52 protein-coding genes (2 of these 52 running past the window's edge) are annotated in these 55,960 nt (G+C 72.8%); 25 read left to right on the top strand and 27 right to left on the bottom strand.

Annotated elements, in window-relative coordinates; all coding sequences use genetic code 11:
* From ACN9M0_RS17785 to paaA, 6 genes are all read right to left on the bottom strand, one after another.
* Positions 1–1,034: the 5' portion of an acyl-CoA dehydrogenase family protein gene (locus ACN9M0_RS17785; RefSeq protein WP_426403891.1), read on the bottom strand. It extends 100 nt beyond the left edge of the window; 1,034 of the gene's 1,134 nt are visible here — the first part of the coding sequence; its start codon is at positions 1,032–1,034; the stop codon falls past the left edge of the window.
* A 131-nt stretch (positions 1,035–1,165) separates the two neighbouring features.
* Positions 1,166–2,254 (bottom strand): 2Fe-2S iron-sulfur cluster-binding protein, encoded by a 1,089-nt coding sequence (locus ACN9M0_RS17780; protein WP_399696215.1) that lies wholly within the window; start codon positions 2,252–2,254, stop codon positions 1,166–1,168.
* The gene (paaD, locus tag ACN9M0_RS17775) at positions 2,255–2,752 is read right to left on the bottom strand and encodes a 1,2-phenylacetyl-CoA epoxidase subunit PaaD (RefSeq protein WP_086830481.1); all 498 of its coding nucleotides are present in this window, start codon (positions 2,750–2,752) and stop codon (positions 2,255–2,257) included.
* Positions 2,746–3,474, bottom strand: a complete 729-nt coding sequence (paaC, locus tag ACN9M0_RS17770) for a 1,2-phenylacetyl-CoA epoxidase subunit PaaC (protein WP_366036998.1) — start codon at positions 3,472–3,474, stop codon at positions 2,746–2,748. Before paaC ends, paaD begins: the two co-directional genes overlap by 7 nt.
* The gene (paaB, locus tag ACN9M0_RS17765) at positions 3,471–3,758 is read right to left on the bottom strand and encodes a 1,2-phenylacetyl-CoA epoxidase subunit PaaB (protein WP_366036997.1); all 288 of its coding nucleotides are present in this window, start codon (positions 3,756–3,758) and stop codon (positions 3,471–3,473) included. The genes paaC and paaB overlap by 4 nt, the downstream gene beginning before the upstream one ends.
* On the bottom strand, positions 3,755–4,771 hold the full coding sequence (gene paaA / locus ACN9M0_RS17760; protein WP_366036996.1) for a 1,2-phenylacetyl-CoA epoxidase subunit PaaA: 1,017 nt from the start codon (positions 4,769–4,771) through the stop codon (positions 3,755–3,757). Before paaA ends, paaB begins: the two co-directional genes overlap by 4 nt.
* A gap of 112 nt (positions 4,772–4,883) precedes the next feature.
* On the opposite strand from paaA, the gene ACN9M0_RS17755 reads away from it, so the two are divergent.
* Genes ACN9M0_RS17755 through ACN9M0_RS17745 form a run of 3 tightly spaced genes read left to right on the top strand, consistent with a single transcriptional unit; the run spans position 4,884 to position 7,593 of the window.
* Positions 4,884–5,696 (top strand): DUF5819 family protein, encoded by an 813-nt coding sequence (locus tag ACN9M0_RS17755; RefSeq protein ID WP_426403890.1) that lies wholly within the window; start codon positions 4,884–4,886, stop codon positions 5,694–5,696.
* On the top strand, positions 5,693–6,934 hold the full coding sequence (locus ACN9M0_RS17750) for an HTTM domain-containing protein (RefSeq protein WP_426403889.1): 1,242 nt from the start codon (positions 5,693–5,695) through the stop codon (positions 6,932–6,934). The genes ACN9M0_RS17755 and ACN9M0_RS17750 overlap by 4 nt, the downstream gene beginning before the upstream one ends.
* On the top strand, positions 6,931–7,593 hold the full coding sequence (locus ACN9M0_RS17745) for a TrmH family RNA methyltransferase (protein WP_399696213.1): 663 nt from the start codon (positions 6,931–6,933) through the stop codon (positions 7,591–7,593). Before ACN9M0_RS17750 ends, ACN9M0_RS17745 begins: the two co-directional genes overlap by 4 nt.
* 51 nt (positions 7,594–7,644) lie before the next feature.
* On the opposite strand, the gene paaN is transcribed toward ACN9M0_RS17745, so the two are convergent.
* Positions 7,645–9,342 (bottom strand): phenylacetic acid degradation protein PaaN, encoded by a 1,698-nt coding sequence (gene paaN, locus ACN9M0_RS17740; RefSeq protein WP_426403888.1) that lies wholly within the window; start codon positions 9,340–9,342, stop codon positions 7,645–7,647.
* A gap of 124 nt (positions 9,343–9,466) precedes the next feature.
* Between paaN and ACN9M0_RS17735 the strand changes: the two genes are divergently transcribed.
* Together ACN9M0_RS17735 and ACN9M0_RS17730 are read left to right on the top strand one after the other, a co-directional pair.
* Positions 9,467–11,056, top strand: a complete 1,590-nt coding sequence (locus ACN9M0_RS17735) for a 3-hydroxyacyl-CoA dehydrogenase (protein ID WP_426403887.1) — start codon at positions 9,467–9,469, stop codon at positions 11,054–11,056.
* Positions 11,053–11,646: a TetR/AcrR family transcriptional regulator gene (locus ACN9M0_RS17730; RefSeq protein ID WP_399696212.1), complete on the top strand. Its 594-nt coding sequence runs from the start codon at positions 11,053–11,055 to the stop codon at positions 11,644–11,646. The genes ACN9M0_RS17735 and ACN9M0_RS17730 overlap by 4 nt, the downstream gene beginning before the upstream one ends.
* Before the next feature lie 183 nt (positions 11,647–11,829).
* Here ACN9M0_RS17730 and ACN9M0_RS17725 read toward each other — a convergent pair whose 3' ends face one another.
* A complete protein-coding gene (locus ACN9M0_RS17725) occupies positions 11,830–12,369 on the bottom strand; it encodes an Lrp/AsnC family transcriptional regulator (protein WP_399696211.1) in 540 nt (179 codons plus the stop codon).
* A gap of 177 nt (positions 12,370–12,546) precedes the next feature.
* Between ACN9M0_RS17725 and pdhA (ACN9M0_RS17720) the strand changes: the two genes are divergently transcribed.
* The 7 genes from pdhA (ACN9M0_RS17720) to ACN9M0_RS17690 all read left to right on the top strand — a co-directional run bounded on the left by pdhA (ACN9M0_RS17720) (position 12,547) and on the right by ACN9M0_RS17690 (position 20,910).
* The gene (pdhA, locus tag ACN9M0_RS17720; RefSeq protein ID WP_399696210.1) at positions 12,547–13,707 is read left to right on the top strand and encodes a pyruvate dehydrogenase (acetyl-transferring) E1 component subunit alpha; all 1,161 of its coding nucleotides are present in this window, start codon (positions 12,547–12,549) and stop codon (positions 13,705–13,707) included.
* Positions 13,707–14,753 (top strand): alpha-ketoacid dehydrogenase subunit beta, encoded by a 1,047-nt coding sequence (locus ACN9M0_RS17715; RefSeq protein ID WP_426403886.1) that lies wholly within the window; start codon positions 13,707–13,709, stop codon positions 14,751–14,753. Before pdhA (ACN9M0_RS17720) ends, ACN9M0_RS17715 begins: the two co-directional genes overlap by 1 nt.
* Positions 14,753–16,165 (top strand): dihydrolipoamide acetyltransferase family protein, encoded by a 1,413-nt coding sequence (locus ACN9M0_RS17710; RefSeq protein ID WP_399696209.1) that lies wholly within the window; start codon positions 14,753–14,755, stop codon positions 16,163–16,165. The genes ACN9M0_RS17715 and ACN9M0_RS17710 overlap by 1 nt, the downstream gene beginning before the upstream one ends.
* A gap of 350 nt (positions 16,166–16,515) precedes the next feature.
* A complete protein-coding gene (locus ACN9M0_RS17705; protein ID WP_426403885.1) occupies positions 16,516–17,370 on the top strand; it encodes an NTP transferase domain-containing protein in 855 nt (284 codons plus the stop codon).
* A complete protein-coding gene (locus ACN9M0_RS17700) occupies positions 17,367–18,815 on the top strand; it encodes a molybdopterin molybdotransferase MoeA (protein WP_426403884.1) in 1,449 nt (482 codons plus the stop codon). Before ACN9M0_RS17705 ends, ACN9M0_RS17700 begins: the two co-directional genes overlap by 4 nt.
* The gene (locus tag ACN9M0_RS17695; RefSeq protein ID WP_399696205.1) at positions 18,812–19,897 is read left to right on the top strand and encodes a potassium channel family protein; all 1,086 of its coding nucleotides are present in this window, start codon (positions 18,812–18,814) and stop codon (positions 19,895–19,897) included. The genes ACN9M0_RS17700 and ACN9M0_RS17695 overlap by 4 nt, the downstream gene beginning before the upstream one ends.
* 26 nt (positions 19,898–19,923) lie before the next feature.
* The gene (locus ACN9M0_RS17690; protein ID WP_366037297.1) at positions 19,924–20,910 is read left to right on the top strand and encodes an NAD(P)H-quinone oxidoreductase; all 987 of its coding nucleotides are present in this window, start codon (positions 19,924–19,926) and stop codon (positions 20,908–20,910) included.
* Between the two features lie 57 nt (positions 20,911–20,967).
* Here ACN9M0_RS17690 and ACN9M0_RS17685 read toward each other — a convergent pair whose 3' ends face one another.
* The 6 genes from ACN9M0_RS17685 to ACN9M0_RS17660 all read right to left on the bottom strand — a co-directional run bounded on the left by ACN9M0_RS17685 (position 20,968) and on the right by ACN9M0_RS17660 (position 28,769).
* The gene (locus tag ACN9M0_RS17685; protein WP_366037298.1) at positions 20,968–21,513 is read right to left on the bottom strand and encodes a bacterial proteasome activator family protein; all 546 of its coding nucleotides are present in this window, start codon (positions 21,511–21,513) and stop codon (positions 20,968–20,970) included.
* A gap of 98 nt (positions 21,514–21,611) precedes the next feature.
* Complete coding sequence (locus ACN9M0_RS17680; RefSeq protein WP_366037299.1) at positions 21,612–24,476, bottom strand: ABC transporter permease; 2,865 nt, start codon at positions 24,474–24,476, stop codon at positions 21,612–21,614.
* On the bottom strand, positions 24,473–25,207 hold the full coding sequence (locus ACN9M0_RS17675; protein ID WP_189803029.1) for an ABC transporter ATP-binding protein: 735 nt from the start codon (positions 25,205–25,207) through the stop codon (positions 24,473–24,475). The genes ACN9M0_RS17680 and ACN9M0_RS17675 overlap by 4 nt, the downstream gene beginning before the upstream one ends.
* Positions 25,208–25,344: 137 nt before the next feature.
* A complete protein-coding gene (locus ACN9M0_RS17670; RefSeq protein WP_426403883.1) occupies positions 25,345–26,073 on the bottom strand; it encodes a PadR family transcriptional regulator in 729 nt (242 codons plus the stop codon).
* A gap of 95 nt (positions 26,074–26,168) precedes the next feature.
* Positions 26,169–26,927, bottom strand: a complete 759-nt coding sequence (locus ACN9M0_RS17665; RefSeq protein ID WP_426403882.1) for a hypothetical protein — start codon at positions 26,925–26,927, stop codon at positions 26,169–26,171.
* A 177-nt stretch (positions 26,928–27,104) separates the two neighbouring features.
* Positions 27,105–28,769, bottom strand: coding sequence for a protein kinase domain-containing protein (locus ACN9M0_RS17660; RefSeq protein ID WP_426403881.1), 1,665 nt, complete (start codon positions 28,767–28,769; stop codon positions 27,105–27,107).
* A 286-nt stretch (positions 28,770–29,055) separates the two neighbouring features.
* On the opposite strand from ACN9M0_RS17660, the gene ACN9M0_RS17655 reads away from it, so the two are divergent.
* Positions 29,056–30,666: a protein kinase domain-containing protein gene (locus ACN9M0_RS17655; protein WP_426403880.1), complete on the top strand. Its 1,611-nt coding sequence runs from the start codon at positions 29,056–29,058 to the stop codon at positions 30,664–30,666.
* Positions 30,667–30,730: 64 nt separating this feature from the next.
* Here the strand turns inward: ACN9M0_RS17655 and ACN9M0_RS17650 are convergent, their stop codons facing one another.
* The 3 genes from ACN9M0_RS17650 to ACN9M0_RS17640 form a co-directional block, all read right to left on the bottom strand.
* Positions 30,731–31,747 (bottom strand): phosphotransferase, encoded by a 1,017-nt coding sequence (locus ACN9M0_RS17650; protein WP_426403879.1) that lies wholly within the window; start codon positions 31,745–31,747, stop codon positions 30,731–30,733.
* Positions 31,748–31,762: 15 nt separating this feature from the next.
* Positions 31,763–32,302 (bottom strand): pyridoxamine 5'-phosphate oxidase family protein, encoded by a 540-nt coding sequence (locus ACN9M0_RS17645; RefSeq protein WP_426403878.1) that lies wholly within the window; start codon positions 32,300–32,302, stop codon positions 31,763–31,765.
* Between the two features lie 155 nt (positions 32,303–32,457).
* Complete coding sequence (locus ACN9M0_RS17640; protein ID WP_366037306.1) at positions 32,458–33,117, bottom strand: response regulator transcription factor; 660 nt, start codon at positions 33,115–33,117, stop codon at positions 32,458–32,460.
* A 338-nt stretch (positions 33,118–33,455) separates the two neighbouring features.
* Here ACN9M0_RS17640 and pdhA (ACN9M0_RS17635) point away from each other — a divergent pair, with 338 nt between their 5' ends.
* From pdhA (ACN9M0_RS17635) to ACN9M0_RS17610, 6 genes are all read left to right on the top strand, one after another.
* On the top strand, positions 33,456–34,646 hold the full coding sequence (pdhA, locus tag ACN9M0_RS17635; protein WP_366037307.1) for a pyruvate dehydrogenase (acetyl-transferring) E1 component subunit alpha: 1,191 nt from the start codon (positions 33,456–33,458) through the stop codon (positions 34,644–34,646).
* A 2-nt stretch (positions 34,647–34,648) separates the two neighbouring features.
* Positions 34,649–35,629: an alpha-ketoacid dehydrogenase subunit beta gene (locus ACN9M0_RS17630; protein ID WP_366037308.1), complete on the top strand. Its 981-nt coding sequence runs from the start codon at positions 34,649–34,651 to the stop codon at positions 35,627–35,629.
* A 31-nt stretch (positions 35,630–35,660) separates the two neighbouring features.
* On the top strand, positions 35,661–37,076 hold the full coding sequence (locus tag ACN9M0_RS17625; protein WP_426405310.1) for a dihydrolipoamide acetyltransferase family protein: 1,416 nt from the start codon (positions 35,661–35,663) through the stop codon (positions 37,074–37,076).
* 74 nt (positions 37,077–37,150) lie between these two features.
* Entirely contained in the window at positions 37,151–37,621 is a 471-nt protein-coding gene (locus ACN9M0_RS17620) for a hypothetical protein (protein ID WP_426403877.1), read from the top strand.
* Positions 37,622–37,854: 233 nt separating this feature from the next.
* Entirely contained in the window at positions 37,855–38,529 is a 675-nt protein-coding gene (locus tag ACN9M0_RS17615; protein ID WP_366037310.1) for a GntR family transcriptional regulator, read from the top strand.
* Positions 38,526–39,821: an MFS transporter gene (locus tag ACN9M0_RS17610; RefSeq protein WP_366037311.1), complete on the top strand. Its 1,296-nt coding sequence runs from the start codon at positions 38,526–38,528 to the stop codon at positions 39,819–39,821. The genes ACN9M0_RS17615 and ACN9M0_RS17610 overlap by 4 nt, the downstream gene beginning before the upstream one ends.
* Positions 39,822–39,883: 62 nt before the next feature.
* On the opposite strand, the gene ACN9M0_RS17605 is transcribed toward ACN9M0_RS17610, so the two are convergent.
* On the bottom strand, positions 39,884–40,711 hold the full coding sequence (locus ACN9M0_RS17605) for a maleylpyruvate isomerase family mycothiol-dependent enzyme (protein ID WP_366037312.1): 828 nt from the start codon (positions 40,709–40,711) through the stop codon (positions 39,884–39,886).
* A 155-nt stretch (positions 40,712–40,866) separates the two neighbouring features.
* Here ACN9M0_RS17605 and ACN9M0_RS17600 point away from each other — a divergent pair, with 155 nt between their 5' ends.
* Both ACN9M0_RS17600 and ACN9M0_RS17595 read left to right on the top strand, forming a co-directional pair.
* A complete protein-coding gene (locus ACN9M0_RS17600; protein WP_366037313.1) occupies positions 40,867–41,664 on the top strand; it encodes a carbon-nitrogen family hydrolase in 798 nt (265 codons plus the stop codon).
* Positions 41,665–42,777: an SMI1/KNR4 family protein gene (locus tag ACN9M0_RS17595; protein WP_366037314.1), complete on the top strand. Its 1,113-nt coding sequence runs from the start codon at positions 41,665–41,667 to the stop codon at positions 42,775–42,777.
* A gap of 19 nt (positions 42,778–42,796) precedes the next feature.
* Here ACN9M0_RS17595 and ACN9M0_RS17590 read toward each other — a convergent pair whose 3' ends face one another.
* Together ACN9M0_RS17590 and ACN9M0_RS17585 are read right to left on the bottom strand one after the other, a co-directional pair.
* Positions 42,797–43,393, bottom strand: coding sequence for a hypothetical protein (locus ACN9M0_RS17590; RefSeq protein ID WP_426403876.1), 597 nt, complete (start codon positions 43,391–43,393; stop codon positions 42,797–42,799).
* Between the two features lie 25 nt (positions 43,394–43,418).
* Positions 43,419–44,882, bottom strand: coding sequence for a PLP-dependent aminotransferase family protein (locus ACN9M0_RS17585; RefSeq protein WP_426403875.1), 1,464 nt, complete (start codon positions 44,880–44,882; stop codon positions 43,419–43,421).
* 60 nt (positions 44,883–44,942) lie between these two features.
* Between ACN9M0_RS17585 and ACN9M0_RS17580 the strand changes: the two genes are divergently transcribed.
* A complete protein-coding gene (locus ACN9M0_RS17580) occupies positions 44,943–46,172 on the top strand; it encodes a trans-sulfuration enzyme family protein (protein ID WP_426403874.1) in 1,230 nt (409 codons plus the stop codon).
* Here the strand turns inward: ACN9M0_RS17580 and ACN9M0_RS17575 are convergent.
* The 3 genes from ACN9M0_RS17575 to ACN9M0_RS17565 are packed head-to-tail and all read right to left on the bottom strand — an operon-like array spanning position 46,169 to position 48,784.
* On the bottom strand, positions 46,169–46,660 hold the full coding sequence (locus ACN9M0_RS17575) for an LURP-one-related/scramblase family protein (protein ID WP_366037319.1): 492 nt from the start codon (positions 46,658–46,660) through the stop codon (positions 46,169–46,171). The genes ACN9M0_RS17580 and ACN9M0_RS17575 overlap by 4 nt on opposite strands.
* Before the next feature lie 31 nt (positions 46,661–46,691).
* Positions 46,692–47,441 carry a hypothetical protein gene (locus ACN9M0_RS17570; protein ID WP_399696195.1) on the bottom strand — a complete coding sequence of 250 codons (750 nt, stop codon included), beginning with the start codon at positions 47,439–47,441 and terminating at the stop codon, positions 46,692–46,694.
* 2 nt (positions 47,442–47,443) lie between these two features.
* Positions 47,444–48,784, bottom strand: a complete 1,341-nt coding sequence (locus ACN9M0_RS17565; RefSeq protein ID WP_426403873.1) for a hypothetical protein — start codon at positions 48,782–48,784, stop codon at positions 47,444–47,446.
* A 141-nt stretch (positions 48,785–48,925) separates the two neighbouring features.
* Here ACN9M0_RS17565 and ACN9M0_RS17560 point away from each other — a divergent pair, with 141 nt between their 5' ends.
* On the top strand, positions 48,926–50,737 hold the full coding sequence (locus ACN9M0_RS17560; RefSeq protein ID WP_426403872.1) for an NHL domain-containing thioredoxin family protein: 1,812 nt from the start codon (positions 48,926–48,928) through the stop codon (positions 50,735–50,737).
* Here the strand turns inward: ACN9M0_RS17560 and ACN9M0_RS17555 are convergent.
* The 3 genes from ACN9M0_RS17555 to ACN9M0_RS17545 all read right to left on the bottom strand — a co-directional run bounded on the left by ACN9M0_RS17555 (position 50,734) and on the right by ACN9M0_RS17545 (position 54,401).
* Positions 50,734–51,078 carry a hypothetical protein gene (locus tag ACN9M0_RS17555; protein WP_366037324.1) on the bottom strand — a complete coding sequence of 115 codons (345 nt, stop codon included), beginning with the start codon at positions 51,076–51,078 and terminating at the stop codon, positions 50,734–50,736. The two genes, ACN9M0_RS17560 and ACN9M0_RS17555, sit on opposite strands and share 4 nt — an antisense overlap.
* 55 nt (positions 51,079–51,133) lie before the next feature.
* Complete coding sequence (locus ACN9M0_RS17550; RefSeq protein ID WP_366037325.1) at positions 51,134–52,441, bottom strand: M18 family aminopeptidase; 1,308 nt, start codon at positions 52,439–52,441, stop codon at positions 51,134–51,136.
* A 130-nt stretch (positions 52,442–52,571) separates the two neighbouring features.
* Positions 52,572–54,401, bottom strand: a complete 1,830-nt coding sequence (locus ACN9M0_RS17545; protein WP_366037326.1) for an acyl-CoA dehydrogenase — start codon at positions 54,399–54,401, stop codon at positions 52,572–52,574.
* A 143-nt stretch (positions 54,402–54,544) separates the two neighbouring features.
* Between ACN9M0_RS17545 and ACN9M0_RS17540 the strand changes: the two genes are divergently transcribed.
* Positions 54,545–55,060, top strand: a complete 516-nt coding sequence (locus ACN9M0_RS17540; RefSeq protein WP_366037327.1) for an SseB family protein — start codon at positions 54,545–54,547, stop codon at positions 55,058–55,060.
* Positions 55,061–55,178: 118 nt separating this feature from the next.
* On the opposite strand, the gene gcvH is transcribed toward ACN9M0_RS17540, so the two are convergent.
* Positions 55,179–55,574 carry a glycine cleavage system protein GcvH gene (gene gcvH, locus ACN9M0_RS17535; RefSeq protein WP_366037328.1) on the bottom strand — a complete coding sequence of 132 codons (396 nt, stop codon included), beginning with the start codon at positions 55,572–55,574 and terminating at the stop codon, positions 55,179–55,181.
* A 229-nt stretch (positions 55,575–55,803) separates the two neighbouring features.
* On the opposite strand from gcvH, the gene ACN9M0_RS17530 reads away from it, so the two are divergent.
* Positions 55,804–55,960, top strand: partial view of a pirin family protein gene (locus ACN9M0_RS17530; RefSeq protein WP_366037329.1) — the 5' end (the start) only. Its footprint extends 806 nt past the window's final position; the window shows 157 of its 963 coding nt (coding positions 1–157); the start codon lies at positions 55,804–55,806; its stop codon lies beyond the right edge, outside the window.

The following is a 55,960-nucleotide window of genomic DNA, read 5'->3' as shown; positions in this document are numbered from 1 at the left end:
CGGTGCAGCGGGTAGTCGGTGTCGGCGCCGAAGCCGCCGTGCAGGTGCTGGGCGGTCTGCACCACACGGCGGACGCCTTCTGAGGCCCAGATCTTCGCGACGGCGACGTCCCCCGCCGCGGGGAGTGCTCCGTCCGCGCCGCTGGAGAGGCGCCAGGCGGCCTGCCAGAGGGTGGCCTCCATGGCGCGCAGGTCGATGTAGCGGTCGGCGGTCTGGACGGCGACGGCCTGGAACGTGGCCACGGGGTGGCCGAACTGTTCGCGTTTTCCGGTGTATTGGCTCGTCATGGCGAGGACGGCCTCGCCGAGTCCCAGGGCGAGCGCGCAGGTTCCGGTGGTGAGGAGCGAGCGCAGCCACTCCCAGGCGTCGTCGGTGTCGATGACGTGCGTGGCGTCGACGCGTACGGCGGCGAGGTCCAGTTCGGCGAGGAGTTCGCCGTTGGTGGAGTACTGGCCGGTGAGGCCGAGGCCTTCGTGGGCGCGGGGCAGCAGCGCGAGGATCGTGCGGCCCTCGGCGGTGTGTGCCGGTACGGCGATGAGGTCGGCGCCGTGGGCCCAGGGGACGGCGGTCTGGAGGCCGTCGAGGATCCAGTCGGCTCCGTCGCGGCGCGCGGTGACGGCCCGGTCGGCGGGTTCGTGGCCGGTGCGTCCGTGGGCGGCGGCGGTGAGGACGAGTTCGCCGCGGGCGACCCGGGGGAGGAGCTCGGCGGCCGTGTGGGGGTGGGCGTGCCGCTCGACGGTCATGGCGACGGCGTAGGTCTCCAGGAGCGGGACGCGGGCGAGGACGCGGGCGGACTCGCGCAGGACGAGGCAGAGGGCGACGGGGTCGAGTCCGGCGCCGCCGTGCTCGGGGGCCAGGGCGAGGCCGAGGAGGTCGGCGGCGGCGAGGCGGGACCAGAGCGGCCGGTCGAGGTCCTCGGCGACGGCGCCCGGGGTGAGGGCGGGGCTGGGGACCGCGTCGGGTGTGACGTCCTTGAAGACCGCCTTGGCGGCTTCGACGGCCGCCTGCTGTTCTTCGGTGAAGGTGAAGTCCACGGTGCTGCCTTCCCGTTGTCGACCCCGGTCTTCCTGACGGGTCGTCAAGATAGAACAGGTTCTAGGGGAAGGGAATGGTGGCGCCGACCGCACTTCGGCGGCGCCACCGCTCCGTCAGCGCTCGGGACTCGTCAGCGGTCGAAGTCCAGCTCCACGTCCGGGGTGGCCGGATGGGACTGGCAGGCCAGGACGTATCCGGCTTCGGTCTCCTCCGGCTCCAGGGCGAAGTTGCGGTCCATGCGCACCTCTCCGCCGACGAGGAAGGCGCGGCAGGTGCCGCACACCCCGCCCTTGCAGGCGTACGGGGCGTCCGCGCGGGCGCGGAGCACGGTGTCGAGGAGCGTCTCGCCCTGCTCCACCGGCCAGGTGCCGGACCGGCCGTGCAGGGTCGCCGTCAGGGTGGCGTGCGCCGGGGCGTCGGCCGCGGGGGCCGGGGCGGGCGCGGAGCCGTCGTCGACGTGGAAGATCTCCTGGTGGATCCGGCCGCGGTCGACGCCCAGTCCGCGCAGTGCCTGCTCGGCGCCCTGGACGAGTCCGAAGGGTCCGCAGAGGAACCAGCCGTCGATCGTGTCGACCGGCAGCAGCGCGGGCAGGAGCTCGGCGAGCCGCTCGCGGTCGAGGCGGCCGGACGGCAGACCCGCCTGCTGCTCCTCCCGGGAGAGCACCGTGACCAGCTGGAAGCGGTCCGGGTGGCGGTCCTTGAGGTCGGCGACCTCGTCGAGGAACATCGTGGACGAGGCGGTGCGGTCGCTGCGGATCAGGCAGAACCGGGCCTCGGGCTCGCGGGCGAGCAGGGTGGCCGCCATCGAGAGGACCGGGGTGATGCCGCTGCCGCCGACGACGGCGGCGAAGTGGCCGGGGCGCGGGGTGAGGGCGAAGCGGCCCATCGGTTCCATGACCTCGACGAGGTCGCCGACGGCCAGTTCCTTGAGCGCGTACGTGGAGAAAGAGCCGCCGTCGACCAGGCGGATGCCGACGCGCAGGACGGGGGGTTCGCCGGCCGGGGATGCGGGGGCGCAGATCGAGTAGGTGCGCCGGATCTCCTCGCCTTGTTCGCCCGTGCGGCGCAGGGCGAGGTGCTGGCCGGGGAGGTGCCGGTACGTCTCGTGGAGTTCGGGCGGGACCGCGAAGGTGACGGCCACGGAGTCGTCCGTGAGGCGGTCGACCTCACTCACCCGGAGTGGATGGAATCCGGCCCGTCCGGCGGCTGAGGACTCCATCTACAACTCCTTGAAGTGGTCGAACGGTTCGCGGCAGGCGGTGCAGCGGCGCAGGGCCTTGCACGCGGTGGAGGAGAAGCGGCTCAGGAGCTCGGTGTCGGTGGATCCGCAGTGGGGGCAGCGGATCGCCAGGGTCAGCGGCACGGGGCCGCCGGCGGGTCCCTGGGGGCGCGGTGGGGCGATGCCGAACTCGGTGAGTTTGCGCCGTCCTTCCTCGCTGATGTCGTCGGTGGACCAGGCGGGGGCGAGGACGGTGACGACGGAGACGTCCGGTACGCCGTGCTCGTGGAGGGCCTGCTCGATGTCGGAGGCCATCGCCTCGATCGCGGGGCAGCCCGTGTAGGTGGGGGTGAGGGAGACCTCGACCCGGCCGGGGCCGAGGACCTGCACGCCCCGCATGACGCCGAGTTCCTCCAGGGTGAGGACGGGCAGCTCCGGATCGGGGACGGAGCCGGCGATGCGGCTCAGTTCCTCCTCCAGGGCCGTCATGGTCACCATGTCGCCCCCGGGTGGCTGCGGTGCAGGTGCTGCATCTCGGCGAGCATCGGCCCGAAGGGTTCGGTGTGCAGGCCCTGCCGGCCGGCGCCCGCGCTCCAGGCGCCGGTGCGCGGTCCGGAGGGGACGGTGAGTGTGGCCCGGCCGAGGATGTCGGTGACCGAGTCCAGCCAGGCGGTCTCCAGGGCGGGGAGGTCCAGGCCGAGGCCGTCGACGGGCTGGAAGAGTTCGCCGGTGTACCGCCAGAGGGCGTCGCAGGCCCGCTGCATCCGCTCGTGGCTCTCGGTGGTGCCGTCGCCGAGGCGCAGGGTCCAGTGCTCGGCGTGGTCCTGGTGGTAGGCGACCTCCTTGACGGCCTTGGCCGCGAGGCCGGCGAAGGGGCCGTCTCCGGTGGCCAGCTGCCCGTACAGGAGGTGCTGGTAGGTGGAGAAGTAGAGCTGCCGGGCGATGGTGTGGGCGAAGTCGCCGTTCGGCTGCTCGACCAGCTGGACGTTCCGGAAGGAGCGCTCCTCGCGGAGGTAGGCCAGTTCGTCCTCGTCGCCGGCGAGGGAGAGCAGGACCCGGGCCTGGCCGAGGAGGTCGAGGGCGATGTTGGCCAGGGCGACCTCCTCCTCCAGGACGGGGGCGGAGCCGGCCCACTCCCCCAGGCGGTGGGAGAGCACGAGGGCGTCGTCGCCGAGGGCGAGGGCCGCGGCGGCGGTGACGGTGTCGGTGGTGGCGGTCACAGGTGCTTCACCCCCTCGGGGATCTCGTAGAAGGTCGGGTGGCGGTAGGGCTTGTCCGCGGCCGGCTCGAAGAAGGGGTCCTTCTCGTCGGGCGAGGAGGCGGTGATCGACGTCGAGGGGACGACCCAGATCGACACGCCTTCGGACCTGCGGGTGTACAGGTCGCGGGCGTTGCGCAGGGCCATCTCCGCGTCGGGTGCGTGGAGACTGCCCGCGTGGGTGTGGGACAGTCCGCGGCGGGAGCGCACGAACACCTCCCACAGCGGCCAACCGTCGCTCGTCATGCCTGTGCCTCCCCGTGCTTTCCGGTGTGCTTCTGCGCGTAGGCCGCCGCCGCTTCTCTGACCCAGGCGCCGTCCTCGTGGGCCTGGCGCCGCTTGCTCAGCCGCTGGTCGTTGCAGGGGCCGTTCCCCTTGAGGACGTCCCAGAACTCGGTCCAGTCGATCGGGCCGAAGTCGTAGTGCCCGCGCTCCTCGTTCCACCGGATGTCGGGGTCGGGGAGGGTGAGGCCGAGGGCCTCCGCCTGCGGGACGGCGATGTCGACGAAGCGCTGCCGCAGTTCGTCGTTGGAGTGCCGCTTGATCTTCCAGGCCATCGCCTGGGCGGTGTGGGTCGACTCGTCGTCGGGAGGGCCGAACATCATCAGCGAGGGCCACCACCAGCGGTCGACCGCGTCCTGTGCCATGGCGTGCTGGGCCTCGGTGCCGCGGGAGAGGGCGAGCAGCGCCTCGTACCCCTGGCGCTGGTGGAAGGACTCCTCCTTGCAGACCCGGACCATCGCGCGGGCGTACGGGCCGTAGGAGCAGCGGCAGAGGGGGACCTGGTTGGTGATCGCGGCGCCGTCCACCAGCCAGCCGATCGCGCCGACGTCGGCCCAGGTCAGCGTGGGGTAGTTGAAGATCGAGGAGTACTTCTGGCGGCCGGCGTGGAGCTTGTCGAGCAGCTCGTCCCGGCTGGTGCCGAGGGTCTCCGCGGCGCTGTACAGGTACAGGCCGTGGCCGGCCTCGTCCTGCACCTTGGCCATGAGGATCGCCTTGCGGCGCAGCGAGGGCGCCCGGGTGATCCAGTTCGCCTCGGGCTGCATGCCGATGATCTCGGAGTGGGCGTGCTGCGCGATCTGCCGGACGAGGGAGGCCCGGTAGGCCTCGGGCATCCAGTCGCGCGGCTCGATCCGCTCGTCCGCGGCGACGGCGGCGTCGAACACGGCCTCGTAGGCGGCCTGCTCCGCCGCCACGGCCGTGTCCGACGCGCCGGGCGTGCCCGTGGTCCCTGTCGTCCCTGCCGTCACTGCGGTCATCAGACCCCCTACCGACCGATCGTTCGGTTGAATGACTTCAATGGTGGGTCGGCGGCCCGTATGGTGTCAACCCTGTGGATAACCGAGGTGGGCCGATCGGGATCGGGGCGGGATGGACGCGTACGTCGAAAAGGACGCGGTCGAGGTGAGTGACGACGGGCGGAGACCCCCCGAGAACCCGCCGGTCACCCCTCCGGAGGCCCCTGCCGGTCCTCCCGAGGCCGAGGGGACCGGAGCCGGTCGCGGCGTCGGGATCATGGCCCTCTCGCTGCCGTACCAGGTGGTCGTCGCGGTGGCGCTCGCCGTCGCCGGAGTGTTCGCCTGCGTCCACCTGGCGATGGTGTTCCTGCACGTGGCGCCGTCCAACACGCTGACCAAGCGGCACGGCGAGGCCGTCGACGACTGGATCTACCCCGAGTTCGAGCAGAACTGGAAGCTCTTCGCGCCCAATCCGCTCCAGACGAACGTCTCCGTCGAGCTCCGCGCCGAGCTCGCCACCGCGGGCGGCGGCCGTCGCACCACCGGCTGGATCGACCTCACCGCCCAGGACATCGAGGCCATCCGCCACAACCCGATGCCCAGCCACGCGCATCAGAACCAGCTCCGCAGGGCCGTGGACTTCTACCTGAACACGCACACCGGCGACAACCGCCCCAACGGGCTGCGCGGGACCCTCTCGGAGCAGTACATGCGCCGGATCGCGATGCTCCGGCTCGACGCCCTCGAAGGCCCCGACGGACGGGCCCTCGGGCCCGACGTGCGGCGCGTCCAGCTCCGGACCGTCTCCCGGCCCGTCCCCGCCGCCCGGTGGAGCACCGAGAAGACCCGGTCCACCCCCTCCTACCGCGACTTCCCGTGGTGGAGGATCACCGAAGCCGACCGGTCCGCCGAGGCCGGCGCGAGCCGCACGGAGGCGGGCCGATGAGCACTTCCCCCGCCACGCCCGCGCGTGCCCGCGAGCCCTTCGACCGCCGGCTCGCCCGCGCCGTGCAGACCGTCACGGGCCGGACCCTCGCCCCGTACCAGAGCGCGATCGTACGGATCGGCTTCTCGCTGACCTGGCTGCTCTTCCTGCTGCGCGAGCTGCCGCACCGGCACCTGCTGTACGGTCCCGACGGCCCCTGGTCCTGGGATCTTGCGCAGCGGCTGATCGCCGACAACCGGGCCTTCACCGTGCTCATGTGGTCGGACGGCCGGGTCTGGTTCGAGGTCGTCTACGGGCTCGCGGTGCTCTCCGCCGCGCTGCTCCTGGTGGGCTGGCGGACCCGGGCCGTGTCCGTGGTCTTCATGGTCGGCGTGCTCTCGCTGCAGAACCGGTCCGTCTTCGTGGGTGACGGCGGCGACAACGTCCTCCACCTCGCCGCGATCTACCTCGTCTTCACCCGCTGCGGCCGGGTGTGGTCCCTCGACGCCCGGCGGGCCGCACGCGAGGCCCGCGCGGCCCGTGCCGGGGAGCCCCCGCGCCGTGATGTCGTCGGACCGCTGCTGTGGACCGTGCTCGGCGGGTTCCTCCTCGCCGCCACCTGGTTCAGCGATGTCAGCGGCGAGTGGTGGGTGCCGGTGCTGCTGTGGGTGCTGTGGCTCGGGAACGGGCTGTGGTGGCTGGTCCGCCGCGTCGCACCCGGGGAGCCGCGCACCCTGCTCGACGCCCTCGCCAACCTCGCGCACAACGGTGTCCTCGTCGTGCTGATGGCGGAGGTCTGCCTGATCTACGCCACGGCCGGCTGGTACAAGATCCAGGGCTCGCGCTGGCAGGACGGGACCGCGCTGTTCTACCCGCTCCACCTTGACTACTTCGCGCCCTGGCCGGCCCTCTCCGACCTGCTGGGCGCCAGCGGGATCATGGTGATGCTGCTGACCTACGGCACGGTGATCGTCCAGGTCGCGTTCCCCTTCACGCTCTTCAACCGCAAGGTCAAGAACGTCCTCCTCGTCGCGATGATGCTGGAGCACGCCGGGATCGCGGTGCTCCTCGGCCTGCCGGTCTTCTCGCTCGCGATGATCTCCGCCGACGCCGTGTTCCTGCCGACGGCGTTCCTGGTGGCGCTGGGCGCCCAGGTGGTCCGGGGCAGGGACCGGCTGCTGAAGCGGACCCCCGTCGAAGCGCTGCCCGAGCAGCGCCGTGCGGGCGAGGAGCACGGCCCCCGTACCCTCGTCGGGTGAGCACCACCGAAGAGCAGCCAGAGCCGATTCAGTACGACGAGGGGTTCGGCCCCGAGATCGGCGTCGGGCCGCACCCGGAGCCGTGGCCGCGGGACGAGCGGTACGACCCGGAGCTGCTCGCCGGCGGCGACCGGCGCAATGTCGTGGACCGGTACCGGTACTGGACGCGCGAGGCGGTCGTCGCCGACCTGGACACCCGACGCCACGACTTCCACGTGGCGGTGGAGAACTGGGGCCACGACTTCAACATCGGCTCGGTGGTACGGACCGCCAACGCCTTCCTGGCGAAGGAGGTCCACATCGTGGGCCGGCGCCGCTGGAACAGGCGGGGCGCCATGGTCACCGACCGCTACCAGCACGTCCGCCACCACCCGGACACCGAGTCGCTGACCTCGTGGGCGGCGGCCGAGGGCATCCCCGTCATCGGGATCGACAACCTGCCGGGCGCCGTCCCGCTGGAGCGGACCGTGCTCCCCCGCCGCTGTGTGCTGCTCTTCGGGCAGGAGGGCCCGGGTCTCACCGAGGAGGCCCGCGCCCACGTGGAGATGGTCTGCTCGATCGCGCAGTTCGGCTCGACCCGGTCGATCAACGCGGGCGCGGCCGCCGCGATCGCGATGCACGCGTGGGTGCAGCGGTACGCGGAGATCGAGGCGCCCTAGCTGGGCGCCGGGTGTCGTGGAGGCCCCGGAGGGCCTCCACGAGGCCGTGGATCAGGCCTGGCGGCGGACCTCCACCACCCGGAAGCGGTTGGAGACGAAGGCGCCGTCGCACAGCGCGGCGTTCGCCGCCGGGTTGCCGCCGGAGCCGTGGAAGTCGGAGAACGCGGCGGTCTGGTTCACGAACACCCCGCCCGTGAGGTTCAGCGAGAGCTGGGCCGACTCCTCCAGGCAGACCTCCTCCACCGCGCGCTCGGTGTCCGCCGACGTCGTGTAGGCGCCGACCGTCATCGCACCCTTCTCACGGACCGTGCGGCGGAGCAGCTCCAGGGCGTCGGCGGTGGAGTCCACCGAGACGGCGAAGGAGACCGGGCCGAAGCACTCCGAGAAGTACGCGGCCTGGGCGTCCGGCTTCGAGCCGTCCAGCTTCACGATCACCGGCGTACGGACCACGGCGTCCGGGTACTCCGGGTTGACCACCTCGCGGGACGCGAGCGCGACCTCGCCGAGCCCGGCGGCGGCCTCCAGGCGCGCCTTCACGTCCGGGTTGACCAGGGCGCCGAGCAGGCCGTTCGCCCGGGCGTCGTCGCCGAGCAGGCCGCCGACCGCCGCCGCGAGGTCGGCGACGACCTCGTCGTACGACTTCGGGCCCTGGTCGGTGGTGATGCCGTCGCGGGGGATCAGCAGGTTCTGCGGGGTGGTGCACATCTGGCCGCTGTACAGGGACAGCGAGAAGGCCAGGTTGCCCAGCATCCCCTGGTAGTCGTCGGTGGAGTCGACCACGACCGTGTTGACGCCGGCCTTCTCGGTGTAGACCAGGGCCTGCCGGGCGTTGGTCTCCAGCCAGTCGCCGAAGGCGGTGGAACCGGTGTAGTCGATGATCCGGATCTCGGGGCGGACGGCGAGGGTCTTGGCGATGCCCTCGCCGGGGCGCTCGACGGCGAGCGCGACCAGGTTCGGGTCGAAGCCGGCCTCGGCGAGCACCTCGCGGGCGACCTTCACGGTGAGCGCGAGCGGGAGGACCGCGCGCGGGTGCGGCTTGACCAGGACCGGGTTGCCGGTGGCGAGGGAGGCGAACAGGCCCGGGTAGCCGTTCCACGTGGGGAAGGTGTTGCAGCCGATGACCAGGGCGATGCCGCGGCCGACCGGGGTGAACTCCTTGCTCAGCTCCAGGGGGTCGCGCTTGCCCTGCGGCTTGGACCAGCCGGCCCGCCCGGCGGGCGTGCGGGTCTGCTCCGCGTACGCGTACGCCACGGCCTCCAGGCCGCGGTCCTGGGCGTGCGGGCCGCCGGCCTGGAACGCCATCATGAACGCCTGTCCGCTGGTGTGCATGACGGCGTGGGCGAACTCGTGGGTGCGGGCGGAGATCCGGGCGAGGATCTCCAGGCAGACCAGGGCGCGCGTCTCGGCGCCGGCGTCCCGCCAGGCGCCCATGCCCGCGCGCATCGCGGGGAGCAGCACGTCGACGTCGGCGTGCGGGTACTCGATGCCGAGCGACGGGCCGAACGGCGAGATCTCGCCGCCGGTCCAGCCGTCCGTGCCGGGCTGGTCGAGGTCGAAGCGGGTGTTCAGCAGGGACTGGTGGGCGGCGAGCCCCGCCGCCGCGTCGAGAGAGCCGTCCGCGCCGTACGCCTTGGGGTGCTCGGGGTACGGCGACCAGTAGGCGCGCGTGCGGATGGTGTCGAGCGCCTGGTCGAGCGTGGACCGGTGCTTCTCGGCCAGACGGTCGGTGGTCAGCTGAGCGGTGGCCATGGATGGACCAACTCCTCGTCGAGCTGGGCAGGGAGACGCGTACGGAGTTAGAGTAACCGAACGATCGGTCGGGACAAGGGGGTCCGCCGATCCTGTGGAAAACCCATCGGGGAGGATCACTCCTATGAGCGCCAACGTGACCGTCAGGGGGAGCGACGACGTGACCGCCAGTGAGACCGCCGCCGTGGGACAGGACCGCATCGCCGCAGTCGGACGGGACCGCACCGTCGCCGTCGTCGGCACCGGGACCATGGGCCAGGGCATCGCCCAGGTCGCGCTGGTCGCCGGCCACCCGGTGCGGCTCTACGACAGCGCCCCGGGCCGGGCCGCCGAGGCCGTCGCCGCCCTCACCGCCCGCCTGGACCGGCTCGTGGCGAAGGGGCGCCTCGACGCCGCCGCCCGGGAGGCGGCCGTCGGCCGGCTGCACGCGGCCGAGGACCCCGCCGAGCTCGCGGACGCCGCCCTCGTGATCGAGGCGATCGTCGAGAACCTCCAGGTCAAGCAGCGGCTCTTCGCGGACCTGGCGAAGATCGTCGGCGACGACGCCGTCCTCGCCACGAACACCTCCTCCCTCTCCGTGACCGCCATCGCGGGAGGGCTGCGGCTGCCCGGCCGGTTCGTCGGACTGCACTTCTTCAACCCGGCGCCGCTGCTCCCGCTGGTCGAGGTCGTCAGCGGCTTCGCCACCGACCCGGACGTCGCCACGCGCGCGTACGAGACGGTCAAGGGCTGGGGCAAGACGCCGGTGCGCTGCGCGGACACCCCCGGCTTCATCGTGAACCGGGTCGCCCGCCCCTTCTACGCCGAGGCGCTCCGCGTCTTCGAGGAGGGCGGCGCGGACCCCGCCACCATCGACGCGGCGCTGCGCGAGTGCGGCGGCTTCCGCATGGGGCCCTTCGAGCTGACCGACCTCATCGGCCAGGACGTGAACGAGGCCGTCACGCGGTCGGTGTGGGACTCCTTCTACCAGGACCCCAAGTTCACCCCCTCGCTCGCCCAGCGCCGGCTCGTCGAGTCGGGTCGGCTCGGCCGGAAGACGGGCCAGGGCTGGTTCTCGTACGCGGAGGGCGCGGAGCGGCCCGAGCCGCACACGGCGGCGCCCGCGAAGGCGCCCGAGTGGATCACTGTCTGGGGTGACCTCGGGCCGGCGGAGCCGCTGGTGGGGCTCATCGAGGCGGCCGGAATCACGGTCCTGCACAAGAAGGGCGGCGGCCACATCGAGCTGCCGGGCGGCGGCGAGCTCAGCCTCACGGACGGCGAGACCTCCTTCGAGTACGACGCCGAGGCCATCATCTACTTCGACCTCGCGTACGACTACGCGGCCGCGAGCCGGATCGTGCTGTCGACCCGCGAGGACCTCGACCCCGGCGTCCTCGCCGAGGCGGTGGGGCTCTTCCAGGCGCTCGGCAAGCAGGTCTCCGTGATCGGCGACGTGCCCGGCATGATCGTCGCGCGGACGGTCGCGATGCTGGCCGACATCGCGACCGACGCGGTCGACCGGGGGGTCGCGACCGCGGAGGACGTGGACACGGCGATGCGGCTCGGGGTCAGCTATCCGGCCGGACCGCTGGAGTGGGCCGGCCGGGTCGGCCACCGGCGCATCAGCGGTCTGCTCCGCGAGCTGCACGCGCGGTACACGACCGGCGGCCGGTACGCCCCGGGGCTCGGCCTCGTGCGCCGGGCGGCCGCCGAGGACGCGGAGGACTCGCGATGACCACGGCGAAGCGCGACACGTACACCCCCGAGACGCTGCTCTCGGTCGCCGTGCGGGTCTTCAACGAGCGCGGTTACGACGGCACGTCGATGGAGCACCTCTCCAAGGCGGCCGGGATCTCCAAGTCCTCGATCTACCACCACGTGTCCGGCAAGGAGGAGCTGCTGCGGCGGGCGGTCAGCCGGGCGCTCGACGGGCTCTTCGCGGTGCTCGACGAGCCGGGCGCCGGGCGCGGCCGGGCCGTCGACCGGGTCGAGCACGTCACGCGCCGCACCGTCGAGGTGCTGATCGCGGAGCTGCCGTACGTGACGCTGCTGCTGCGGGTGCGGGGCAACACCGCCACCGAGCGGTGGGCGATGGAGCGGCGCCGCGAGTTCGACCACAAGGTGGCCGATCTCCTGAAGGCCGCCGCCGCCGAGGGCGACCTGCGGGCCGACGTGGACATCCGGCTCGCGACCCGACTGCTCTTCGGCATGATCAACTCGCTGGTGGAGTGGTACCGGCCGCATCCGGACGCGACGGCGGAGCGGGAGCAGCTCGCCGAGACCGTGGTCCACCTGGCCTTCGACGGGCTCAGGACGGCCCGCTGAGGCCTCGTACGGGCCCTGGGGCTTCGCACGCGGGCCTGGGGCGGCCCCTGAAGGCTTCCGTACGGGCCTGGGTGGCCCGCTGAGGCGCCGTACCGCGGGCCTGGGGTGGCCTCCTGAGGCTTCCGTACGGGCCTGGGCCGGCCTCGTGCGGCCCGCTGATCCCTCGTACGGGCTACTGAGGGCTCAGTGCCCCGTGGCCCGGTGGTCCGGGTCCAGGTCCGTCTCCTCGAAGACCAGCAGGGTCCGGGTGGAGAGCACCTCGGGGATCGACTGGAGCTTGGTGAGCACCAGCTCGCGCAGGGTCCGGTTGTCAGGGGTGTGGACGAGCAGCAGGACGTCGAAATCGCCGCTGACCAGGGCGATGTGCGCGGCTCCCGGCAGCGCCTGGAGCTGTTCGCGCACGGTCCGCCAGGAGTTCTGGACGATCTTGAGCGTGATGTAGGCGGAGGCGCCGTGGCCCGCCCGCTCGTGGTTGACGCGCGCGCTGAAGCCGCGGATCACCCCGTCGTCGATCAGCCGGTTGATCCGCGCGTACGCGTTGGCCCGGGAGACGTGCACCCGCTCGGCCACGGAGCGGATCGAGGCGCGGCCGTCCGTCTGCAGGATGCGCAGGATGTCGCGGTCGATGGCGTCCAGAGGGCGTGCCGGAGTCCCGGTGAGCCCTGCTGTCGGTCCCGGGGCGACGACCTGCTCCCAGTCGTCGGCCATTTGTTCATCCGCCATGTGCCCCCGCCTCTCTCCCGTGGACGACCTGCCCTTATCCCAGGCTGTGGAGAACCGTTTGTCCACAGGCTGGAGGTGCCTGTAGCCAAAATGCCTCCACGACCGAACAATCGGTAGGTGAGGCGCGCCACATTCGCGCCACCCGCCTTCGGGTCTTATGCCCGCTCCCACGAGGAGGTGGACTCGTTGCAACAGCGCAGTTCGACAGTCCAAGAGCCGCCCGGTGCCGTTTCCGCTGACCGGCACACCCCGCTGCCGGCCTGGCAGCCGCGTACCGACCCCGCCCCGCTGCTGCCCGAGGCCGAGCCGCTGCGCGTGCTCGGCACGGACGCCGTGGCCGACGCCGACCCCGCGCTGCTGCTCCGGCTCTACGCGGAGCTGATCCGCGGCCGCCGGTACAACACGCAGGCCACCGCCCTCACCAAGCAGGGCCGGCTCGCCGTGTACCCGTCCACCACCGGCCAGGAGGCGTGCGAGATCGCCGCCGCCCTCGCCCTGGAGGAGCGGGACTGGCTCTTCCCCTCGTACCGCGACACCCTGGCGGCCGTCGCCCGGGGCCTCGACCCCGTCCAGGCCCTGACCCTGCTGCGCGGCGACTGGCACACCGGGTACGACCCGCGCGAGCACCGCATCGCGCCGCTCTGCACCCCGCTGGCCACCCAGCTCCCGCACGCCGTGGGCCTCGCCCACGCCGCCCGCCTCAAGGGTGACGACGTCGTCGCCCTCGCCATGGTCGGCGACGGCGGCACCAGCGAGGGCGACTTCCACGAGGCGCTGAACTTCGCGGCCGTCTGGCAGGCCCCCGTGGTCTTCTTCGTCCAGAACAACGGCTTCGCGATCTCCGTGCCGCTCGCCAAGCAGACCGCCGCCCCCTCCCTCGCCCACAAGGCCGTGGGATACGGGATGCCGGGCCGGCTCGTCGACGGGAACGACGCGGTCGCCGTCCACCAGGTGCTGACCGAGGCCGTGGCCCGCGCGCGGCGCGGCGGCGGACCCACCCTCGTCGAGGCCATCACCTACCGGATCGACGCCCACACCAACGCCGACGACGCCACCCGCTACCGGGCGGCCGGCGAGGTCGAGGCCTGGCGGGCACACGACCCGATCCTCCTGCTCGAACGGGAACTGACGGAGCGTGGCCTGCTCGACGAGGACGGCAGGCGCGCGGCGGCCGAGGCCGCCGAGACGATGGCCGCGGACCTGCGTGAACGGATGAACGCCGACCCGGTGCTCGACCCGATGGAGCTCTTCTCCCACGTCTACGCGGAGCAGACCACGCAGCTGCGCGAACAGGCGGCGCAGCTGCGCGCCGAGCTCGAAGCCGAGGGTGAGGCGTGATGACGACCGCGACGACCGGCCCCGCGACGGCCAAGGCCGGCGGGAACGCCGGGAAGCCGAAGCCCGCCACGATGGCGCAGGCGCTCCAGCGCGCCATGCGCGACGCGATGGCCGAGGACCCGACCGTCCATGTGATGGGCGAGGACGTCGGCACCCTCGGCGGCGTCTTCCGGGTCACCGACGGGCTCGCCAAGGAGTTCGGCGAGGACCGCTGCACGGACACCCCGCTGGCCGAGGCGGGCATCCTCGGCGCGGCCGTCGGCATGGCCATGTACGGCCTGCGGCCGGTCGTGGAGATGCAGTTCGACGCGTTCGCCTACCCGGCGTTCGAGCAGCTGCTCTCCCACGTGGCGAAGATGCGGAACCGGACGCGCGGCGCGATGCCGATGCCGATCGTCATCCGCGTCCCGTACGGCGGCGGGATCGGCGGCGTCGAGCACCACAGCGACTCCTCCGAGGCCTACTACACGGCCACCCCGGGGCTGCACGTCGTCACCCCGGCCACCGTCGAGGACGCCTACGGGCTGCTGCGCGCGGCCATCGCCTCCGACGACCCGGTGGTCTTCCTGGAGCCCAAGCGGCTCTACTGGTCCAAGTCCGACTGGTCTCCCGAGGCGCCCGCGTCCGTCGAGCCGATCGGCAAGGCCGTCGTGCGGCGCCGGGGCACCGGCGCCACCCTGATCACCTACGGTCCCTCGCTGCCGGTCTGTCTGGAGGCGGCGGAGGCCGCGCAGGCCGAGGGCTGGGACCTGGAGGTCGTCGACGTACGCTCGCTCGTGCCGTTCGACGACGAGACCGTCTGCGCCTCGGTGCGGCGCACCGGCCGCGCGGTCGTCGTCCACGAGTCGACCGGCTTCGGCGGCCCCGGCGCGGAGATCGCCGCACGCGTGACCGAGCGCTGCTTCCACCACCTGGAGGCGCCGGTGCTGCGGGTCGCGGGCTTCGACATCCCGTACCCGCCGCCGATGCTGGAGCGGCACCACCTGCCGGGCGTGGACCGGGTCCTGGACGCGGTGGCGCGACTCCAGTGGGAGGCGGGGAACTGATGGCACAGGTCCTTGAGTTCAAGCTGCCCGACCTCGGTGAGGGACTCACCGAGGCCGAGATCGTGCGCTGGCTGGTCGCCGTCGGCGACGTCGTCGCCATCGACCAGCCCGTCGTCGAGGTCGAGACGGCCAAGGCCATGGTCGAGGTGCCCTGCCCGTACGGCGGTGTCGTCACCGCCCGGTACGGCGAGGAGGGCACCGAACTGCCCGTCGGAGCCCCGCTCCTGACGGTCGCCGTGGGCGGCACGGGTGCGCCGGAGGAGCTCGCGGAGGCCGCTCCGGGAGCGGGCCGGGCCGACGCCGAATCGGCCGTCTCCTCGGAGTACTCGGGCAACGTGCTCGTCGGCTACGGCACGGCCGGGCCCGCCGCCCGGCGCCGCCGGGTGAGCCACGCGAACCCGGCGGCCGCCCAGGCCCCGGCGGTCGCTCCCGCTCCGGTCGCCGCCCAGGCTCCCGCTGCGGCCCCGGCTGCCGCTCCCGCGGCCGTGGCGGTCGCTGCTCCCGTGTCCGCCGGGCACGCCGGCCCGGTGCCCGTCATCTCGCCGCTCGTGCGGAAGCTGGCCCGGGACCGGGGCCTCGACCTGCGGGAGGTGCGCGGATCCGGACCCGAGGGACTGATCCTGCGGGCCGACGTGGAGCTGGCCCTCGCGGCCCTGGAGCGGCCGGTCGCCGCCCCGGCGCCCGCCCCGAGCCCCGCCCCTGCCGCGGTTTCCGTCGCGGCGGCCGGGGAGCGGGTTCCGCTGCGCGGGGTCCGTGGCGCGGTGGCGGACAAGCTGTCCCGCAGCCGCACGGAGATCCCCGACGCGACCTGCTGGGTCGACGCCGACGCGACCGAGCTGATGGCGGCCCGGAAGGCGATGAACGCGGCCGGCGGGCCGAAGATCTCGCTCCTCGCGCTCCTCGCACGCATCTGCGTGCACGCCCTGGCCCGGTTCCCCGAGCTCAACTCCACGGTGGACACGGCCGCCCGGGAGATCGTCCGGCTGCCGTCCGTGCACCTCGGCTTCGCCGCCCAGACCCCGCGCGGGCTCGTCGTCCCCGTGGTCAAGGACGCGGGGACCCGGACGGCCGAGTCGCTGACGGAGGAGTTCGCCCGGCTGACGGAGGCGGCCCGGCAGGGTGCGATCACCCCGGCCGATCTGACCGGCGGCACGTTCACCCTCAACAACTACGGGGTGTTCGGGGTCGACGGCTCCACGCCGATCATCAACCACCCCGAGGCCGCCATGCTCGGTGTCGGCCGGATCATCCCCAAGCCCTGGGTGCACCAGGGCGAACTGGCCGTCCGTCAGGTGGTGCAGCTCTCGCTCACCTTCGACCACCGCGTCTGCGACGGCGGCACGGCGGGCGGCTTCCTGCGGTACGTGGCGGACTGCGTCGAGCAGCCTGCCGTCCTGCTCCGCACGATCTGACGCGGGCAGCCGCACCGGACGGTCTGTCCGGTGCGGCATCCCGGCGGTGCGGCATCCCGGCGGTGCGGCATCCCGGTGGTGCGGCATTCCGGTGGTGGGGCATCCCAGCGGTGCGGCATCCCGGTGGTGCGGTGGGCCGGCGCGCCCGCTCGGTCCAGCCGTCCGCCGGTCCAGCCGTTCGCTGGTGGTGGTTCGGTGCGGTCGCCTCCGGTCCGGCCGTTCGCCGGTGCGTTGCTTCGTTGTGGTTGGCCGTCGGTGCCTCTGTCCTTCGGCGCGTCTGTCCGTCCCGGCCGTCTCAGCAAGGGAGACGGGCCCGTCGGTGACGGGACCGGGCGGCCCATACTGCTGGGGTGACCACCGCATACGACGCCGTCGTGCTCGCCGGGGGCGCCGCCCGGCGCCTCGGCGGCTCCGACAAGCCCGCGGTACGGATCGGGGGCCGGACCCTCCTCGACCGGGTGCTCGCGGCCTGCCCCGACGCCGGCCTGACCGTGGTCGTCGCGGACCCCCGCCCGACCGCCCGGCCCGTCCGCTGGACCAGGGAGGACCCGCCCGGCGGCGGCCCGCTGGCCGCCCTCGGCGCCGGCGTACGGGAGACCGGCGCCGACGTCCTCCTCGTCCTCTCCGCCGACCTGCCCTTCCTCGACGGGGCCACCGTCCGCCGCCTCCTCGACGCGCTCGACGCGGCATCCGGCGCCGAAGCGGCGCTCCTCACCGACGCCGAGGGACGGGACCAGCCGCTCGTCGCCGCGTACCGCCGCACCCCGCTCCTGCGGGAACTGGCTCTCATCGCCGACCGGCGGGGCACCCTCGCCGACGGCCCGCTTCGTCTCCTCACCGCGGGACTGGGACTCACCCGGGTCGCCGCGGACCCCCTGGCCTCCTTCGACTGCGACACCTGGGAGGACATCGCCACGGCCCGGGCCCGCATCAGGGAGCATGGGACCGTGCTGGATGAATGGATCACCGCAGTCAAGGACGAACTGGGCATCGAACTGGACGTCGACACCGGCGTGCTGCTCGACCTCGCCCGTGACGCCGCCCACGGCGTGGCCCGCCCCGCCGCGCCCCTGACCACCTTCCTGGTCGGCTACGCGGCGGCGCGCGCGGGCGCCGAGGGCGGACCCGAGGCCGTCGCCGAGGCAGCCCGCAAGGCCGCGGCGCTCGCCCAGCGCTGGGCCGCCGAGCAGGACGAGGCCGGATGAGTCTGAAGGAGCCCGTCCCCGTGGCCCCCGGAACCGCCACCGGCGCGAAGGCCGAGCCGCCGCACCGGGCCACCGCCTGGCCCGAGGCGCGGGCCGCCGCCGTCCGCGCCGGGACCGCGGCGCGGGCCGGCCGCGAACCGCGGCGCCTCCCGCTCGGGCAGGCGCTCGGCCACGTCCTGGCCGAGCCGCTCCTCGCCCTCACCGACCTGCCCTCCTTCGACACCTCCGCCATGGACGGCTGGGCCGTCGCGGGTCCGGGCCCGGGCCCCTGGACCGTCCGCGCGGAGACACCCGTGCTCGCGGGCCACACGCCCGCCGCCGCGCTGGCCGACGGCGAGGCCGTACGGATCGCCACCGGCGCCCCCGTCCCGCCCGGGACCACCGCCGTCATCCGTACCGAGCACTCCCGTACGGAGCACACCGGAGCCCCCGCCGGGCCGGGCCTTCTGCTGCACGCCCTGCGCGAGGTGGTCTCCGGACAGGACATCCGCCCCCGGGGCCAGGAGTGCCGCTCCGGCGACGAGCTGCTGCCCGTGGGCACCGCCGTGACCCCCGCCGTTCTGGGCCTCGCCGCGGCCGCCGGGTACGACGAGCTCCCCGTGCCCTCGCGCCCCCGGGTCGAGGTCCTCGTTCTCGGCGACGAGCTGCTCGCGGCCGGTCTCCCCCACGAGGGGCTCATCCGTGACGCCCTCGGCCCGATGCTCGGCCCCTGGCTGACGGCGCTCGGCGCCGAGGTGCTCGCCACCCGGCGGATCGGCGACGACGCCGAGGAGCTGTACGAGGCCGTCACCGGCTCCGCCGCCGACCTGGTCGTCACCACCGGAGGCACCGCTGCCGGGCCCGTCGACCACCTCCACCGCGTGCTCGACAAGGCGGGCGCCGTGCTCCTGGTCGACGGGGTGAAGGTCCGCCCCGGCCACCCGATGCTCCTGGCGGCCCTGGGCGGCCGCCGCCACCTCGTCGGCCTGCCCGGCAACCCGCTCGCCGCGGTCTCCGGGCTCCTCACCCTCGCCGAGCCGCTGCTCGCCGCGCTGGCCGGGAGCCCTCCGGCCGGGAGCCCCTTGGCCGGGAGCCCTCCGGCCGGGAGCCCCTTGGCCGGGAGCCCTCCGGCCGGGAGCCCCTTGGAAGGGAGCGCGCCGGCCGGGAGCCCGACGGTCGGCACCGCCCCCTCCGGGGCACTTCTCTCGGGTGGCCGCGCCCCCGTGCGGGTCGAGGTGCACGGGCATCCCCATGACACCCGGCTCGTCCCGGTCGTCCGCCGGGGCGACGAGCTCGTTCCGCTGCACTACAACGGGCCGGCCATGCTCCGGGGCATCGCCGTCGCGGACGGCATGGCCGTCGTCCCGCCCGGCGGCGCCCGGTCCGGCCAGGAGCTGGATGTCCTCGACCTTCCCTGGCCGCCGACGTCGGGCGCCGTACCGGCCCAAGGAGCGTGTTTCACGTGAAACTTCCCAGCCGTGACGTGATGGCCCGCGATGCGGACGAGCGGATCTCGGGCCCGCAGGTCCGGCTGCCCCGCAGGGTCGTCCAGAAGCCGCTGCGCCAGGTCGGCAAACGGCTGCTCATGGCGCTCGGCGTGCTGGTCGTGACGATCCTCATCGTCTACGCCGACCGCGACGGCTACCACGACAACGCCGACGGGACGCTCGACTTCCTCGACTGCGCCTACTACGCGACCGTGACGCTCTCCACCACCGGATACGGCGACATCGTCCCGTACAGCGCCTCGGCGCGTCTCACCAACATCCTGCTGATCACGCCCCTGCGCGTGCTCTTCCTGATCATCCTGGTCGGCACCACTCTCGAGGTCCTCACCGAGCGGACCCGGGAGGAGTTCCGGCTGAACCGCTGGAGGTCCACCTTGCGTGACCACACCGTCATCGTCGGTTTCGGGACGAAGGGTCGGTCCGCGATCCAGACCCTCTGCGCGACCGGGCTCCGCAAGGAACAGATCGTCATCGTCGACCCCTCCAGCAAGGTGATCGAGACGGCGAACGCGGACGGTTTCGTCGGCGTCGTCGGCGACGCGACCCGCAGCGACGTGCTGCTCCGTGCCGAGCTGCAGCGGGCCCGGCAGATCGTGATCGCCACCCAGCGCGACGACACGGCGGTCCTGGTCACCCTGACGGCACGCCAGCTCAACCGGGGCGCGAAGATCGTCGCCGCGGTCCGCGAGGAGGAGAACGCGCCGCTGCTGCGCCAGTCCGGCGCGGACGCGGTCATCACCAGCGCCAGCGCCGCCGGGCGCCTGCTCGGCCTCTCCGTGCTCAGTCCCAGCGCCGGCACGGTGATGGAGGACCTCATCCAGCAGGGCTCGGGCCTCGACCTGGTGGAACGGCCGGTGACCAAGAACGAGGCCGGCAAGAGCGTGCGGGAGACCGGCGACCTGGTGGTGAGCGTGCTCCGCGGCCACCGGCTGCTCGGTTACGACGACCCCGCCGCCAGTCCGCTCCAGCTCACCGACCGGGTGATCACCATCGTGCGCGCCGCGCCGGTGACCCCGCTCTCCACGCCGCCGGAGGACTGACCCGCCGGACGAGTAGCCTCGCCGCCATGTATGCGATCACGATTCCGGAACCCGGCGGTCCCGAGGCCCTCGTCTGGGCGGAGGTTCCCGACCCCGTACCCGGCGAGGGCGAGGTCCTCGTCGAGGTGGTGGCGAGCGCGGTCAACCGCGCCGACCTGCTCCAGCGCCAGGGCTTCTACGACCCGCCGCCGGGCAGCTCCCCGTACCCCGGTCTGGAGTGCTCGGGCCGGATCACCGCGCTCGGCCCGGGGGTGTCCGGCTGGGCCGTCGGCGACGAGGTGTGCGCGCTGCTCGCCGGCGGCGGCTACGCGGAGAAGGTCGTGGTCCCGGCCGGCCAGCTGCTGCCGGTCCCGGAGGGCGTCGACCTGGTCACAGCCGCCGCGCTCCCCGAGGTCGCGTGCACCGTCTGGTCCAACATCTTCATGATCGCGCACCTGCGGCCGGGCGAGACGCTGCTCGTGCACGGCGGCGCGAGCGGGATCGGCACGATGGCGATCCAGCTGGCGAAGGCGGTCGGCGCGCGGGTCGCGGTCACCGCCGGCGGCCCCGAGAAGCTGGCGCGCTGCGCCGAGCTGGGCGCGGACATCCTCATCGACTACCGCGAGCAGGACTTCGTCGAGGAGCTGGCGAAGGCGACGGACGGGGCCGGCGCGGACGTCATCCTGGACATCGTGGGCGCCAAGTACCTGGAGCGGAACGTGAAGGCGCTGGCCGTGAACGGCCGGCTGGTCGTCATCGGCCTCCAGGGCGGGGTGAAGGGCGAGCTGAACCTCGGGGCGCTGCTCGCGAAGCGTGCCGCCGTCATGGCGACCACGCTGCGGTCCCGTCCGGCGGCGGAGAAGACGGCGATCGTCGCCGCCGTACGGGAACACGTCTGGCCGCTGATCGGCGCGGGCACGGTCCGGCCGGTCGTCGACCGGACGGTGTCGATGTCCGAGGCCGCCGAGGGGCACCGGGCGCTGGAGGACGGGCGTCACGTCGGCAAGGTGCTGCTGCTCGTACCGCGCGCCTGACCCGCGTGAGAAAGGGCCCGGCACACGAGGTGTGCCGGGCCCTTTTCCGAGCGTGACCTACAGGTACGGTCCCGAGCGGACCGCGTGGCCGTGGCCGTGGTCGTCGTCATCGTCCTGCGACGAGCCCGGAGGCAGCGCGCGGCGCATCTGCTCCAGCTGGGCGCGGGCCGCCATCTGCTGGGCGAACAGCGCCGTCTGGATGCCGTGGAACAGGCCTTCGAGCCAGCCCACCAGCTGCGCCTGTGCGATGCGCAGCTCCGCCTCGGAGGGGATCGCCTCGTCCGTGAACGGCAGGGAGAGCCGCTCCAGTTCCTCGACCAGCTCGGGCGCGAGCCCGTCCTCCAGCTCCTTCACGGAGCTGGCGTGGATGTCCTTGAGCCTGACCCGGCTCGCCTCGTCCAGAGGGGCCGCCCGTACTTCCTCCAGGAGCTGCTTGATCATGCTGCCGATCCGCATGACCTTCGCAGGCTGCTCGACCATTTCCGTCACCGGGACCTCGCGGGGTTCGTCGTCGCCCTGAGTGCCGCCGAGCGCCATCCCGTCCTGTCCCACGATGAGGACCTGGGGGCTCTCCTGCGACCTGTCATTCCTCGGCATCTCCATGCCGTCCATTCTCTCGTACACATGCGTCACCACACGGTGTGCCCCTGTACGGGGGTGATCCACCCTCGTACAGGGGCACAGGACGAGAACGAAGACCGTCAGGTCGCGGCGCGCCGGGCCAGCGCGCCGCGCGAGCGGGTCACCAGGGCGGCGAGCAGGGCCGCGCCGAGGGGGACGGCGACGAGCAGGCCGGCGAGGGTCTCCCAGGGGATGACGATCGGGACGTACGGCGGGGTCATGTCGCCGCTCCAGCCCTCGGCGAGGTTCTGTTCGTAGAAGCGGATCTGATCGCGCTCCTCGGTCAGCCGGAGCCCCATCGCGGGCAGCATTCCGGCGGCCGAGCCGAGGACCACGCCCATCGCGGCGACGACTCCGCACTGGAATCCGCTGAGCGTGCGCCGGACCCGGGGCGGGGCGCCCACGGCGGCGAGCGTCTTCAGGTCGGCCTCGGCGTCGGCCTGGGCGAGGCCGGTGGCGATGCCGGCGGCGCCGATGGTGACCAGGCCGGCGAAGATGGCCAGCGAGAGCAGGATGAGGCCGTACTCGTTGACGAAGCCCTCTTCCAGGTACACCTCGACGTTGCTGCCGAGCTTGGCGAGATCGCCGTCGAGCTTCTGGCGCTGCTCGCCGTCCGGGAGCCGGTCGGTGCTGACGTACACGCCCAGGGGCACCGTGGAGAGGCCGGCGGCCTTGGCGGTGGCCGGGGTCATGACGGCCTGGAGGCCGTAGGACTTCTTGTCGCCGGGCACCAGGTGGGCGGGCAAGGAGCTGACCTTGCCGGGGGTGGGGCGGCCCTCCTCGGAGGCCTTGTCGGCGGCGGCGATGTCGGTGATCTGCTTGATCCCGACGGTGCCGTTCTTGTCGACCAGGGCGCGGTTGAAGGCGACGATCCTGCCGTCGGCGAGGGCCTTCACGGTCGCGGGGTCGTCGAGACCGAGGACCTGGAGCAGCTTGGCGTCACCGACGAGCAGGCCGCCGTCGGAGATGTACATCCCGCTGCTCGCGGAGTCCTTGCACCGCCAGTCCTCGGTGAGCAGCTTCCGCCGCTGCTCGGGCGTGAACTTCTCCGAGGGGTCGCCGCCGCCCGGGACCGCCGCGTACAGCGGACATTCGTTCGCCGGGGGGACGAGGACCTCGTAGCGGCCGCAGCTCGGGTCGCCGCCCCAGGGCGGGCAGCCGGGCTTGCCGACCGAGACGCGCTCCACATCGGCGCGGACGTCCACGGGGAAGTGACGCTGGACGGCGTCGCGGACGGCGGGGACGTCCCGGCCGCCCTCCTCGGAGACGAAGGCGGCGGCGACGCCGTACGGCAGCTTGGCCTCGTACTCGGCCCTGTTCTGGGCCTCGCGGCTGGCCATGTACGTGGAGACGGCGACCGTGCCCGCGACGGCGGCGAGGACGGCGGCGACGGCCGGTGCCGTACGGCCCCGGTTGCGGACGGCGTCCCGCAGCGCGAGGCGCGGAGAGAGCGGCAGCCAGCGGCCGGTCCGCCCGAACAGGCCGACCAGGGCCGGGGTCATGGCGACCACGCCCAGCTCGGCGAGGGCGGAGCCGGCCGCCACGAGGGCGACCTGCTGGCTGACCATGGAGCCGAAGAGGGCGATCGCACCACCGAGCAGGAGCGCCCCGAGACCGATCAGGGGCAGCACCCGGCTGCTGCGGCGGACGCCGCGCCGGCCGGTGAGCGAGGCGAGCACGGTCTGCCGGGAGGCGGTGACGGCCGGGACGATCGCGGCGAGCAGGCCGGTCAGGACCGCGAGCAGCGCGATGCCGAGCAGTTCGAGGGGCCGGATGTCGAAGGCGCCGAACCGCTGCCCCATCGTCGATTCGAGGAGCGGCTGGAGCGCCAGGGTGAGGATCAGGGCGAGGACCGTACCGGTGACCGCCGCGGCGATACCGATGACCAGGCCGCCGCTCAGCACGATGGCCCGGATGTGGCTGCGGGCACCGCCGTTGGCCCCGACCAGGCCCAGCTGGCGGCGCGAGCGGCGGGCGCCGACCGCGAAGGCGGGTCCGGCGAGCAGACAGATCTCCAGCATCGCCAGGCCGACGACGGTGGCGAGGGAGGCGAGTTCGGCGGCGTCGGCCGCGGGGCTGGAGTCGTAGTCGCCCCAGCCGTCCTTCTGGTTGAGCGGGACCTCGGACTCGGCGGGCGGGTCGAGCAGCACGGCACGCGAGACGACGACGACACCCCGGGAGTTGATCTCCTTGACGGTGTTCCACGTGAAACCACCGGGCTTGCGCACCAGGTAGGACACGGAGGTGTCGGGTGCGGGCAGACCGGCCTTCTCGACGGCCTTCGCGTACGGGGCGAGGAAGGCCCCCGGCAGCGCGTTGACCTGGTCGGTGTTGAGGGAGTCGGGAAGTTCGTAGGCGCCGACGATCCGGTACGGGCGATCGAAGTTGCGAGCGGAAAGGGTCGAGCCGACCGACAGACCGCTGGACTCCAGGAAGTGCGAGGTCGCCATGACCTCGTCGTTCTTCTCCGGGAAACGCCCCTCCAGGAGCGACATGATGCCGCGGGCGATCGGATCGGACGCCTTGAGCTCACGCACGTCGGTCATGAGCAGACCGTGGGCCGTCGTCAGCTTGGCCGAACCGGCGGTGTCCGTGAGGACGGTGGAGCCCGCGGGCACGGCCTTGGTGACATCGGTGGAGCCGGACGGCCACGGCTCGTTGTCGTAGTCCTTGACCGTCGTGTGCATCTCGCCGGTCGGGTCCTGGAAGATCGGGACGCCGCCGACCTGGGCGTCCCTGAAGCGCGCGTCGGCCGCGCCGATGGTCCGCTCCACCCGCTCGGCGGGGGAGAGTTCGGAGCTGCGGTAGGTCAGATCGAGGGCGCTGACGCCCAGGATGGGCAGCGCGATCATCGCGAGGACGAGAGAGCTGCGGCCCTTGGAACGCCAGGCGTCGCGGCGGGCTATGCGGATCGCGGCCCGCCAGGAGTGGAACCAGGTCTTCACGCCTCAGCCACCTGGCCCGAGAGAAGCGAATCGGCCTCGCTGCGCACGGTCTGGTCGACGATGGCGCCGTCCCGCAGGAACACCACCCGGTCGGCCCAGGCCGCGAACCGCGGCTCGTGGGTGACGAGGACACCGGCGGCACCCGCGTCGCAGCGGGTGCGGAGCAGCGCGAGCACGGACTCGCCGGTCTCGGAGTCGAGGGCGCCGGTCGGCTCGTCGGCGAGGACGAGCCGGCGGTCGCCGACGAGGGCGCGCGCGATGGCCACGCGCTGCTGCTGGCCGCCGGACATCTCGTCGGGGAAGCGGTCGGCGAGGTGGCCGAGGCCCATCTCCTCCAGGGCGGCGACGGCCTCGACGCGCGCCTTGCGGGCGGAGGTCCCGTCCAGCTCGCGGGGCAGGGCGACGTTCTCGGCGGCGGTCAGGGCCGGGATGAGGTTGTAGTCCTGGAAGACGTACCCGATGCTGCGGCGGCGCAGGGCAGCGAGCTCCTTGACGCTCGCGGTGGTGATGTCGGTGTCCTCGACGATCACCCGGCCCGAGCTGGGGGTGTCCAGGCCGCCCGCGATGGTGAGCAGCGTGGACTTGCCGGAGCCCGACGGGCCCATGACGGCGACGAGTTCGCCGGGGTACACGGCGAGGTCGATGCCGCGCAGGGCATGCACCTCGGTGGCGCCCGCGCCGTGGACGCGGGTCAGGTTCTGGAGTTGCAGCACGGGCTGCTGTGTCGACATGGAGGGGTCCCCCCGTTGGCCGTACGCGGCGGTCGGCCGGGTACGGGAGCGTGCGGTGGAAGGTGGTGCGTCAGCGGTACGGGCGGGGCGCGACTGTGCGGTGGACGCGCCCCGTGCGGACCGGTGGTTCGAGTGGGCTAAGGGGCCGAGGTGCCCGGGGCGACCGAGGTGCTGGGCGCGATCGGGGCAGCCGGGGTGGCAGGGGAAGCAGGGGAAGCAGGAGAAGCAGGCGCGGCCGGGGCAGCCGACACGGCCTGGGCCGCGGGTGCGGCCGCGGGGGTCCCCGGCGTCCCCGGCATCCCCGCGGTCCCCGGCGTGGTCATCGTCGACAGGCGGATCAGCCGGGACTCGCAGTGGTCCAGCCAGCGGGCCTCCGCCTCGGTCTGGAAGATCAGCTGCTCCAGGACGAGCAGCCAGGCCACGTCGTCCCGCTCCCGGGCCCCTCCCCCCTCGACGGCGAGCAGGGCCTGCGCCTTGAGCCGGGTGTAGTCCTGCATCGCCTTCACGGTGTGCCGGCGCTGGGACTGGATCACGGCGCGGATGTCGACGCCGGGCGCGCCCACGGCCATGGCGAGCTTGATGGCCAGCTCGTCGCGGGCGGGGCTGGTGCGGTCCACCGGCTTCTCGAACCAGGTCCTCAGCTCGGCGCGGCCGCTGTCGGTGATCGCGTAGAGCGTGTGCCCGGCCGTGTCCTCGCCGCCCTGGGCGACCATGCCGTCGCGCTCCAGCCGGTTGAGGGTCGTGTAGACCTGGCCGACGTTGAGCGGCCAGGTGGAGCCGGTGCGGGACTCGAACTCCGTACGGAGCTGGGAGCCGTAGCGAGGGCCGCGTTCGAGGAGGGCGAGGAGCCCGTGGCGGATCGACATACTCAGTATGTATACCGGGTATGCCGCGGCGGACAACCGTCCTGAGGGGGAAGCGGGAGGTCCGACTCAAGGGGGACCCCGCGGTCCCGGCGGGGTCAGCGGCGGCGCATCCGGAGCCCGAGGAAGCCGATGCCGAGCCCCATCAGGGCCAGCCCCACGCCCAGGGTGAGGACGGGAATCCGCTGGTCGACGAGGGTGGGCGAGGCCTCGGACGCGAGGCCGGGCGCCCCGGCGGGCTGGCTGGCGGGCGCCGCCTCGGGCAGCGCCGGGTCCTCCTCGCGTACCGCGTCGTCGGCCTCTTCGGCGGCCCCGTGCTCGCGCGAGGTTGTAGCGGTTTCGGTACGAGAGGGGCCGGGGGACGGTGCCGTGGCGCCCGGCGAGGCGGAGGCGCCGGCGGACTCGGTGCGTCCCGGGCGGGGCCGCCCCTCGCCGGCGGGCCGGCCCGCGAGGGAGGCGGAACCGCTCGGGGCGGGGGCGTCGGAGGGCTCGGCGCTCGGCGCGTCCGGGGAGGCCGGCGCCCCGGTGCCGGTGGGCGCGGGCGCGGGGAAGCCGGGGGCGCGGGTGCCTCCCGGCGGGCGGGTGCCTCCCGAAGGGCCTTCCGGGGGACGCGTGCCTCCCGTGGAAGAAGAAGGGGAGGGGGAGGCGGACGGGGAGGGGTCGACCGGCGTCGCGGTCGGCGAGGGCGCGGCGGAGGACGGGCTCACCGGCGTCGGGGCCGTGGTGCCCACCGAGGTGCCGGGGCCCTCCGCCGTGTACGCGACGGGCGCGGCGTACAGGGCGCAGGCGCAGGTGAACGCGCAGGTGAGCGCGGGGCGAAGAGCCCGCACGCGTGCCTTGCGGAGTGCTGGAGTCACCGGGTGACCCCCTCCCGTACCGAGCCGCCGAGATGGTCAACTCAGCGTCACATGTCGGAACAGTTCCGGCATCCGGGACGGGGCAGGGGGCGTACGGGGTCACCCGTGACCACTGCGGCGGGTCACTTGTGACCTCAGCTGCGGGTCACTTGTGACCTCAGCGGCGGGTGGGCCGCTCTACTGCGGCGGGTTGCCCGTCGAGTACTTGAGGGTGAACTCGGCGTCCTTGTCCGTGATGTCCTGGCCGGCCGGCGGGTACTGCTCCAGGACCGTGTCCTCGCCGTACGTGGACTCGTCCACCGGGGTCTCGGTCATGATCTTCCACCCCGCCGCCTGGACACAGTCCTTCACCGACTGGAGGTTCTTGTAGGTGAAGTTGGGGACCTCGAACTTGCTGGGGTCGTCGCTCGACTCCGAAGGCTGCGTGCACTTCTTCGTGTCGATGGTCTTGGTCAGGTCGGGACCCTTGTGGCCGGGGGTCGCCGACTGGCTCTGCTGCGTGTCCGTGCCGCCGGTCCCGCCCGCCTGCGGGTCCTCCTTCTTGTCCCACGTGAGCGCCACGACCAGGCCGCCGACCGCGAGCAGCGCGACGGCGATCGCGCCGACGATCACCGGGGTGTTCCGACGGGAGCCGCCGGACGCGACCGGGGCGGGGGAGGGCATGGGCGCCGGCGTCGGCGCGTACGGCGCGGGGGCCGGGGTCTGGTAGGCCGGTGCGACGGGAGCCGGGGTCTGGTAGGCCGGCGCGGGCGTCGGCGCCTGCTGCGGGTAGCCGTACGCGGGGGCGGGCGCCGGGGTCGCGGGGCCGTACGGGCCGGGCTGCGGCGTCGGCGGCAGGTAGGGCTGCTGCACGCCGTGCGGGCCGGGCGGCGGGGTCTGGCCGACGGGCGGGAAGACCGCCGAGCCGACGCCCGCACCGCTGCTGACCGGACCGCCCTGGACGATCATCGGGGCGCCCGTCTGGCCGGCCGAGAGCACCCGCAGGCACTCGTCGCGCATCGCCGCCGCGCTCGGGAACCGCTCGTTCGGGTTCTTCCGCAGCGCGCGGGCGACGAGCGCGTCCATCGCCGGCGTCACCGAACGGTTGACGGAGGACGGGGCGACCGGCTCCTCCTGCACGTGCGCGTACGCGATGGCGAGCGGGGAGTCGGCGTCGAAGGGCAGACGGCCCGTCAGCAGCTGGAAGAGCATGATCCCGACCGAATAGAGGTCGGAGCGGGCGTCCACCGCGCGGCCGAGGGCCTGCTCGGGGGAGAGGTACTGCGGGGTGCCGACGACCATGCCGGTCTGCGTCATCGAGGTGACGCCGGACTGCATGGCCCGGGCGATGCCGAAGTCCATGACCTTGACCACGCCGCGCTTGGTCGTCATCACGTTGCCCGGCTTGATGTCGCGGTGGACCAGGCCCATCTCGTGGCTGACCTCGAGGGCGGCCAGCACGTCGGCCGTGACCTTGAGCGCCTTGTCGGCCGGCATCGCGCCGTACTGCTGGACGTCCGAGGCGAGGACCGAGCCGAGCGGCTGCCCCTCCACGTACTCCATGACGATGTACGGCATGACGGCGCCGTCGAGGGTGTCCTCGCCGGTGTCGAAGACCGAGACGATGTTCGTGTGCGACAGCTTCGCGACGGCCTGCGCCTCGCGGCGGAACCGCTCGCGGAAGGACTGCTCCCGGCCGAGCTCGGTGTGCAGCGTCTTGATGGCGACCTGCCGGTCGAGTGCGCTGTCGTACGCCAGATACACCGACGCCATGCCGCCCTCGCCGAGAAGGTCACGCAGCTGGTACCGGCCGCCCGCGACCGAACCGCCCGCATAGCGGCCCTGTGCGCCGTCCTGGCTCATCTGTGCTTCCCCCTACGCGCGCGTGGCGGCGTTGATCCGGAATTTCCTGGCCAAGTCTGCCCCAGGGCAGTGACACGTCAAGCCGGGCACCGGTTCGGTGCCCGTTCCGTGACCCTCCGCACAGGAAGCTTCGCCGAAGCGTTTCCGCGGTCCCGGAGGAACCCCGTCGAATTTGCACAGGCGTACGTCGAGGGGGTTGGATGGCCGGTCCATCTCGAACCGTGGTGTCGCACGGAGCCTGTAGCGTGACGACTGGACACGGCACGACAGACGACGGCGAGGACTGATGGCACCCGAATCCGGAGCAGGTGGCGGTGTGCCGGACGCGTCGGCGGAATCCTGGGGCGAGGGCGGAGTCGTCGGCGACGGCCGTTACCGCCTGACGCACCGTCTGGGCCGGGGCGGCATGGCGGAGGTCTTCGCCGCCGAGGACGTACGGCTGGGCCGCACCGTGGCCGTCAAGCTGCTGCGCGCCGATCTCGCCGAGGACCCGGTCTCCAAGGCCCGTTTCACCCGCGAGGCGCAGTCCGTCGCCGGGCTCAACCACCACGCCATCGTCGCCGTGTACGACTCCGGCGAGGACCTGGTGGGCGGCCGGCCCGTGCCGTACATCGTGATGGAGCTGGTCGAGGGCCGCACCATCCGTGACCTGCTGCTCAGCGCCGAGGCGCCCGGTCCCGAGCAGGCGCTCATCATCGTCTCCGGGGTCCTGGAGGCGCTGGCCTACTCGCACCAGCACGGCATCGTGCACCGCGACATCAAGCCGGCGAACGTGATCATCACGCACGGCGGTGCGGTGAAGGTCATGGACTTCGGCATCGCGCGCGCCCTGCACGGCGCGCAGTCGACGATGACCCAGACCGGCATGGTCATGGGCACCCCGCAGTACCTCTCCCCCGAGCAGGCCCTCGGCAAGGCGGTCGACCACCGCTCCGACCTGTACGCGACGGGCTGCCTCCTCTACGAGCTCCTCGCGCTGCGGCCCCCGTTCACCGGCGAGACGCCGCTGTCCGTCGTGTACCAGCACGTCCAGGACACCCCGATCCCGCCGTCCGACGTCACGCACTCCGTGCCGCCGGAGCTCGACGGCCTGGTGATGCGCTCGCTCGCGAAGGACCCGGACGACCGGTTCCAGAGCGCCGAGGAGATGCGCGGGCTGATCCAGTACAGCCTGCAGATGCTCCAGCAGCAGGGCGGCCACACCGGCATGTGGAACACCGGGCCGGTCGAGATGCACGACGGCGGGCACACGCCGGGCGGCGGCATGGCCGCGACGACCGCGATGGGTCACCCGATGCACGGCGAGACCGCGCAGGGCCCGATCCTCCCGCCGATGAACCCGAACGACGGCGGGTACGGCGGTTACGACGGCGGCACGGGCGGCACCGGCGGCTACGGCCAGGACGGCTACGGCTCGCAGAACGGCGGCAACGGCGGCCGGGGCAAGATCTGGCTGTTCGCCGCGCTCGCGCTGATCGCGGTCGTCGCGGGTGTCGTCTTCGCCCTCGACAAGGCGGGCGAGCGGGACGGCACCACGGGCGGCACCACGCCGACCGTCACCAACTCGCCGTCGACGGCCTCCGAGGAGCCCACGCCCTCGGAGGAGCCCACCCAGGACCAGACCGAGGAGCCGGGCACCTCCAGCGGCGGCTCGACGCAGGACACGTGGAACCCGCCGACGACGGATACGCCGACCGAGACCACGGGCACGCCGACGACCGAGCCGCCGACGCCGACGACCACGCCGCCGACCGAGCCCACGAAGACGGACGAGCCGACGGGCGAGCCGACGACCGAGCCCCCGACGGAGCCGACGGGCGAGCCGACCGACGACTCCTCCGGCGGCAACGGCAACCCGGACACCCCGCCGCCGGGCTCGGGCACCGAGACCGGCTGACGAAGCCCCGGGCTACCGGAGCCCTCAGGGCCCCCGGAGCCTCGGAGCCCCGCCTTCGCCGTGCTCAGCCGGCGAAGGCGTCGCGGACCGCCGCGTACTCACGCGTCCACCAGACCGCCAGGGCCGACACCGCGGGAAACTGCGGGTCGGCCCTGCGGTCGTGCAGCTGGTAGCGCCAGCGCAGGGTCCAGAAGTCGTTGAGCCGCTCCCACCACACCCGGTGCGCCGCCGCCGCCAGCTCGGCGCCGTCCGCGCCCGTCGCCCGCCGGTACGCGCGCGCGTACGCCCGCACCTTCTCCAGGGCCAGCTCCCCCTCGGGCCGTACGAAGAAGATCGCGGCCGCTCTGACCGCCTCCTCCGCCCTGGGGCGCACCCCGAGCCGGTCCCAGTCGACGATCGCGGCGGGCTCCGCTCCCCGGTACAGCAGGTTCAGCGGGTGGAAGTCGCCGTGCACCCAGCCGGCGGCGGAGGCGGGCGGCGGCCGGTGGTGGGCGTGCTGGGCGAGCAGCCTGCGCCGCTCCCTGAGCCGGTGCTCGGCGAGCGCGTCGAAGCTGTCGCGGGGGCGGTGCGCGCGGGCGAGGCGGAGCAGTTCCTCGATGGCCAGGAAGGTGTCCTCGGGGCGGGCGCTCTCGTGGTCGCCGCCCGGCGGCGGGGACTCCATGACCTGCTCCAGGCAGGTGTGGACGCGGCCGAGGAGCGTGCCGAGGCGGCGGGAGCAGCCGGTGGAGAGCTGGGCGCCGTCGCGGTGGCGGCCGTCGACCCAGGGGTGCAGGGCGTAGCAGTTGCCGCCGACGAGCGCGACCGTGCGGCCCCGGCTGTCGGGGAGCGGCGGGGCCACGGGCAGGCCGAGGGCGTGCAGGCGCTGGGTGGCCTGGTGCTGGCGGGTGATGGTGGCCCGGTCGGAGGTGGGGGCGTCCAGGTGCTGCTTGAGGAAGTAGGCGCCGCGGGTGGTGGCGAGCCGGTAGCCGCGGTTGAGCAGGCCCTCGGTCACGGGGACGCAGGAGAGGGGCTCGCCGACGTCCCGGTAGCGGCGCAGGAGGGGGCCGAGGGGCGGAGCGAGACATACAGATGAGCGCGGCACTCCGCAGATGTTAGATCACGCTGCGTTGTGAAGGTGTCGCTCCTCGGAACGGCCGTCGGAGCGAGCTCCGGGGGACGTCCCGGACGGGTCCTCGGAGGGCTTCTCGGTGGGTTCCTCGGCGGGACTCCGGGGCGTGTTCCCGGTGGGCGTCGCCGTCTCCGGCCGCCCGCTGTAGTCCAGCTCGTGGACCGTCACGAACTGCGGTTCGATCCGCATGAACACCGGGGTGAAGGGCTCGCCGTCCACCCGCACGGGCTCGGGGCCGAAGGCCGCCACCTCCTCCGGTGTCGGCTCGACGATCTCGGCGGTGCCGGTGAACTGCACGGACCAGATCCGGTCGGCCCCGGAGTCGCAGTTGTCCGCGCCGTACGCGACGACGCTGCCGTTGCAGGCGCGGTGGTAGCCGAGGCCCCGGTGCATCCGGAGCAGGACGCGGCCGCCCGCCACGACGTGGCGGGCGGGGGCGACGAACGGCATCGCCCGCATGCTCGTCGCCACCCGGCCGTACGACACGCGGCTGAGCAACTCGATGGCGCGGATCTCGTCGGTGGACATGGTCTCCACTCTCCGCCACCGCACCGTGTCGGAAAAGGGGCCCCTGCCCCGGTTCGACGGGGACGTAGGTCCCGAATCCGGTTCGCCGGCCCCGCCCGGGCCCGTACGGGTGAGGCACGGGCCGGGCCGGTCGGAGTCCCGGGGGACCAGGGACGTCAGTGGCGCTCGGCCTGGAGCCTCGCCACGAACGCCGCCGCCTGCGAGCGCCGCTCCATGCCCAGCTTCGACAGCAGGCTGGAGACGTAGTTCTTGATGGTCTTCTCCGCGAGGTGGAGGCGCTCGCCGATGACCCGGTTGGTCAGGCCCTCGCCGATCAGGTCCAGGATCTTGCGCTCCTGCTCCGTCAGGTTGGCGAGCTTGTCGTCGCGCTTCGGGTTGTTGCCGTCGCGCAGCCGCTCCAGGACCCGGGCGGTGGCCACCGGGTCGAGCAGCGACTTGCCGGCCGCCACGTCCCGCACGGCGTTGAGGAGTTCGTTGCCCCGGATGGCCTTGAGGACATAACCCGAGGCCCCGGCCATGATCGCGTCGAAGAGCGCCTCGTCGTCCGCGTACGAGGTCAGCATCAGGCACTTGATCGATTCGTCCTGCGAACGAATCTCCCGGCACACCTCCACGCCGCTGCCGTCCGGGAGCCGGACGTCGAGGACGGCGACGTCGGGGCGGGTCGCGGGGATCCTGACCAGCGCGTCTGCCGCCGTCCCGGCCTCGCCGACCACCTCGATGTCGTCCTCCACGGAGAGCAGCTCGTGGACCCCGCGCCGCACGACTTCGTGGTCGTCCAGCAGAAATACCCGGATTTTTCCTTCTTCGCGCACCCGGTCAGTCTCACATATTGGGTCTTCCGGCGCCCGGGGTGCGCGGGATAACGTGCCGGGTGTTCCGACGACGGCGTCGGGCCGTTGTCCATGCGCTGACCAGGGCCGAGTCCCCCATTTCTCGATTTACTTGGAAATCCAAGCAAAATCGCAGGTCAAATGGGGTTTCGCGGGAATGACGCACTATGGGTAACGTGCCTATGACGGCGCTCGCCGGGGCACCTGTCACGCCCGACTCCGGCCGCGTCGCACCCACCCCGTGCGAAGGGTACGGATAAGGCGGAGCCGCACTGGCTTACCGGCGAACCCGGAGGCCGGACCGACGGAGGAGCACGCACGTGACCGTGGAGAGCACTGCCGCGCGCAAGACGACGCGACGCAGCAGCGGCACCAAGCGCGCCGCAAGCGCGAGCACCAGCACCACCAAGAAGACGAGTACGAAGCCCGCCACGGCCTCGGAGCCCGAGCTCGTCCAGCTGCTGACGCCCGAGGGCGAGCGCGTCCAGCACCCGGACTACGACATCGACCTGAGCGCCGAGGAACTGCGCGGCCTCTACCGTGACATGGTCCTCACCCGTCGTTTCGACGGCGAGGCCACCTCCCTCCAGCGCCAGGGCGAGCTGGGCCTGTGGGCCTCGCTGCTCGGCCAGGAGGCCGCCCAGATCGGCTCCGCCCGGGCCCTGCGGGACGACGACTACGTCTTCCCGACCTACCGCGAGCACGGTGTCGCCTGGTGCCGCGGGGTCGATCCGACGAACCTGCTGGGAATGTTCCGCGGCGTGAACAACGGCGGCTGGGACCCCAACACCAACAATTTCCACCTGTACACGATCGTCCTCGGCTCGCAGACCCTGCACGCCACCGGCTATGCCATGGGCATCGCCAAGGACGGCGCGGACTCCGCCGTGCTCGCGTACTTCGGTGACGGCGCCTCCAGCCAGGGCGACGTCAACGAAGCGTTCGTCTTCTCCGCGGTCTACAACGCCCCGGTCGTGTTCTTCTGCCAGAACAACCAGTGGGCGATCTCCGAGCCCATCGAGAAGCAGTCGCGCGTCCCGCTCTACCAGCGTGCCCGCGGTTTCGGCTTCCCCGGTGTCCGCGTCGACGGCAACGACGTCCTCGCGTGCCTGGCCGTGACCCGGTCGGCCCTGGAGCGCGCCCGGCGCGGTGAGGGCCCGACGCTCGTCGAGGCGTTCACCTACCGCATGGCCGCCCACACCACCTCCGACGACCCGACCCGCTACCGCCGCGACGCGGAGCGCGAGGCGTGGGAGGCGAAGGACCCGATCCTGCGCCTCAAGGCGTACCTGGAGAACGAGGGCCACGCCGACGCCGCCTTCTTCGAGGAGCTGGAGGTGGAGAGCGAGGCCCTCGGCAAGCACGTCCGCGAGGTCGTCCGCGCCATGCCCGTCCCGGAGCACATGGCGATGTTCGACAACGTGTACGCGGACGGGCACGCGCTCGTCGACGAGGAGCGCGCCGAGTTCGCCGCCTACCAGGCGTCCTTCACGGGCGGAGAGGCCGAGTAATCATGGCTGTTCAGAAGCTTCCCCTGGCGAAGGCGCTCAACGAGTCGCTGCGCAAGGCCCTGGAGACCGACCCCAAGGTCGTCATCATGGGCCTGGACGTCGGCAAGCTCGGCGGTGTCTTCCGGATCACCGACGGCCTGCAGAAGGACTTCGGCGAGGACCGGGTGGTCGACACCCCGCTCGCCGAGTCCGGCATCGTCGGCACCGCGATCGGCCTCGCGCTGCGCGGCTACCGGCCGGTCGTGGAGATCCAGTTCGACGGCTTCGTCTTCCCGGCGTACGACCAGATCGTCACCCAGCTGGCGAAGATGCGGGCCCGTTCGCTCGGCACCGTGAAGATGCCGGTCGTCATCCGCATCCCGTACGGCGGTGGCATCGGCGCGGTCGAGCACCACTCCGAGTCCCCCGAGTCGCTCTTCGCGCACGTCGCGGGCCTCAAGGTCGTCACCCCGGCGAACTCCTCCGACGCCTACTGGATGCTCCAGCAGGCGATCCAGAGCGACGACCCGGTCATCTTCTTCGAGCCCAAGCGCCGGTACTGGGACAAGGGCGAGCTCGACACCGAGGCCATCCCCGGCGAGCTGCACAAGGCCCGGATCGCCCGCGAGGGCACGGACCTCACCCTCGTCGCCTACGGCCCGATGGTGAAGACCTGCCTGGAGGCGGCCGCGGCCGCCGCCGAGGAGGGCAAGTCGATCGAGGTCGTGGACCTGCGCTCGATCTCCCCCCTCGACTTCGACACCATCCAGGCCTCGGTCGAGAAGACCCGCCGCCTGGTCGTCGTCCACGAGGCGCCGGTGTTCTTCGGCTCCGGCGCGGAGATCGCCGCCCGGATCACCGAGCGCTGCTTCTACCACCTGGAGGCCCCCGTCCTGCGGGTCGGCGGCTACCACGCGCCGTACCCGCCGGCGCGCCTGGAGGAGGAGTACCTGCCGGGCCTGGACCGCGTGCTCGACGCCGTCGACCGCTCGCTGGCGTACTGAGGAGAGCACCGTGACGATCCGCGAATTCAAGATGCCCGACGTGGGCGAGGGCCTCACCGAGGCCGAGATCCTCAAGTGGTACGTCCAGCCCGGTGACACCGTCACCGACGGGCAGGTCGTGTGCGAGGTCGAGACGGCCAAGGCCGCCGTCGAGCTGCCGAGCCCCTTCGACGGGACGGTCCACGAGCTTCTCTTCCCCGAGGGCACCACGGTCGACGTCGGCCAGGTCATCATCTCGGTGAACGTGGGCGGCGGCGCCGCTCCCGAGGCTCCGGCGGCCCCTGCCGCCGTCGCCACCCCTGCCGCCGTCGCCACCCCGGCCCCCGTCGCCACCTCGGCCCCCGTCGCCACTCCGGAGCCGGCCGCCGAGGCCGAGCCGGAGGGCCGTCAGCCGGTCCTCGTCGGTTACGGCGTGGCCGCGAGCTCCACCAAGCGCCGGGCCCGCAGGACCACGGTCGAGGCGGCCGCACCGGTCGCCGCGCCCGCCCCGGTGGTCCCGGAGCAGCTGAACGGTCACGCCCCCGCGGGCGCCCGTCCGCTGGCCAAGCCGCCGGTGCGCAAGCTCGCCAAGGACCTCGGCGTCGACCTGGCGACGGTCACCCCGACCGGCCCGGACGGGATCATCACCCGTGAGGACGTCCACCGCGCGGCGGCCCCGGCCCCGGCGCCGGTGGTCGAGGCCCCGGTCCCGGCGCCCGCGCCGGCCGCGGCGGCTCCGGCTCCCGTGTCCGCCGTCTCGTCGGACGCCCGGGAGACCCGTATCCCCATCAAGGGCGTACGGAAGGCCACGGCGGCGGCGATGGTCGGTTCGGCCTTCACCGCGCCGCACGTCACCGAGTTCGTGACCTTCGACATCACGCGCACGATGAAGCTGGTCGAGGAGCTCAAGTCCGACAAGGACATGGCGGGCCTGCGGGTCAACCCGCTGCTCCTCATCGCCAAGGCCGTCCTGGTCGCGGCCAAGCGCAACCCGGACATCAACGCGTCCTGGGACGAGGCCGCTCAGGAGATCGTCCTCAAGCACTACGTGAACCTGGGCATCGCCGCGGCCACCCCGCGCGGTCTGATCGTGCCGAACATCAAGGACGCGCACGTCCAGACCCTGCCCGAGCTCTCGCGGTCCCTGAGCGAGCTCGTCGCCACCGCCCGCGAGGGCAAGACGACCCCGGCGGCGATGCAGGGCGGCACCTTCACCATCACCAACGTCGGCGTCTTCGGCGTCGACACCGGTACGCCGATCCTGAACCCCGGCGAGTCCGCGATCCTCGCGGTCGGTGCGATCAAGCTCCAGCCGTGGGTCCACAAGGGCAAGGTGAAGCCGCGCCAGGTCACCACGCTGGCCCTCTCCTTCGACCACCGCCTGGTCGACGGCGAGCTCGGCTCCAAGTTCCTGGCGGACATCGCCGCGATCCTGGAGAACCCGAAGAGGCTCATCACCTGGGCGTAGTGCACGGGTTCGCCCGTTTCACGTGAAACATCCGGTGGTGGCATCAGCCGCCACCGGATGTTTGGGTTGAGGGCATGGACCTCCTCCTCGAACCGCCGCACGGCGCCGGGCCCGTACGCCTCGGGATGACCCTCGCCCAGGCGGTGGCGGCCGTCTCCCCCTGGGGCGAGCCCCGGGTGCGCACCCGCCCGAACCGCGTTCTGGTGACGGTCTCGGCCGCCTGTGACGGGCTCGGCGTCGAGGTGCTCCTGGAGGAGCGGGACACCGTCACGGCCGTCGAGCTGTGGTGGCCGGGGGAAGGGCGGGAGACCACGACGCGGGTGCTCCTGGAGGGCGCCGACGTGTTCCGTACCCCTGCCGACGAGCTGCTGAAGGGCCTCGCGGCGCACGACGCCGACGGTGAGGACCCGTTCGTCCCCGGGCTCTCGCTCGGCTTCACCCGCCGCACCTCCCAAGAGGTCGCGCGCCGGCCCGACGGCCTCCCGGTGTGCTTCACCTCCGTGCTCGTCGGCGGCGCGGACTACTACGACTTCCGGCTCCGGTAAGCAGTCCAGGACCACTACGACTCACGGCCCGGTAAGCGTCCAGGACTACTACGACGCACGGCCCGGTAAGCGTCCAGGACTACTACGACGCACGGCCCGGTAAGCGTCCAGGACTACTACGACTCGCGGCCCCGGTGAGCAGTCCAGGACTACTACGGCTCACGGCCCTGGTAAGCAGTCCAGGATGCGGACGTGGCTGTCTGTTGCACCTCTGTTGTATCTATTCTGTGCGCATGCCATCAGCGCCAGCCGGTCCAGCCCCGCTGCCCACCAAGCAGCCTCCCGCCGCCGACCGCGTCTACATGCACGTCAAGCAGGCCGTACTCGACCGGCGCTACGAGGGAGGCACCCTCCTCACCGAGGGCGAACTCGCCCAGGCCGTCGGGGTGTCCAGGACCCCGGTCCGCGAGGCGCTGCTCAAGCTGGAGATGGAAGGGCTGCTCAAGCTCTACCCGAAGAAGGGCGCCCTCGTCCTCGCCGTTTCCGCGCAGGAGATCGCCGACGTCGTCGAGACCCGCCTGCTCGTCGAGGAGTTCGCCGTCCGCCGGGCCGTGCCCGCCCCCGCCCCGCTGATCGCCCGCCTCGAAGAGCTCCTGGAGGAGCAGAAGCGGCGCGCCGAGGCCGGGGACCTCGCCGAGGTCGCCGTCACCGACCGCTGCTTCCACGCCGAGATCGTCCGGCACGCCGGCAACCAGATCCTCGCCCGCCTCTACGACCAGCTCCGCGACCGCCAGCTGCGCATGGGCGTCGCCGTGATGCAGTCCCAGCCCGACCGCGTCGCCAAGAACATCACCGAGCACGCCGAGATCCTCGACCGCATCAAGGCCGGCGACGTCGAGGGCGCCGCGCTCTGCGTCCGCCAGCACCTCAGCTGGGTCAAGGTCCTGGTCCGGGGCGAGGCCCGATGAGCACGGTCAGCCTGCCCGGCGATCCGCCCGGCGGGAAGCGGGCCGCCCTCGTCTGGGGCGTCGGCGTCGCCGTCTACTTCGTCGCCGTCATCTTCCGTACGTCCCTGGGCGTCGCCGGTCTCGACGCCGCCGACCGCTTCGACGTCAACGCCTCCGCGCTCTCCACCTTCTCCATACTCCAGCTGCTCGTCTACGCGGGCATGCAGATACCCGTCGGCCTCATGGTCGACCGGCTCGGCACCAAGAAGGTCCTCGCCCTCGGCGTCGTGCTCTTCACCGTCGGCCAGCTGGGCTTCGCGCTCTCCCCCTCGTACGGCACCGCGCTCGCCTCCCGCGCGCTCCTCGGCTGCGGCGACGCCATGACCTTCATCAGCGTCCTACGGCTCGGCAGCCGCTGGTTCCCCGCCCGGCGCGGCCCGCTCATCGGTCAGGTCGCCGCCCTCTTCGGCATGGCCGGCAACCTCGTCTCCACCGTCTTCATCGCCCGCGCCCTGCACGGCCTCGGCTGGACGACCACCTTCGTCGGCAGCTCCCTCGCGGGCGTCGTCGTCCTCGTCCTGCTGCTGCTCTTCCTCAAGGACCACCCCGAGGGGTACGAGCCCCAGCCCGCCGCGCACGCGGGTGCCGCCTTCGTCCGCCGTCAGATCGCCGAGTCCTGGCGGGAGCCCGGCACCCGGCTCGGCATGTGGGTGCACTTCACCACTCAGTTCCCGGCCATGGTGTTCCTGCTGCTCTGGGGCCTGCCGTACCTCGTCGAGGCGCAGGGCCTGTCCCGCTCCACCGCCGGGACGCTGCTCACCCTGGTCGTGCTCTCGAACATGGTCGTCGGCCTCGCGTACGGGCAGATCATCGCCCGCCACCACACGGCCCGCGCCCCGCTCGCCCTCGGTACGGTCGCGGCCACCGCCCTGCTGTGGGGGACCACCCTCGCGTACCCCGGCGACCACGCGCCGATGTGGCTGCTCGTCACCCTCTGCCTGGTCCTCGGCGCCTGCGGACCGGCCTCGATGATCGGCTTCGACTTCGCCCGCCCGGCCAACCCGCCGGAGCGTCAGGGCACCGCCTCGGGCATCGTCAACATGGGCGGCTTCGTCGCCTCGATGACGACGCTGCTCGCCGTCGGCGTCCTGCTCGACGCGACCGGCGACAACTACCGGATCGCGTTCTCGTCCGTCTTCGCCCTGGAGGCCCTCGGCGTCGTGCAGATCCTCCGCCTCAAGGCCCGCACCCACCGCAGGGAGCGGGAGCGGCTGGTCGCCAGCCGCGTGGAGGCCGTGCACGTCCCCGTATAGAGAGCCGGGCTACCTATCGGGATGGAGAGCCGGGCTGTCCATCCGGATGGAGGCCGGGCTGTCTATCGGGGCGTCACCGCGAAGTTGTCGAGGATGGCCCGCGCCAGCTCCTCGTCGCCCTCGGTCTTGACCCGGTCGGCCACCTCGGCCGGCCGGACCCGGCCGCAGGCCAGGCGGACGAACGTCTCCCAGTCCGTCGCCAGCGTCACCGCGGGGCCGAGGGACGGCGCGCCGTCGATCGAACCGTTGCCGTCCGCGTCGACCCGTACCGTCCGCAGGAACTCCACCGGACCGGTCACGTCGAGCACCACCGCCGAGGAGGCCGGCGCCCCGGCGTCCTTCGCGACCACCTTCGGCAGCGCCTCCAGGAGCACGTCCCGGGTCACGAGCGCACCCGCCGAGTCCAGGTTGCCCGGCACGCCGAGCGCCGCCCGCAGGTCCTGCTCGTGCACCCACACGTCGAAGGCCCGATCACGGTAGGCCAGTTCGAGGGACTGCTCGGCGCCGAGCGGAGCGCGGATCAGATGCTCGGGGGAGCGGTTCTCGTTGCGGAGCTGACGGGCCCGCCGGATGAGGATGTACTCCAGCTCCGAGGTCATCTCCGGGGCGGTGTGGTGCCGCCGCACATCGACCTGGACCTCCATGTAGCGCGCGAACTCACTGCGCACGTGGTACAGGTCGCGGGGCAGGGAGTGGATCGGCCGCGGGTCGCCGAGCATCTCCGTCTCCATGCCGATCACATGGGACACGATGTCCCGCACCGACCAGCCGATGCAGGGCGTCGGCCGGTTCCACTCGCCCTCCACGAGCGGCTGCACCAGCTCGGCTATCGCCTCGATGGAATGGGTCCAGGCGTCGGCGTAGTTCTGGAGGCTGGGATGGACGGTCACGGGACCCCTCGGCGGTTCTTCGGTGCGCGGGCTGAAAACACGACTGGGTGGGAGGCTCGGACGCTAAGTTACGCTGCCCGAAGGCACCCCGGCAGTGCTTTCGTGTGACGATCGTAGGCCGGTGTTGACGGCTCGAATGCCAGGACGGTGGTAGTGTGCGCGCCTCGCTGATCCAGATCGCGGTAGACCCGGACGAACCGGTCGAAGCCCGTCGCGCCCGTGTGGCGCGCCTCGTACGGGAGGAATCCGGCCGCGCCGACCTCGTCGTCCTGCCGGAACTGTGGACCGTCGGCGCCTTCGCGTCCGACCTCTTCGCCGCCGAGTCCGAGCCGCTGAACGGCCCCACCCACCGGGCGATGGCGGCGGCGGCCCGCGACGCCGGGGTCTGGCTGCACGCCGGCTCCTTCGTCGAGGCGGAGGGCGGCGCCCTCTACAACACCTCACTCGTCCTCTCCCCCGACGGCGAACTCGTCGCCTCCTACCGGAAGATCCACCGCTTCGGCTTCGACAAGGGCGAAGCCGTGATGATGGCCGCCGGCGAGGACCTGGTCACCGTCGACCTGCCGCACCTCACCGTCGGTGTCGCCACCTGCTACGACCTGCGCTTCCCCGAGCTCTTCCGCGGCCTCGTCGACGCGGGCGCCCAGGCCTTCGTCGTCCCGGCCGGCTGGCCCGCCCGCCGCCGCGCCCACTGGACCCTGCTGGCCCGGGCCCGGGCCGTCGAGGACCAGGCGTACGTCCTCGCCTGCGGCACCGCCGGCACCCACGCGGGCGTGGAGCAGGCCGGGCACTCGATCGTCGTCGACCCCTGGGGCGAGACCCTCGCGGAGGCCGGCCCGGACGAGGAGATCCTGCGGGTCGTCCTCGACCCGGCGAAGGTCCGGACGACGCGGGAGGAGTTCCCGGCGCTGAAGGACCGGATGCTGGGGATCGCGACCCCGAGGCGGGCCTGAGTGTCCGGACCGGAAGCGAGGGAAGCCGTCGCCGCCTTCGCCGCGCTCTTCGGGCCGCCGCCCGAGGGACCGGCCGTGCCCGTCGACTGGGACGCGGTCGAGGAGTGGCTCGGCCTCCGGCTCCCCGCCGACTACAAGGCCGTCGCCGCCGCGTACGGCCCGCTCGACATCGGTGAACGGCTCTGGCTGCACACCCCGTTCACCAGCGACGCGCGCCTCTTCGACTACGGCCGCTTCGTCGAGGAGGGCCGCCGGGCCGCCCCCGGCGTCCTCCCCTTCGGCGCCACCCGCATGTCCGACACCCTCTACTGGGACACCACCGTCTCCGACGACCCGGACCGGTGGCCCGTCGTCGTCCACGTGCAGAACCTCGCGAACGCCGGCAAGGATCCCTGGCTCCGCCCCGGCACCACCCTCCTGCCCACCCTCACCGGCTTCGTCGCCGACGGCCTGCGCCCGCTCCTCGCCCGCAGCGGCCTCGCGGGCGGCGAGCTGTCCCCCTGGACCCCGCCGGCCCGCCGCCCCGAACCGACCCCCGCGCAGCGGGCCGCGCTCACCGGCGGCGGCACCGGCCTCGACACCCTCACCGCCCTGATCCCGCCGCCCGCCGTCCCGCACCTCGGCGAGCAGAGCTGGGAGTGGCTGTACGAACGCCTCGGCACCCGCCTCCCCAGCGAGTACGTCCGCCTGATGGAGACGTACGGCGCCGGCACCTGGTGCCAGTGGCTGAGCATGAGCCTCCCGCGGGGCACACGCCACTACGACCTGGCGCCCTGGGCCGAGTCGCACGGGGAGGGCTACCGGGGCCTGCGCTCCTCCTACCCCGAGTACAACCCGCTCGCCGTCTGGCCCGAGCCGGGCGGCTTCCTCCCCTTCGCCGGTTCCATCGACGGCGACCAGCTGTGCTGGCTCACCGAGGGCGACACCCCCGACGACTGGCCCCTGATCGTCATCCCCCGCCACGCCCCCCAGGGCCCACCCCTCACCGGAACCCTCACCGCGACCCTCCTCGCCTGGCTGCGCGGCGAACTCCGCACGGAAGGCCTCCCCGGCCTCGTACGCCCCCACGAGGACCCGCTGGACGCCATCGACTTCGAGTCGCACGGCCCCTGAGGCGTGCCCGCGCCACGCTTCAGGCCTGGACCTCCGCCCACAGCCCCGTGGCGCGGGAGAGGGCCGCGCGGACCGCGCCGGACCGGGTGAGCGCCGCGCGGTCCACTCCGGCGAAGACCAGCGCCAGGGAGAGGTCCGCCGCGCCGGCCCGGCCCGACACGGTGACGTCGAGGCGGCGGCGCTTCCCGCGTACGGACACGGTGACGCCCGGGTCCTCGTCGTCCGCCTCCCGGACCAGGACCCAAGAGCGCCGGTCCCGCGCCCACAGCCGGTAGAGGTCGCCGCCGTACCGCAGGTTCAGGGCCCGCTGCCGGGCGGTCGCGCCGAAGCGGTTCCGCGACACGTGCACCACGGAGTCGCCGACGCGGAGGGTCGCCCGGTTGAGCGTCGGCAGCCGGGCGACCTCCGTGTGGACGCCTCTCGTCTCGTACGAGGCCGTCGGCACCCGGCCGCCGCGCAGCTCCGACACCACCACCTCGGGCACGGTCTGCCGCATCGGCGCCTCCACGGTGAGCTCGCCGAACTCGGCGGACTCGCCCCGCCATCCGGACCGCCGCTCGTACCCCCTGCCCTCGCGCCACGGACGGAGCGTGAACGGTGTGACGGTCGTGTGCATGGCGGCGGCCCCTGTCCCCGGTCGGTCACACGACCATCGCATGCAGGGACGCCCGGTCCGGCCCCGGCCCCGGGGTGTACTCCGCCCAGGCCTCCGCCAGTCTCCGTACCGCCTCCGTCAGCACCTCCGGGGGCGCCAGGAAGTGCAGGCGCAGGTGGTGAAGGCTGCCGCCGAGGGCGTCGGTCGTGGCGCCCGGGAGGACGGCGACGCCGTGGCGGAGGGCGAGCTGGGCGAAGCTCACTCCGTCACCGTGGGGGAGCCGCACCCAGAGCGTCTGGCCGCCGGTCGTCGGAGCGCAGGTCCACGAGGGCAGCAGCCGGGCGAGCTCGGCCCTGAGGTGGGCGTGGCCCGCGCGGATCGTGGACAGCCGGGCGTCCAGGACCGGCGCGAAGCCGTCGAGCAGACGGGCCGCCGCCAGTTGGGCCGGGACGTCGCTGCCCAGGTCGTGCAGGGCCTTCAGCCGGGCGAGGCGGGCGATCAGCGGTGCCGGGCCGCGCACCCAGCCGATGCGGAGCCCGCCCCACACCACCTTGCTCAGCGAACCCACCGCGATCACCTGGCCGTACGCGGACAGGGGAGTCCACGGCGTCCCCGTGTCGAAGGCCAGGTCGACGAGGACCTCGTCGTCGACGAGCGGCACCCCGAGCGCGTTCGCCGCCTCGACCAGCCGCCGCCCCGCCAGCGGCGGGAGGACGGTCCCGGTCGGGTTCTGGAACCGGGGCACCACATAGGCCAGGGCCGGGCGGTGACGCTCCATCACCCGTACCGCCTCCGCCACGTCGATCCCGTCCGGCCCCACCGCCACCGGCAGCGGCACCGCCGCCGCCTCCCGGAACAGGTCGAGCGCCCCCGGATACGCCGGCGCCTCCACGAGCACCCCGTCGCCCGGCGCGAGCAGCAGCCGGACCAGCAGCGACAGCGCCTGCTGCGCGCCCGTGGTGACCAGGATCTGCCCCGGCTCCGTCGGCACGCCCCGCGCCGTGAACCGCCCGGCGACCGCCGCCCGCAGCTCCCCGATCCCCGCCGGGTGGTAGCCGAGGTCCCCGTCCGGCAGGACGAGCGAGCGGTACGCCTCCGCCAGCTCGGCCGGCGGCCGGTCAGGGGCCGCGCAGCTCAGCAGGATGACATCGTCCGGCGCCTCCAGGAGGTGCAGGAACAGCGGGTTCGACGTCTCCTTCACCCGAGGGGCCTCCCGCGGCAGGGCGGCCGCCGCCACCCGCGTCCCGCTGCCCTGGCGCCGTACCAGGCGGCCCTCCTGCTTCAGCGTCTCGTACGCGGTGACCACCGTCGTACGGCCCACGGCCAGGGCCGCCGCGAGCCGCCGGTCCGGCGGCAGGAGCGTCCCCGGCGGCAGCGCGCCCTCGTCGATCAGCCGGCGCAGCCGGGCGGCGAGCAGCAGGTACAGCGGCCCGCGCCCGGCGGACCAGCGGCCGAGCCGGGCGATCAGGCCGTCCAGGTCGTCCGGCGGGGCGGCGATTGGCTCTCTCACCGAACCAATCTGCCGGGATTGGATCTGTGAAGGCAAATGTCCCGTCTCCAGACTGAGGTCATGAGCCACGCCGACTCCGCGTCCCCGCGCCTCGCCACCCACGCCGACTCCGCCTCCCCCCGTCCCGAGACCCTCGCCGTCCACCCGCCCCACGTCGAGATCACCGGCAGCAGGCCCCTCGGCGTCCCCCTCCACCAGGGGCACGTCTTCGCCTTCGACTCGGCCGACGCCCTCGCCGAGGGCTTCACCTCCCCGGACGCCTTCCTCTACGCCCGCCTCGGCAACCCCACCGTCCGCACCCTGGAGGACGCCGTCGCCCGCCTGGAGGGCGGGACCGCCGCCCGCTCCTTCGCCTCCGGCATGGGCGCGATCAACGCCGTCCTCCTCGGCCTGCTCGGCAGCGGCGACCACGTCATCGCCCAGACCTGCCTGTACGGCGGCACGTACGCCGTCCTCACCGACCTCGCCGCCCGCTGGGGCGTCGACGTCACGTACGTCTCCGGCACCGACCCGGAGGAGGTGCGCGCCGCTCTGCGACCCGAGACCCGCCTCCTCTACCTGGAGACCATCGCCAACCCCACCACCCGCGTCGCCGACGTCCCCGCGCTCGCCGCCGTCGCCGCCGAGGCCGGGGTCCCCGTCGCCGTCGACAACACCTTCGCCTCCCCGCTGCTCTGCCGCCCCCTCGACCACGGCGCCGACATCGTCGTCCACTCCGCCACCAAGTACCTGGCCGGGCACGCGGACGTCCTCGGCGGCATGGCCGTCTTCAAGGACGCCGAGCTGTACGGCAGGGTCCGCCGCCACTCCGTCGAACAGGGCGCGTCCACCGACCCGTTCGCCGCCTGGCTCACCCTGCGCGGCATGCAGACCCTGTCCCTGCGCATGGAGCGCCAGTGCGCGAGCGCCGCCGAGCTCGCCGCCCGGCTCGAAGCGCACCCGGCGGTCGAGGCCGTCCGCCACCCGGCCCTCGCGAGCCACCCGGACCGGGCGATCGCCGCGCGCCTGCTGCCCGCGGGCGGCGGCGGGGTGGTCTCGGTCGACCTCGCGGGCGGCCGGGAGGCGGGCCGCACCTTCGTCGAGGCGGTCCGGCTCGCCTCCCTCAGCGTCTCCCTCGGCGATGTGAAGACGCTCGTGATGCACCCGGCGTCCACCTCCCACCACCAGCTCGACGCGGCGGCGCTCGCGGCGGCCGGCATCGGCGCCGGCACGGTCCGGCTCTCGGTCGGCATCGAGCACGTCGAGGACCTGTGGGCGGACCTGGAGCAGGCCCTCACCAAGGCGGCCTAGTCCTCCCGTTCCCGCTCCGCCATCCGGATGACGCACACGGCGACCGCGATCTGCAGCGCCGCGTCCGCGTCCTCGCGGACCACGTTCACCGCGTACGTCTCGCGGACGTGGAACCACTGCCGGGAGATGTGGGCCAGGAGTTCACCCTCGTACTCGACGGTGAACTCCCGGTCCAGGATCCGGCCGCTGACGTCCAGTTCGGTGCCCTCGACGAGCGTCACCCGGTAGTGGTTGCGGAGCAGGGAGAGCCGCTTGCGGCGGACCGTCGCGAGCGGCCGCTCGTCCCGCTCGATCGTCATCGCGTCCCGGAGGCTGAACATCTTCTGCCGCAGGGTGACGAGGACGTGCCCGTCCGGGTCCTTCAGCTCCAGGGTGTCGCGCAGCCGCAGCGCCTTGCCGTCGACGAGGAAGGCGTGCCGGCCCTGCTCGTCCTCGATCCAGTAGTCGTCGCCGATCGCGAAGATCTTGTCCCGTACGAGATATTTCACGCGCCTATGTCTGCCCGGCCGCGGGGGTTTCTCACCCGAAGTAGCGGGTGAACGCGTCCGGGGACGCGCCGAGCATCTCCCCGAACGGCGAGTCGAGCTGACGGATCAGCAGCACGGTGAAGGCGATGAACCCGGAGAGCCCCATCACCATCACCACGTGCGTCGTGCTCCGCTTGATCCCGAAGAGGAACATGAACGCCAGCGTGAGCGCGCCGCCGATGATCAGGCCCGTCCACAGCACGGGGGAGAGCCGCTCCTGCGCCGCCGCCTCCCTCCCCCGTCGCGCGTCGTCGACGTAGCCGAGCTGGGCCAGCACCTCCTGGGCCGCGATCTGCTCCGGCACCTTGGCCGAGTCGCCCACCTCGCCGGCCTTCCGGAGCTCTTCGAGCAGCTGCCAGCCGGACGTGTCGAGCGGCTCGCGCTCCGCCATCGCCGGCCACTCGACGCCGACGACGTGATCGGCGTACGTACGGGCCGCGTTCCGCACCGGTTGCCGCTGGGCGGCGGGGAGCGAGTCCGCGAGGAGGTACGTCTGGTGCAGCGCGCTCGCCTCGGCCCGGACGTTGTCGGCGGCGTCGGAGCGGGTGTCCCAGACGGACACGAGGCAGAGTCCGAGCACCACCGCGTAGAGGACCGAGACCATCATGGCGATGTACTCGGCGACGTCCTCGCGCGGTTCCTCCTCCTCGGTCGTCGGGAAGAGCTTGGTCTTGGCGACGACGGCGAGGGCGGCGGCGAACGCGACGCCGAGGACGACGAAGAGCGTTTCGAACAGGTCCATGGTCACTTCCCCCGGTTGCCGAGAAGGGCGGCCGCGACGGCCGCCGGGATCAGAATCAGCAGCAGCATCGTCACGACACCGAACCGGTGAGCCTCCCGCGTCCGGCGCCGCAACCGCCCGAGGAACCCCTCGTCGTCCCGCACGGCGGCGACCCGCTTCTGGTTGGCGGTGCCGGGAGCAGTGCCCGGAACGGCCTGCTGTTCGCCTTGTCGTAAGCCCTGCTGTACGTCCTGCTGTACGTCCTGCTGTACGGATCGGGGCGGGGCTACGGGGACGGGCGCGGCGGCCCGGGGAGGTGCGGCCCCTGGAAGGGCGGCGGCGGGAGCGTCGGGAGCCCCGGCCGAGGCACCGATTGCACCGGTGGCCCCTGCTGCACCGGCAGCCCCAGAAACTCCAGGAACCCCACGACTCCCTGGAACACCAACAGCACCGCGCGCACCAACAACGCCAGCGGCACCATCAGCTCCGGCGGCACCAGCAGCTCCGGCGGCACCACGGGAGCCACTCCCCCCACGAACCACAGGCCGGACGATCGTGAAGGCGCCGGAGGACCGCGCGGTGAGGGTCGGCGCGGGCGCGAGGGTGCCCCCGGCGTCGTAGGTCGTGACCCGGTCGCTGCCGGTGGCGAGTCCGGTGCTCCGGTGGGTGCCCGGCGGGCGCCGGACGGTGGCCGTGCAGCGGGCCGAGGCGCCCGGGGCGAGGCGAGGCACGGTCCCGGCCCTTCCGGCGCAGTCCAGGGCGCCGGGGGCGAGCCGCAGCGCGGAGTCCTCGACGCGTACGGCGAGGACAGGCAGGTTGCCCCGGTTGGTCACGGTGTAGGTGACGGTCGCGGTCCCGTCGGCGGTCGCGCCGACCGCGCGCCCCGCCCTGCCCGCTCCACCGGCTCCGGCTCCGGCCCTGACCGTGATCCGCTCGGTGAGCCCGAGGACTCCGGCGACTCCGGTGTACCCGGAGGGGGAGTTGGCGCCGATCCGGCGCCCGAGGGACGGGATGTCCCCCTCGGCCCGCACGGTCGCCGGGTGCACCCCGGGCACGGCCCGGAAGCGGGCGACGCACTCCAGCTCGCGGAGCGCGGCGAGGGGCTGCCGGGGGCACCGTACGGCCCCGTCGGGCACGCCCGGGTCGATGACCCGTACCCCGTACAGATGGGCCTCGCCCCGGTTCACGAGCCGGTACCGCTTCACGACCGGAGCTCCGGCCCGTACCGCCGGGGGCCGTGATCCGGTGTCGGCCCGCCCGTTCACGGTCACGGTCACCCGCAGCGCCCCGTCCCCGGCCCCACCGGCCCGGGCGACGGCCCCGGGCAGCAGGAGCAGCACCGCGAGAAGCAGCCCTCCAGTCACCCGGCGGCGGTAATAGTCCGATGATCTGCCCGCACGCGTCATGGCCCCCATGCCACCGCCCGCCGCCGATCACCCCACCGCAGGACACGCCTCCGCCCCCCTCCCGGCCCCGGATTTCCACCCGTACGGCACTCTTGAAACATGAACGATGCCGCCCCGGCGCCCACCTCCGCGCCCGCGCCCCGACGTGCCCGTGTCCGTGCCCCCGAGCTGATCGGCAAGGGAGGCTGGCTGAACACGGGTGGAGAAGAGATCACCCTCGCCGACCTGCGAGGAAAGATCGTTCTGCTCGATTTCTGGACCTTCTGCTGTGTGAACTGCCTGCACGTCCTCGACGAGCTCCGCGACCTGGAGGAGAAGCACCGCGACACGCTCGTGATCGTCGGTGTGCACTCCCCGAAGTTCGTGCACGAGGCCGAGCACCAGGCCGTCGTCGATGCCGTCGAGCGGTACGAGGTGCACCACCCCGTCCTCGACGACCCCGAGCTGGCGACCTGGAAGCAGTACGCCGTCCGCGCCTGGCCGACGCTCGTCGTGATCGACCCCGAGGGGTACGTCGTCGCCCAGCACGCCGGCGAGGGGCACGCCAACGCGATCCGGACGCTCGTCGAGGAGCTGGAGGCCGAGCACGAGGCCAAGGGCACCCTGCGGCGCGGGGACGGGCCGTACGTGCCGCCCGAGCCCGTCGCGACCGATCTGCGCTTCCCCGGGAAGGCCGTTCTCCTCGACGAGGGGCACTTCCTCGTCTCCGACACCACCCGGCACCAGCTCGTCGAGCTGGCCGAGGACGGCGAGACCGTCGTGCGCCGGATCGGCGAAGGCGTCTTCCGCGAGCCGCAGGGCCTCGCGCTCCTGCCCGACGGCAAGGTCGTCGTCGCCGACACCGTGAACCACGCCCTGCGTACGTACGACCCGGAGAGCGGCGCGATCGAGCTCGTCGCCGGCACCGGGAAGCAGTGGTGGCAGGGGTCCCCGACCTCCGGGCCCGCCCTCGACGTCGACCTTTCCTCGCCGTGGGACGTCGCCTGGTGGCAGGGCAAGGTGTGGATCGCCATGGCCGGTGTCCACCAGCTGTGGACGTACGACCCGGAGACCGGGACCGTCGAGGTCGCCGCCGGGACGACGAACGAGGGGCTCGTGGACGGCCCGGCCGCCGAGGCCTGGTTCGCGCAGCCGTCCGGGCTCGCCGCCACCGAGGACCGGCTGTGGATCGCCGACTCCGAGACCAGCGCCCTGCGTTGGATGGACACCGAAGGCGTCGTCCACACCGCCGTCGGCACCGGGCTCTTCGACTTCGGCCACCGCGACGGCGCCGCCGAACAGGCCCTGCTCCAGCACCCGCTGGGCGTGACCGCCCTGCCCGACGGCTCGGTCGCCGTCTCCGACACGTACAACCACGCCCTGCGCCGCTACGACCCCGCCACCGGCGAGGTCACCACCCTCGCCACCGACCTGCGCGAGCCCAGCGACGCGGTCCTCGTCGGCGGCGACATCGTGGTCGTCGAGTCCGCCCGGCACCGGCTGACCCGGCTGCGGCTGCCCGAGGAGGCCGTCCAGGTCGAGGCGGTCGCCCACCGCACCCGGCGCGAGGCCACCGAGATCGCCCCCGGCCGGCTCCGGCTCGACGTCGTCTTCCAGGCGCCGACCGGGCAGAAGCTGGACCAGCGGTACGGCCCCTCGACCCGCCTCCTGGTCTCCTCGACCCCGCCGGAGCTGCTGCTCGGCGGCGAGGGCACGGGGACGGACCTCTTCCGGGAGCTCGACCTGAACCCGGAGCTCACCGAGGGCGTCCTGCACGTCTCGGCGATGGCCGCGTCCTGCGACGACGACCCCGCGAACGAGTACCCGGCCTGCCACGTCCACCAGCAGGACTGGGGCGTCCCGGTGAAGATCACGGCCGACGGCGCCGCCCGACTCCCCCTGATCCTCGCCGGCATGGACGAGACGGCCTAACGCACGATCCCCTGGTTCCTGGACGGGCGCCCCGCGGCCCCGTCCAGGCAGCCCTCCACCCAGGCCGCCGGGTCGTGCACGGCCCGGTCGCCGCCCATCCCCTGCCGCTCCATGAGCGCGCACTCCCCGTCGAGCAGCGCCTTGGTGCGCGAGCCGTCGACGTCGTAGCCGCGGATCCGGGAGGCCTGGACGAAGCCGCCCTCGTAGGCGATGTCCGTGCCCCACGGCGGCCGTTCGTTGTATTCACCTATCAGGACGCCGGCCGCCGCCGTGGCGACCACGACGGCGGCGGCGACACCGGTGGCGAACTTCCCCCGCGAGGGGCCCTCATGACGATGCATGAGGACGACGCTGCCAGGCGGGGGCTTTCGCGGATGTTTCGCTCGGACCCGGTGCTCAGCCCTCCAGGAAGGCGACCAGCGCGTTCGCGAGGAGGTACGGGTCGTCGGCGCCGCACAGTTCGCGGGCGCTGTGCATCGAGAGGATCGCGACGCCGATGTCGACCGTCGAGATGCCGTGCCGGGCGGCGGTGATCGGGCCGATCGTGGTGCCGCAGGGCATGTCGTTGCTGGAGACGAAGGACTGCCAGGGCACCCCAGCCTTCTCGCAGGCGGCGGCGAAGACCGCGCGGCCGCTGCCGTCGGTGGCGTACCGCTGGTTGACGTTCACCTTGAGGATCGGGCCGCCGTTGACGCGCGGGTGGTGCGTCGGGTCGTGGCGCTCCGCGTAGTTGGGGTGGACGGCGTGGCCGGTGTCGGAGGAGAGGCAGACGGTGCCGGCGAAGGCGCGGGCGCGGTCCTCGTAGGAGCCGCCGCGGGCGTAGACGGAGCGCTCCAGGACGTTGCCGAGGAGGGGGCCCTGGGCGCCGGTGTCGGCCTCGGAGCCGTTCTCCTCGTGGTCGAAGGCGGCGAGGACCGGGATGTACGGGAGGTCGTCGCGGCCCGCGAGGGAGGCGAGCGCGGCGACGGCGGCGTGGACGGAGATCAGGTTGTCCATGCGCGGCCCGGCGAGCAGCTCGCGGTCGCGGCCGAGGTAGGCGGGCGCGTCGACGGCGTGGACCATGAGGTCCCAGCCGGTGACGTCCTCGGCGTCGACGCCGGCCTCGGCGGCGACGAAGGAGATCAGGTCGCCCTCGTGGACCTGGCCGATGCCCCAGATGGGCTGCATGTGGCGCTGGCGGTCGAGCTTGAGGCCGTCGTTGACCTGGCGGTCGAGGTGGATGGCGAGCTGCGGGACGCGCAGCAGCGGCCGGTCGACGTTGACGAGGTGGTGGCTGCCGTCGCGGAGGGTGAGGCGGCCGGCGAGGCCGAGGTCGCGGTCGAGCCAGGTGTTGAGGAGGGTCCCGCCGTAGATCTCGACGGCGACCTGGCGCCAGCCCTGGGCGCCCATGTCGGGCTGCGGCTTGACGCGCAGGTTGGGGGAGTCGGTGTGGGCGCCGACGATCCGGTACGGGGTGTGGGCGGCGGTGCCCTCCGGCACGTACCAGGCGATGATCGCGCCGCCGCGGATCACGTACTTCCCGCCGCTCGTCCCGTCCCAGGCCGCGGTCTCCTCGACCCTGTGGAAGCCGGCCTTCTCCAGGCGTGAGGCGGCGCTCGCCACCGCGTGGTACGGCGAGGGCGAGGCCGTCAGGAAGGCCATCAGGTCGTCGGTGTGGCCGCGGTCGAAGGGGCCGGCGGTGGGACGGGAAGCTGCGCTGCTCATGGGTTCACCTTACGCAGGGACCGGAATACGAATACGGGACCCCGGAAAAGGAACCGCGAACTCCCCATACAGCAGGAACGGCCCGCCCCCCTCCCCGGGGACGGGCCGTGCCGGCAGGACGAGATGCGTGTCAGAACGCGGCCTCGTCCAGGTCCATCAGCGAGCCGTCGACGGCCTCGGCGAGGGCGCGCTCGGCGGAGACGCCGGGCAGGATGTTGGCGGCGAAGAACTTCGCGGCCGCGATCTTGCCCTGGTAGAAGGCGACGTCCTTGCCGGTGGCGCCGGCGGCCAGCTTCTCGGCGGCCACGGCCGCGCCCTTGAGGAGCAGGTAGCCGACGACGACGTCGCCGGAGGCGAGCAGCAGGCGGGTGGTGTTGAGGCCGACCTTGTAGATGTTCTTGACGTCCTCGCCGGTGGCGGTGAGGTCGGTGATCATCGTGCCGACGATGCCCTCCAGGTCGACGGCGGCCTTGGCGAGCGCGTCGCGGGCGCCGGCCAGGTCGTCGCCGCCGGTGCCGACCGCGAGGAACTTCTTGATCTCCTCGGACAGCGCGTTCAGGGAGGCGCCCTGGTCGCGGACGATCTTGCGGAAGAAGAAGTCCTGGCCCTGGATGGCCGTGGTGCCCTCGTAGAGGGTGTCGATCTTGGCGTCCCGGATGTACTGCTCGATCGGGTACTCCTGGAGGAAGCCGGAGCCGCCGAAGGTCTGGAGCGACTGCGCGAGCTGCTCGTAGCCCTTCTCGGAGCCGTAGCCCTTCACGATCGGGAGCAGCAGGTCGTTCAGGCCGTGCAGGGCCTTGGCGTCCTCGCCGGCCGCTTCCTTGACCGCGATCGCGTCCTGCACGGAGGCCGTGTAGAGGACGAGGGAGCGCATGCCCTCGGCGTACGCCTTCTGCGTCATGAGCGAGCGGCGGACGTCGGGGTGGTGGGTGATGGTGACCTTGGGCGCGGCCTTGTCCATGAAGTTGGCCAGGTCGGTGCCCTGGACGCGCTCCTTGGCGTACTCCAGGGCGTTGAGGTAGCCCGTGGAGAGGGTGGAGATCGCCTTCGTGCCGACCATCATGCGGGCGAACTCGATGATGAGGAACATCTGGCGGATGCCGTCGTGCTTGTCGCCGATCAGCCAGCCCTTGGCGGGGTGCTGGTCGCCGAAGGTCATCTCGCACGTGTTGGAGGCCTTGAGGCCCATCTTGTGCTCGACGTTGGTGGCGTAGACGCCGTTGCGCGCGCCCAGCTCGCCGGTCTCCCAGTCGAACTCGTACTTCGGGACGAGGAAGAGGGAGAGGCCCTTGGTGCCGGGGCCGGCACCCTCGGGGCGGGCGAGGACGTAGTGGAGGATGTTCTCCTCCATGTCGTGCTCACCGGAGGTGATGAAGCGCTTGACGCCCTCGATGTGCCAGGAGCCGTCCTCCTGCTGGATGGCCTTGGTGCGGCCGGCGCCGACGTCCGAGCCCGCGTCGGGCTCGGTGAGGACCATGGTGGAGCCCCAGCGCTTCTCGACGGCGATCTGCGCGACCTTCTTCTGCGCCTCGTTGCCCTCGTTGTAGAGGATGCCGGCGAAGGCCGGGCCGGAGGAGTACATCCAGATGGCCGGGTTCGAGCCGAGGAGCAGCTCCGCGTAGGCCCAGATGAGGGAGCGCGGGGAGACGGTGCCGCCGATCTCCTCGGGGATGCCCAGGCGCCAGTACTCGGACTCCATGAAGGCGTTGTACGACTTCTTGAAGGTGGCCGGGACCGGGGCGGTGTTGGTCTCCGGGTCGAAGACCGGCGGGTTGCGGTCGGCGTCGGCGAAGGACTCCGCGAGCTCGTTCTCGGCGAGACGGCGGATCTCGTCGAGGATGCTCTTGGCGGTCTCGACGTCCATCTCCTCGAACGGCCCGGTGCCGTACACCTTGTCGCGGCCGAGGACCTCGAAGAGGTTGAACTCGATGTCGCGGAGATTCGACTTGTAGTGCCCCATGGCGACGGCTCCGTAAGGCTCGGGGAGGCAGGTTCCTCGTACACGTACCAGCGAGTAGCAAAACGCTCTCTCCGATGATGCTACCCACCGGTAATAAGAGCAACCCCTCTCGGGCCATCTGTGACGCAGTAGGCTCATGGCCCATGTACGGCTACGAGCAGAATCCGGGTGCCCAGCAGCAGTACGCGCCGCCCCAGCAGGGGCAGTACGCGCAGCCGCAGGCCGGGATGCAGGGCGGCATGCAGGGCGGTGTCCCCGGCGGATACGCCCAGCAGCAGCCCCCGCTCTACCCGGAGCCCTCGCCGCCCTCCCTCGCGGACGCCGTACGCGCCTTCACCACCGGCACCCTGGCCGCCGAGGACTTCCAGCAGATCTTCGCGACCTCGAAGGTCTACTGCCCGCGCGGCGACAACCCCGGCTTCCTGGCCCTGCACAACACCCAGCAGCCGGTGATCCCGATGTTCACCTCGCTCAAGGAGCTGCGGCGGTACGCGGGCAAGGAGTCGAAGTACTTCGTGATCACCGGCGCCGAGGTGATCGACCTGCTGCCGACCGGCTACGGCTTCGTCCTCGACATGGAGGGCGACCACCGCATGGTCTTCGACGCGAAGGCCGTGGAGCAGATGGTCGACTTCGCGATGCGGCGGATGTACGGCTGACGGTCCGCGGACGCGCGCGGACCTGTGCGGGATGTACGGCTGACGGTCCGCGGACCTGCACGGGCGGGCCCGGCACCCCATCGGGGGTCGCCGGGCCCGCCCGTTCGTCGTAGGCCCCCTACTCCGACTCCGCCGCGACGTACTGCGCGTACTGCGCGGCGCTGAGCAGGCCGTCCGGCAGGGTCGCGCCGGCGAGCTGGATCTCGACGATCCAGCCATCGTCGTAGGGATCGGTGTTGACCAGCTCGGGGTCGGCCTCGAGGGCGTCGTTCCTGGCGGTCACCCGGCCGGAGACGGGTGCGAAGATCTCGCTCACCGACTTCACCGACTCGACGGTGCCGAGCGGATCTCCCGCCTCCACGTCCCTGTCCACCGTCGGGACGTCCACGAAGACGATGTCGCCGAGCTGCTTCTGGGCGAACTCGGTGAGGCCGACGCGGGCGCGGTCGCCGCCGCTCGCCTCCACCCACTCGTGGTCCTTCGTGTACTGCAGGTTCTCCGGGTAGTACGACACGCGGGCTCCTTCAGGGGCCGTGACGGGTGCCGGGTGGTCTGCCCGGCGGGGACAGCGTGCCCGAGTGGCCGGGGGTGCGGGGGCGTGGCTCACTCGGACGGATGGGTGACTTTCGGCCGTCCCAGGGGTGGGGTCGGGAATGGCGTGGAGGGGGTGTGCGTTCTGGGTGGCAGAAAGTTCAGCGTTCAACTAAAGTGGTCGTACAAGGTCGCACCTAGGAGGTCCGGTCATGCCCGCAGTGACTGTCGAGAACCCGCTCACCCTGCCGCGCGTCGCCGCCCCGGCCGACGCCGTCTCCCGCCCCGTGCTCGCCGTCACCACGGCCCCCTCGGGGTTCGAGGGCGAGGGCTTCCCGGTGCGCCGCGCGTTCGCCGGGATCAACTACC

Source organism: Streptomyces sp. R-07 (assembly GCF_049913175.1).
GTDB lineage: Bacteria > Actinomycetota > Actinomycetes > Streptomycetales > Streptomycetaceae > Streptomyces.
This window is presented reverse-complemented; position numbering and strand designations above follow the sequence as displayed.

Bases quoted from the DNA above. Each gene is read 5' to 3' on its own strand.
- ACN9M0_RS17780 (WP_399696215.1), bottom strand. From the start codon at position 2,254: ATGGAGTCCTCAGCCGCCGGACGGGCCGGATTCCATCCACTCCGGGTG.
- paaD (WP_086830481.1), bottom strand. From the start codon at position 2,752: ATGGTGACCATGACGGCCCTGGAGGAGGAACTGAGCCGCATCGCCGGC.
- paaB (WP_366036997.1), bottom strand. From the start codon at position 3,758: ATGACGAGCGACGGTTGGCCGCTGTGGGAGGTGTTCGTGCGCTCCCGC.
- paaA (WP_366036996.1), bottom strand. From the start codon at position 4,771: ATGACCGCAGTGACGGCAGGGACGACAGGGACCACGGGCACGCCCGGC.
- ACN9M0_RS17755 (WP_426403890.1), top strand. From the start codon at position 4,884: ATGGACGCGTACGTCGAAAAGGACGCGGTCGAGGTGAGTGACGACGGG.
- ACN9M0_RS17750 (WP_426403889.1), top strand. From the start codon at position 5,693: ATGAGCACTTCCCCCGCCACGCCCGCGCGTGCCCGCGAGCCCTTCGAC.
- paaN (WP_426403888.1), bottom strand. From the start codon at position 9,342: ATGGCCACCGCTCAGCTGACCACCGACCGTCTGGCCGAGAAGCACCGG.
- ACN9M0_RS17735 (WP_426403887.1), top strand. From the start codon at position 9,467: ATGAGCGCCAACGTGACCGTCAGGGGGAGCGACGACGTGACCGCCAGT.
- ACN9M0_RS17730 (WP_399696212.1), top strand. From the start codon at position 11,053: ATGACCACGGCGAAGCGCGACACGTACACCCCCGAGACGCTGCTCTCG.
- ACN9M0_RS17725 (WP_399696211.1), bottom strand. From the start codon at position 12,369: ATGGCGGATGAACAAATGGCCGACGACTGGGAGCAGGTCGTCGCCCCG.
- ACN9M0_RS17715 (WP_426403886.1), top strand. From the start codon at position 13,707: ATGACGACCGCGACGACCGGCCCCGCGACGGCCAAGGCCGGCGGGAAC.
- ACN9M0_RS17710 (WP_399696209.1), top strand. From the start codon at position 14,753: ATGGCACAGGTCCTTGAGTTCAAGCTGCCCGACCTCGGTGAGGGACTC.
- ACN9M0_RS17700 (WP_426403884.1), top strand. From the start codon at position 17,367: ATGAGTCTGAAGGAGCCCGTCCCCGTGGCCCCCGGAACCGCCACCGGC.
- ACN9M0_RS17690 (WP_366037297.1), top strand. From the start codon at position 19,924: ATGTATGCGATCACGATTCCGGAACCCGGCGGTCCCGAGGCCCTCGTC.
- ACN9M0_RS17685 (WP_366037298.1), bottom strand. From the start codon at position 21,513: ATGGAGATGCCGAGGAATGACAGGTCGCAGGAGAGCCCCCAGGTCCTC.
- ACN9M0_RS17675 (WP_189803029.1), bottom strand. From the start codon at position 25,207: ATGTCGACACAGCAGCCCGTGCTGCAACTCCAGAACCTGACCCGCGTC.
- ACN9M0_RS17670 (WP_426403883.1), bottom strand. From the start codon at position 26,073: ATGTCGATCCGCCACGGGCTCCTCGCCCTCCTCGAACGCGGCCCTCGC.
- ACN9M0_RS17660 (WP_426403881.1), bottom strand. From the start codon at position 28,769: ATGAGCCAGGACGGCGCACAGGGCCGCTATGCGGGCGGTTCGGTCGCG.
- ACN9M0_RS17655 (WP_426403880.1), top strand. From the start codon at position 29,056: ATGGCACCCGAATCCGGAGCAGGTGGCGGTGTGCCGGACGCGTCGGCG.
- ACN9M0_RS17645 (WP_426403878.1), bottom strand. From the start codon at position 32,302: ATGTCCACCGACGAGATCCGCGCCATCGAGTTGCTCAGCCGCGTGTCG.
- ACN9M0_RS17630 (WP_366037308.1), top strand. From the start codon at position 34,649: ATGGCTGTTCAGAAGCTTCCCCTGGCGAAGGCGCTCAACGAGTCGCTG.
- ACN9M0_RS17625 (WP_426405310.1), top strand. From the start codon at position 35,661: ATGCCCGACGTGGGCGAGGGCCTCACCGAGGCCGAGATCCTCAAGTGG.
- ACN9M0_RS17620 (WP_426403877.1), top strand. From the start codon at position 37,151: ATGGACCTCCTCCTCGAACCGCCGCACGGCGCCGGGCCCGTACGCCTC.
- ACN9M0_RS17615 (WP_366037310.1), top strand. From the start codon at position 37,855: ATGCCATCAGCGCCAGCCGGTCCAGCCCCGCTGCCCACCAAGCAGCCT.
- ACN9M0_RS17610 (WP_366037311.1), top strand. From the start codon at position 38,526: ATGAGCACGGTCAGCCTGCCCGGCGATCCGCCCGGCGGGAAGCGGGCC.
- ACN9M0_RS17590 (WP_426403876.1), bottom strand. From the start codon at position 43,393: ATGCACACGACCGTCACACCGTTCACGCTCCGTCCGTGGCGCGAGGGC.
- ACN9M0_RS17580 (WP_426403874.1), top strand. From the start codon at position 44,943: ATGAGCCACGCCGACTCCGCGTCCCCGCGCCTCGCCACCCACGCCGAC.
- ACN9M0_RS17570 (WP_399696195.1), bottom strand. From the start codon at position 47,441: ATGGACCTGTTCGAAACGCTCTTCGTCGTCCTCGGCGTCGCGTTCGCC.
- ACN9M0_RS17560 (WP_426403872.1), top strand. From the start codon at position 48,926: ATGAACGATGCCGCCCCGGCGCCCACCTCCGCGCCCGCGCCCCGACGT.
- ACN9M0_RS17555 (WP_366037324.1), bottom strand. From the start codon at position 51,078: ATGCATCGTCATGAGGGCCCCTCGCGGGGGAAGTTCGCCACCGGTGTC.
- ACN9M0_RS17550 (WP_366037325.1), bottom strand. From the start codon at position 52,441: ATGAGCAGCGCAGCTTCCCGTCCCACCGCCGGCCCCTTCGACCGCGGC.
- ACN9M0_RS17545 (WP_366037326.1), bottom strand. From the start codon at position 54,401: ATGGGGCACTACAAGTCGAATCTCCGCGACATCGAGTTCAACCTCTTC.
- ACN9M0_RS17540 (WP_366037327.1), top strand. From the start codon at position 54,545: ATGTACGGCTACGAGCAGAATCCGGGTGCCCAGCAGCAGTACGCGCCG.